This window comes from Dyadobacter beijingensis DSM 21582 (assembly GCF_000382205.1).
Lineage (GTDB): Bacteria > Bacteroidota > Bacteroidia > Cytophagales > Spirosomataceae > Dyadobacter > Dyadobacter beijingensis.
The window spans coordinates 1440603-1497416 of record NZ_KB907787.1 but is presented as its reverse complement, the minus strand read 5'-3'; the positions used below and the strand labels follow the sequence as shown (position 1 = coordinate 1497416).

At 50.6% G+C, this 56814-nt stretch carries 61 protein-coding genes (2 of these 61 running past the window's edge); 46 read left to right on the top strand and 15 right to left on the bottom strand.

The genetic code is table 11. The annotated features are described in order from the left end of the window. From H144_RS0113545 to gnd, 5 genes are all read right to left on the bottom strand, one after another. On the bottom strand, positions 1-521 hold the 5' portion of the coding sequence (locus tag H144_RS0113545) for an SPFH domain-containing protein (RefSeq protein WP_019942613.1). It extends 313 nt beyond the left edge of the window; 521 of the gene's 834 nt are visible here — the first part of the coding sequence; its start codon is at positions 519-521; the stop codon falls past the left edge of the window. 5 nt (positions 522-526) lie between these two features. After that, entirely contained in the window at positions 527-703 is a 177-nt protein-coding gene (locus H144_RS34590; RefSeq protein ID WP_019942612.1) for a hypothetical protein, read from the bottom strand. Between the two features lie 167 nt (positions 704-870). Further along, complete coding sequence (gene pgl, locus H144_RS0113530; protein WP_019942610.1) at positions 871-1590, bottom strand: 6-phosphogluconolactonase; 720 nt, start codon at positions 1588-1590, stop codon at positions 871-873. Between the two features lie 3 nt (positions 1591-1593). Next, the gene (gene zwf / locus H144_RS0113525; RefSeq protein ID WP_019942609.1) at positions 1594-3102 is read right to left on the bottom strand and encodes a glucose-6-phosphate dehydrogenase; all 1509 of its coding nucleotides are present in this window, start codon (positions 3100-3102) and stop codon (positions 1594-1596) included. Between the two features lie 12 nt (positions 3103-3114). Next, positions 3115-4527 (bottom strand): NADP-dependent phosphogluconate dehydrogenase, encoded by a 1413-nt coding sequence (gene gnd / locus H144_RS0113520; RefSeq protein WP_026350676.1) that lies wholly within the window; start codon positions 4525-4527, stop codon positions 3115-3117. 175 nt (positions 4528-4702) lie between these two features. Between gnd and H144_RS0113515 the strand changes: the two genes are divergently transcribed. Then, the gene (locus H144_RS0113515) at positions 4703-6829 is read left to right on the top strand and encodes an alpha-galactosidase (RefSeq protein WP_033402502.1); all 2127 of its coding nucleotides are present in this window, start codon (positions 4703-4705) and stop codon (positions 6827-6829) included. Positions 6830-6927: 98 nt separating this feature from the next. Here H144_RS0113515 and H144_RS0113510 read toward each other — a convergent pair whose 3' ends face one another. Beyond that, the gene (locus tag H144_RS0113510; RefSeq protein WP_019942606.1) at positions 6928-7653 is read right to left on the bottom strand and encodes a hypothetical protein; all 726 of its coding nucleotides are present in this window, start codon (positions 7651-7653) and stop codon (positions 6928-6930) included. A 227-nt stretch (positions 7654-7880) separates the two neighbouring features. Further along, on the bottom strand, positions 7881-8720 hold the full coding sequence (locus H144_RS0113505; RefSeq protein ID WP_026350675.1) for a transglutaminase family protein: 840 nt from the start codon (positions 8718-8720) through the stop codon (positions 7881-7883). Positions 8721-8988: 268 nt separating this feature from the next. Here H144_RS0113505 and H144_RS0113495 point away from each other — a divergent pair, with 268 nt between their 5' ends. Both H144_RS0113495 and H144_RS0113490 read left to right on the top strand, forming a co-directional pair. Then, positions 8989-11232 carry a glycosyltransferase family 4 protein gene (locus H144_RS0113495; protein ID WP_019942603.1) on the top strand — a complete coding sequence of 748 codons (2244 nt, stop codon included), beginning with the start codon at positions 8989-8991 and terminating at the stop codon, positions 11230-11232. Continuing rightward, positions 11229-12239, top strand: coding sequence for a glycosyltransferase family 4 protein (locus H144_RS0113490; protein ID WP_019942602.1), 1011 nt, complete (start codon positions 11229-11231; stop codon positions 12237-12239). Before H144_RS0113495 ends, H144_RS0113490 begins: the two co-directional genes overlap by 4 nt. Here H144_RS0113490 and H144_RS0113485 read toward each other — a convergent pair. From H144_RS0113485 to H144_RS0113475, 3 genes are all read right to left on the bottom strand, one after another. Beyond that, positions 12236-13708, bottom strand: a complete 1473-nt coding sequence (locus tag H144_RS0113485; protein ID WP_019942601.1) for a glycoside hydrolase family 130 protein — start codon at positions 13706-13708, stop codon at positions 12236-12238. The two genes, H144_RS0113490 and H144_RS0113485, sit on opposite strands and share 4 nt — an antisense overlap. An 8-nt stretch (positions 13709-13716) precedes the next feature. Continuing rightward, on the bottom strand, positions 13717-14646 hold the full coding sequence (locus H144_RS0113480) for a lysophospholipid acyltransferase family protein (protein ID WP_019942600.1): 930 nt from the start codon (positions 14644-14646) through the stop codon (positions 13717-13719). Positions 14647-14714: 68 nt separating this feature from the next. Then, positions 14715-14906 carry a cold-shock protein gene (locus tag H144_RS0113475; protein ID WP_019942599.1) on the bottom strand — a complete coding sequence of 64 codons (192 nt, stop codon included), beginning with the start codon at positions 14904-14906 and terminating at the stop codon, positions 14715-14717. Between the two features lie 140 nt (positions 14907-15046). Here H144_RS0113475 and H144_RS0113470 point away from each other — a divergent pair, with 140 nt between their 5' ends. After that, positions 15047-15493, top strand: coding sequence for a hypothetical protein (locus H144_RS0113470; protein WP_019942598.1), 447 nt, complete (start codon positions 15047-15049; stop codon positions 15491-15493). 161 nt (positions 15494-15654) lie between these two features. Here the strand turns inward: H144_RS0113470 and H144_RS0113465 are convergent, their stop codons facing one another. Further along, positions 15655-16104: a hypothetical protein gene (locus H144_RS0113465; RefSeq protein WP_019942597.1), complete on the bottom strand. Its 450-nt coding sequence runs from the start codon at positions 16102-16104 to the stop codon at positions 15655-15657. 350 nt (positions 16105-16454) lie between these two features. Here H144_RS0113465 and H144_RS0113460 point away from each other — a divergent pair, with 350 nt between their 5' ends. The 23 genes from H144_RS0113460 to H144_RS0113345 all read left to right on the top strand — a co-directional run bounded on the left by H144_RS0113460 (position 16455) and on the right by H144_RS0113345 (position 35648). After that, entirely contained in the window at positions 16455-16757 is a 303-nt protein-coding gene (locus H144_RS0113460; RefSeq protein ID WP_019942596.1) for a hypothetical protein, read from the top strand. Continuing rightward, positions 16754-16966, top strand: coding sequence for a hypothetical protein (locus H144_RS0113455; protein ID WP_019942595.1), 213 nt, complete (start codon positions 16754-16756; stop codon positions 16964-16966). Before H144_RS0113460 ends, H144_RS0113455 begins: the two co-directional genes overlap by 4 nt. A 367-nt stretch (positions 16967-17333) precedes the next feature. After that, positions 17334-17495 (top strand): hypothetical protein, encoded by a 162-nt coding sequence (locus tag H144_RS0113445; protein WP_157504665.1) that lies wholly within the window; start codon positions 17334-17336, stop codon positions 17493-17495. A gap of 11 nt (positions 17496-17506) precedes the next feature. Beyond that, a complete protein-coding gene (locus H144_RS0113440) occupies positions 17507-17857 on the top strand; it encodes a hypothetical protein (protein ID WP_019942592.1) in 351 nt (116 codons plus the stop codon). Positions 17858-18037: 180 nt separating this feature from the next. After that, positions 18038-21124: a DUF6371 domain-containing protein gene (locus tag H144_RS0113435; protein WP_019942591.1), complete on the top strand. Its 3087-nt coding sequence runs from the start codon at positions 18038-18040 to the stop codon at positions 21122-21124. Between the two features lie 334 nt (positions 21125-21458). Next, positions 21459-21773, top strand: coding sequence for a hypothetical protein (locus H144_RS0113430; RefSeq protein ID WP_019942590.1), 315 nt, complete (start codon positions 21459-21461; stop codon positions 21771-21773). 5 nt (positions 21774-21778) lie between these two features. Then, positions 21779-21964, top strand: a complete 186-nt coding sequence (locus tag H144_RS0113425) for a hypothetical protein (RefSeq protein ID WP_019942589.1) — start codon at positions 21779-21781, stop codon at positions 21962-21964. 92 nt (positions 21965-22056) lie between these two features. Next, positions 22057-22494 carry a hypothetical protein gene (locus H144_RS0113420; RefSeq protein ID WP_019942588.1) on the top strand — a complete coding sequence of 146 codons (438 nt, stop codon included), beginning with the start codon at positions 22057-22059 and terminating at the stop codon, positions 22492-22494. Between the two features lie 22 nt (positions 22495-22516). After that, positions 22517-23332, top strand: coding sequence for an MYG1 family protein (locus tag H144_RS33265; protein WP_157504663.1), 816 nt, complete (start codon positions 22517-22519; stop codon positions 23330-23332). Between the two features lie 251 nt (positions 23333-23583). Beyond that, positions 23584-23874: a type II toxin-antitoxin system TacA family antitoxin gene (locus H144_RS0113410; protein ID WP_019942586.1), complete on the top strand. Its 291-nt coding sequence runs from the start codon at positions 23584-23586 to the stop codon at positions 23872-23874. Further along, positions 23858-24406 carry a GNAT family N-acetyltransferase gene (locus tag H144_RS0113405; protein ID WP_019942585.1) on the top strand — a complete coding sequence of 183 codons (549 nt, stop codon included), beginning with the start codon at positions 23858-23860 and terminating at the stop codon, positions 24404-24406. The genes H144_RS0113410 and H144_RS0113405 overlap by 17 nt, the downstream gene beginning before the upstream one ends. 152 nt (positions 24407-24558) lie before the next feature. Then, entirely contained in the window at positions 24559-24855 is a 297-nt protein-coding gene (locus H144_RS0113400; RefSeq protein ID WP_019942584.1) for a hypothetical protein, read from the top strand. After that, on the top strand, positions 24836-26143 hold the full coding sequence (locus H144_RS0113395; RefSeq protein WP_157504661.1) for a hypothetical protein: 1308 nt from the start codon (positions 24836-24838) through the stop codon (positions 26141-26143). The genes H144_RS0113400 and H144_RS0113395 overlap by 20 nt, the downstream gene beginning before the upstream one ends. Positions 26144-26204: 61 nt before the next feature. After that, on the top strand, positions 26205-27092 hold the full coding sequence (locus tag H144_RS0113390; RefSeq protein ID WP_019942582.1) for a DUF6712 family protein: 888 nt from the start codon (positions 26205-26207) through the stop codon (positions 27090-27092). After that, a complete protein-coding gene (locus H144_RS0113385; RefSeq protein WP_026350673.1) occupies positions 27089-29416 on the top strand; it encodes a hypothetical protein in 2328 nt (775 codons plus the stop codon). Before H144_RS0113390 ends, H144_RS0113385 begins: the two co-directional genes overlap by 4 nt. Then, positions 29413-29718: a hypothetical protein gene (locus H144_RS0113380; protein ID WP_019942580.1), complete on the top strand. Its 306-nt coding sequence runs from the start codon at positions 29413-29415 to the stop codon at positions 29716-29718. Before H144_RS0113385 ends, H144_RS0113380 begins: the two co-directional genes overlap by 4 nt. Continuing rightward, positions 29708-29947, top strand: a complete 240-nt coding sequence (locus tag H144_RS0113375) for a hypothetical protein (protein ID WP_157504659.1) — start codon at positions 29708-29710, stop codon at positions 29945-29947. Before H144_RS0113380 ends, H144_RS0113375 begins: the two co-directional genes overlap by 11 nt. Before the next feature lie 9 nt (positions 29948-29956). Then, positions 29957-30427 (top strand): bacteriophage holin, encoded by a 471-nt coding sequence (locus tag H144_RS0113370; protein WP_019942578.1) that lies wholly within the window; start codon positions 29957-29959, stop codon positions 30425-30427. After that, a complete protein-coding gene (locus tag H144_RS0113365) occupies positions 30427-30882 on the top strand; it encodes a DUF5675 family protein (RefSeq protein WP_019942577.1) in 456 nt (151 codons plus the stop codon). Before H144_RS0113370 ends, H144_RS0113365 begins: the two co-directional genes overlap by 1 nt. After that, the gene (locus H144_RS0113360) at positions 30879-31748 is read left to right on the top strand and encodes a hypothetical protein (RefSeq protein WP_019942576.1); all 870 of its coding nucleotides are present in this window, start codon (positions 30879-30881) and stop codon (positions 31746-31748) included. Before H144_RS0113365 ends, H144_RS0113360 begins: the two co-directional genes overlap by 4 nt. Beyond that, positions 31735-32208, top strand: a complete 474-nt coding sequence (locus H144_RS0113355) for a hypothetical protein (protein WP_019942575.1) — start codon at positions 31735-31737, stop codon at positions 32206-32208. Before H144_RS0113360 ends, H144_RS0113355 begins: the two co-directional genes overlap by 14 nt. A 15-nt stretch (positions 32209-32223) precedes the next feature. Continuing rightward, complete coding sequence (locus H144_RS0113350) at positions 32224-34257, top strand: DUF5977 domain-containing protein (protein WP_019942574.1); 2034 nt, start codon at positions 32224-32226, stop codon at positions 34255-34257. Then, the gene (locus H144_RS0113345) at positions 34254-35648 is read left to right on the top strand and encodes a hypothetical protein (RefSeq protein WP_019942573.1); all 1395 of its coding nucleotides are present in this window, start codon (positions 34254-34256) and stop codon (positions 35646-35648) included. Before H144_RS0113350 ends, H144_RS0113345 begins: the two co-directional genes overlap by 4 nt. Before the next feature lie 4 nt (positions 35649-35652). Here the strand turns inward: H144_RS0113345 and H144_RS0113340 are convergent, their stop codons facing one another. Next, positions 35653-36474, bottom strand: coding sequence for a hypothetical protein (locus H144_RS0113340; RefSeq protein ID WP_019942572.1), 822 nt, complete (start codon positions 36472-36474; stop codon positions 35653-35655). Between the two features lie 327 nt (positions 36475-36801). Beyond that, positions 36802-37653: a hypothetical protein gene (locus H144_RS0113335; protein ID WP_019942571.1), complete on the bottom strand. Its 852-nt coding sequence runs from the start codon at positions 37651-37653 to the stop codon at positions 36802-36804. 127 nt (positions 37654-37780) lie between these two features. Between H144_RS0113335 and H144_RS0113330 the strand changes: the two genes are divergently transcribed. The 8 genes from H144_RS0113330 (at position 37781) to H144_RS0113290 (ending at position 46899) form a co-directional block, all read left to right on the top strand. Then, positions 37781-38317, top strand: a complete 537-nt coding sequence (locus H144_RS0113330; protein ID WP_019942570.1) for a hypothetical protein — start codon at positions 37781-37783, stop codon at positions 38315-38317. Between the two features lie 19 nt (positions 38318-38336). Next, on the top strand, positions 38337-42812 hold the full coding sequence (locus tag H144_RS0113325) for a phage tail tape measure protein (protein WP_019942569.1): 4476 nt from the start codon (positions 38337-38339) through the stop codon (positions 42810-42812). Between the two features lie 413 nt (positions 42813-43225). After that, on the top strand, positions 43226-43705 hold the full coding sequence (locus H144_RS0113315; protein WP_019942567.1) for a hypothetical protein: 480 nt from the start codon (positions 43226-43228) through the stop codon (positions 43703-43705). Between the two features lie 181 nt (positions 43706-43886). Then, entirely contained in the window at positions 43887-44429 is a 543-nt protein-coding gene (locus H144_RS0113310; protein WP_019942566.1) for a hypothetical protein, read from the top strand. 13 nt (positions 44430-44442) lie between these two features. Further along, complete coding sequence (locus H144_RS0113305; RefSeq protein WP_019942565.1) at positions 44443-45438, top strand: hypothetical protein; 996 nt, start codon at positions 44443-44445, stop codon at positions 45436-45438. Between the two features lie 11 nt (positions 45439-45449). Further along, positions 45450-45836 (top strand): hypothetical protein, encoded by a 387-nt coding sequence (locus tag H144_RS0113300; RefSeq protein WP_019942564.1) that lies wholly within the window; start codon positions 45450-45452, stop codon positions 45834-45836. Further along, positions 45837-46214 (top strand): DUF1353 domain-containing protein, encoded by a 378-nt coding sequence (locus H144_RS31780; protein WP_019942563.1) that lies wholly within the window; start codon positions 45837-45839, stop codon positions 46212-46214. A gap of 94 nt (positions 46215-46308) precedes the next feature. After that, positions 46309-46899: a hypothetical protein gene (locus H144_RS0113290; RefSeq protein WP_019942562.1), complete on the top strand. Its 591-nt coding sequence runs from the start codon at positions 46309-46311 to the stop codon at positions 46897-46899. On the opposite strand, the gene H144_RS0113285 is transcribed toward H144_RS0113290, so the two are convergent. Further along, complete coding sequence (locus H144_RS0113285; protein WP_019942561.1) at positions 46874-47719, bottom strand: DUF6602 domain-containing protein; 846 nt, start codon at positions 47717-47719, stop codon at positions 46874-46876. The two genes, H144_RS0113290 and H144_RS0113285, sit on opposite strands and share 26 nt — an antisense overlap. A 96-nt stretch (positions 47720-47815) precedes the next feature. On the opposite strand from H144_RS0113285, the gene H144_RS0113280 reads away from it, so the two are divergent. The 11 genes from H144_RS0113280 to H144_RS0113230 all read left to right on the top strand — a co-directional run bounded on the left by H144_RS0113280 (position 47816) and on the right by H144_RS0113230 (position 55939). Beyond that, entirely contained in the window at positions 47816-48667 is an 852-nt protein-coding gene (locus H144_RS0113280; RefSeq protein ID WP_157504657.1) for a S49 family peptidase, read from the top strand. Between the two features lie 22 nt (positions 48668-48689). Then, positions 48690-49103, top strand: a complete 414-nt coding sequence (locus tag H144_RS0113275; RefSeq protein ID WP_019942559.1) for a hypothetical protein — start codon at positions 48690-48692, stop codon at positions 49101-49103. A gap of 88 nt (positions 49104-49191) precedes the next feature. Beyond that, positions 49192-50154 (top strand): hypothetical protein, encoded by a 963-nt coding sequence (locus H144_RS0113270; protein ID WP_019942558.1) that lies wholly within the window; start codon positions 49192-49194, stop codon positions 50152-50154. A gap of 99 nt (positions 50155-50253) precedes the next feature. Beyond that, positions 50254-50958, top strand: coding sequence for a hypothetical protein (locus H144_RS0113265; protein WP_157504655.1), 705 nt, complete (start codon positions 50254-50256; stop codon positions 50956-50958). Positions 50959-51015: 57 nt separating this feature from the next. Continuing rightward, on the top strand, positions 51016-51192 hold the full coding sequence (locus tag H144_RS34290) for a hypothetical protein (RefSeq protein WP_019942556.1): 177 nt from the start codon (positions 51016-51018) through the stop codon (positions 51190-51192). A gap of 65 nt (positions 51193-51257) precedes the next feature. Further along, on the top strand, positions 51258-51620 hold the full coding sequence (locus H144_RS0113255) for a hypothetical protein (protein WP_019942555.1): 363 nt from the start codon (positions 51258-51260) through the stop codon (positions 51618-51620). A 44-nt stretch (positions 51621-51664) separates the two neighbouring features. After that, a complete protein-coding gene (locus H144_RS0113250) occupies positions 51665-52075 on the top strand; it encodes a hypothetical protein (RefSeq protein ID WP_019942554.1) in 411 nt (136 codons plus the stop codon). Then, positions 52062-52640, top strand: a complete 579-nt coding sequence (locus tag H144_RS31775; protein WP_019942553.1) for a hypothetical protein — start codon at positions 52062-52064, stop codon at positions 52638-52640. Before H144_RS0113250 ends, H144_RS31775 begins: the two co-directional genes overlap by 14 nt. After that, positions 52624-54114 carry a hypothetical protein gene (locus H144_RS0113240; protein ID WP_019942552.1) on the top strand — a complete coding sequence of 497 codons (1491 nt, stop codon included), beginning with the start codon at positions 52624-52626 and terminating at the stop codon, positions 54112-54114. The genes H144_RS31775 and H144_RS0113240 overlap by 17 nt, the downstream gene beginning before the upstream one ends. A 402-nt stretch (positions 54115-54516) precedes the next feature. Next, entirely contained in the window at positions 54517-55566 is a 1050-nt protein-coding gene (locus H144_RS0113235) for a hypothetical protein (RefSeq protein WP_019942551.1), read from the top strand. Further along, positions 55544-55939, top strand: a complete 396-nt coding sequence (locus tag H144_RS0113230) for an ASCH domain-containing protein (protein WP_019942550.1) — start codon at positions 55544-55546, stop codon at positions 55937-55939. The genes H144_RS0113235 and H144_RS0113230 overlap by 23 nt, the downstream gene beginning before the upstream one ends. A gap of 40 nt (positions 55940-55979) precedes the next feature. On the opposite strand, the gene H144_RS0113225 is transcribed toward H144_RS0113230, so the two are convergent. Beyond that, positions 55980-56814, bottom strand: partial view of a phage integrase SAM-like domain-containing protein gene (locus H144_RS0113225; RefSeq protein ID WP_019942549.1) — the 3' portion only. The gene runs 374 nt beyond the window's last position; 835 of the gene's 1209 nt are visible here — the last part of the coding sequence; its start codon lies off the right edge, out of view; the stop codon is at positions 55980-55982.

The window sequence follows — 56814 nt, the reverse complement described above, 5'->3', positions numbered from 1 at the left end:
AGTTGGTCGTATACGAAGCCGTCCTTGCCCAGTGTTTTGGTCAAAACATTCTGCACACGGTCTTCGAACACTTCCCGGTTGGACATGACGCTGTCGGACGTGAACGAGTTGGCCACGATACGGTACGCGTCGTAAATGGTATTTTTCATAAAACCCTGCTGGATTTCCGCTAACGGTCGTCTGTATTGGCGGTAAATCTGCGGCACTTTCTCCGGGTTGATGTGATAGTTCAGCTTCGGATCGACCTTGAACTCGGCGGCGTCTTTGGTGGTAATTACAAATGACTCGTAGTCAACACTCTGCGTATACGTAGGGAATTCTACAATCTTGGTCGTCCACGAATTGTACCAAACCCGGCCGGTGACAAGGGTGATGTTGTCGACGCCCTTTTCGCTGCCGTAGAGGTTAATGCGGATACCCACATTACCGGCATCGATGTTTTCGAACGAAAATGGCTGGATGGCCAGCCCCATGATGATGAGTATAAATGTGACGATACCAATGATAATTTTTCTTGTCATGTCGATTATAGTTTAGATTTAAATTGGTTGATCACCTGTCCGAGAACAGTACAGAGGAAATAGAATGCTGCCCCGATAATCGCCAGGCCGCTGAAAACGAGCAGATCGGACTGGGCGTTGACGAGCCTTAGCGCGTAGGTTACCACGATGACAACCGCCGCGATTTTCAGAATGTGTATCATGTGACCGAGGTTTGTTTTACGTAAAATTAATACGCGGGGTAGTGAGCGACCGTTAGATTTTATCTAATGGTTCTGCGCATTGTTGAACGCTTCAAAAACCCCATAAACAGCACAAAGCGCGCCGACGGATCGGCGCGCTTTGCAGCATTGGAATAACAATATAAAGCTTAGAGCGATGCAGCCGCAGCCTCGTCGACAAACCAGTGCAACTCACCTTTAACAGGCTGGATGATCTGCGATGGATAGAGGTCTACGTTCTTCTCTCCTTTCAAAACCTGCTTCAACACCTCCGCTTTACCCGCTCCGGCTGCCAGGAACGCCACGCAAGCCGCATTGTTCACGACCGGGGCCGTCAGCGTAATGCGGTACATGTCCTGCGCTTGGAGGAAGAACGAGGTCGCGAGTGCGTTTTCCTCGTGGATCACCTCCGTTCCGGGGAAAAGCGATAACGTATGACCATCATCACCCATTCCAAGCAACACGAAATCGAAAGTCGTTTCCGAGCCTTCGAAATAGGTTTTAAGAATCTTCTCATATTCGGCAGCCGATTCCGCGGGCGTAATGTCCGTGCGCATAATATGGATATTTTCAGCCTTGACGGGCACTTTATCCAGCAATTCATCATAGCACATTTTGGCATTATTCCGCGCGTCCTCAAACGGGACCGCACGCTCGTCGCCCCAGAAGAAATGCAGCTTCTCCCACGGAATCGATTCTTTGTAAGGCGATTCGGCCAGCAATGCGTACAATGCTTTCGGCGTACTTCCGCCCGACAGTACAAACGTGAAACGGTCCTGCTTCGCAAGCACCTGCTGAATGTAGTTGTTAATCCATTCAGCAAGGCTGGCGCTCAATGCTTTGGTATCCTTCTCGATATGCAACTCCATCGCTTACGGGGTTGGTGGCAGGTTAAGCCAGGTATGACCGTCGCGGGCGATGAGTGCATCGGCAGCGTCCGGCCCCCATGAGTCTGGCGCATAGTTCGGGAAGTCCTGCGGCGGGCGGTTTTCCCACGCTTCGAGTACCGGCATGATCACGCGCCACGCGGCATCCACCTGGTCGTTACGCATGAACAGTGTCGCGTCGCCTTCCATTACATCCAAAAGCAAAGTTTCGTAGGCTTCCGGTGCGTGTTCGCCTGCTACGGCATCGTAATCGAATGTCATGTCCACCGGATCGAGCATCATCGTTTGTCCAGGGCGCTTGGCCTGGAAGCGGATGCTGATGTCCATATTCGGCTGAATACTGATTGTCAATCGGTTAGATCTCCATGTTTCAGCCGACTCCGGCGGAAATGCATAGTGCGGCGCCTGTTTGAAATGCAATGTGATATGGGTCGCCTTCTGGTTCAGGTATTTACCGGTACGAACGTAGAAGGGTACGCCCTGCCAGCGCCAGTTGTCGATGTAGAACTTCACAGCAGCGAACGTATCGATATTCGACTGCGGGTTCACGCCTTCTTCCTGGCGGTAACCGACCACTTTCTCACCTTTTTTCCAACCACCCGAATATTGGCCGCGAACGGCGAAATCGTGTACCTGTTCTTTGGTGATCCGGCGGATCGCATTCAGCACATCCACTTTTTTATTACGGATCTCGTTCGCATCGAACGATACCGGCGGCTCCATCGCGATCATACACAGGATTTGCAGGATATGGTTCTGCACCATGTCGCGCAATGCACCCGCGTGCTCGAAATAGCCTCCGCGGCCTTCCAGACCCACTGCTTCGGCAGCGGTAATCTGAATGTGGTCGATGTAATTGCGGTTCCAGAGCGGCTCGAACAAGGCATTGGCAAAACGCAGCGCAAGGATATTCTGAACCGTTTCTTTCCCTAAATAGTGGTCGATACGGAAGATCTGCTCCTCGGCGAACATGCTCGAAAGCAGCAAGTTCAGCTCGTGGGCACTTTCCAGGTCATGACCAAATGGCTTTTCAACTACAATCCGCGTAGTGCTTTTCTCTCCGCAGAGCTTCAATGCACCCAGTTTCTGAGCGATGGAAGGCACAAGCTGAGGCGCTACGGCGAGGTAGAAAATCACATTGGGATGCACGCCCCATTCTTCTTCTTTTTCCTTAACGAGGTCGGTGATCTTGTGGTAAGCTTCCGCGTCGTCACCGTCCATTTGCAGGTACGAAACGTGCTGGGTAAAATCTGTCCAATGGCCATTCTGCTTGCCTTTGCGCCGCGAGAACTTCGTTACACCGTCGAGCAAATGCTCATGGTATTTTTCATTGGAATAAGCGCTCCGGCCGATACCCGCGATGGCGAACTGATCGGGCATCCAATTGTCCAGAAACAAGTTATAGAGAGCGGGTGTGAGCTTCCGGTAGTTGAGGTCCCCGCTTCCTCCGAAAATAAAGACGACCGAGGCAGGGGGACGTTTATTGCTTTGCATAGAATTTCTGATTTATTGTTGACCCCATTCAGTATGGAAAGTACCAGGGATATCGGTACGTTGGTACGTATGCGCCCCGAAGTAGTCACGCTGCGCCTGGATCAGGTTCGTTGGCATGTAGGCTGTTTTGTAGGCGTCGAAGTAAGCCAGGGACGACATCAGCGCAGCCGCCGGAATGCCCGACTGGGCGGCATGGGCGATCAGTGAACGCGTATTACCTTCCACTGACTTAACCAATGCGGCTACCTCTTGGTTCAACAGAATATTGGACAATTCCGGGGTTTGCTTATAAGCATCCGTAAACACCGAAAGCAACGACGAACGGATAATGCAACCGCCTCTCCACACGCTCACTACGTCCGTCAGCGGGATATCCATCTGCAAATCTTTCGACGCCTGGAACAGCATCGCGAGCCCCTGCGCGTAGGCGAGGATCGTGGCAAAGTACAATGCATCGTGCACCTGTTGGATGAGCTCCCCGGTTTCGGCCGAGATAGGCTCGCTGGCTCCGTACAACCCGGCGGCTACAATCCTTTCGTCCTTATAACCCGACAGCGTACGCATTGCCACGGCGGTATCGATCACCGGCACGGCCACGGGCAGCTCCATCGAGTCCTGCGACGTCCATTTACCGGTACCTTTTGACCCGGCTTTGTCGGAAATCACATCCACCAGATCGGCATCGGATTTATCGTCTTTTTGCAGGAAAATATCGGCGGTAATTTCCACCAGGAACGATTGCAGGTCGCCTTCGTTCCAGCTTTTGAATGTCTCGTGCAATTGCTGGTTGCTCAGGCCGGCTTTTTTCAGGATCGCGTACGATTCGCTGATGAGCTGCATAATCGCGTATTCAATACCATTATGGACCATTTTTACATAATGGCCGGCACCTTCCTTGCCCAGGTAAGCCACGCAAGGCTCGCCGTTCACCTTCGCCGCAATCGCTTCCAGCATGGGTTGTACGTGCGCGTAAGCCTCCTTATCGCCGCCCGGCATGATGCTCGGGCCGGTGCGGGCGCCTTTTTCCCCACCGGAAACACCGATTCCCATAAAATGGATGTCCTTTTCACGAAGGTATTTCACGCGGCGGAGCGTATCTGTATAATGGGAGTTTCCTCCGTCGATGATCACGTCGCCTTTTTCAAGAAGAGGTAAAAGGGATGCGATGACGTCGTCGACCGGCTGGCCGGCTGGTACCAGCATCATCACCTTGCGGGGACGCGCCAGGAGCTGGATCATCTGGGCGAGTTCCGAAACGCCCTTTACCGTAGTGCCCGGGGTGGCACTTGATTCCAATGCAGAATTTTTGGTTTCGTCCTTATCGAAACCGATAACGGAGAAACCATGATCAGCCATGTTCAGTAACAGGTTACGCCCCATTACGCCCAGACCGATCATTCCAAAATCGAATAAGTTCTGTGACATATATTAAACGTCTTGAATTAAGAAGCTGCAATATCAGGGTTTTTCAAAGACCAGCTCACATCTTTGTTGATTATCTGTTTAAAATTTAAATTGTTCCCGGTATTTTATTAAATTAGACATTACTATGGTCATTTCATAGTCAGTTTAGTAGTAAATTATAACTATACACATAACTATGTACTACACATTTATCCGGGTCGCTATTCAAGCGGCCTTGCACATGGCTTTGCTGGCCATTCTCGCCTCCTACCAGGCGTTTTCGCAAGATTCGCTCATTGTTAAAAACCGCTTTCTGGAAAGAAAATTCACGATTGGCGATAATTCTTTCCATACTTCGCGCTTCCAGCATCTTCTGACGAACAAAGATTACAGCCGCCCTGGCTCGGAGGAGTTTTATTTTACAATTAACGGTACACCTGCGAGTAGCAACGGTAAGAATGGATTATTTAAATATACCAAACACACCGTCTCCCGGACCGATGACGGCATCCAGCAGGTAAGGGTCCGGCTGACTGGAAAACCGGGCACGGCCGCCGAAAATCTCATAGTGGATTTAAGCTATGAAGTATACGATGAACTGCCGGTAGTCCGCAAGCAGATCAGCATTACCAATCTGGGGCCCAAGGCCATCGCCATCGCCGATCTGGAAGTGGAGCGGCTGAATCTTGTTCCTGTATCTTCACAACAAAGTGAACTCTACACGAACTACGGCTCCCGCTTCGCCTGGCGCCCCTACACGGGCGACCACCACGATGCGGCAATCTTTGTGTATAATAACTATGTTAAAGAGGGCTTCATCCTGGGCAACGAAGCGCCCAGCATTCTCAAAAAAACAGAAGTCTACACCGATCATCACCGCATATCGATCGGCATGACGGGCCTGACCGATCATTATCCTTTTAAAAAGTGGATTGAACCAAAGGAAAAGTTTGACAGTCCGCGGACATTCATCTGCCTTGTCAAATCCCAGAAATGGGAAGACGCATTCGAAGGCCCCTTCGCGGACTTCATACGTACACGCCTGGGCGTGAAATTGTTCGAGCGGAAGGACATCCCCTTTACATTCTACAATACGTGGCGGCCTTTTTATACCAATATCAATGATACGCTCGTCACCCAGCTCGCCGACGGCCTTGAAGGCACCGGCACCGACCTCTTTATCATGGATGCAGGCTGGGAAAACAATTATGGCGATTGGGAACCGCATCCGAAACGTTTTCCGAATGGATTGAAACCCATTACCGATCACATTAGAAAAAGAGGAATGAAACCTGGTCTCTGGATGGGCCTCGCATCGGTCGACAAAAGCAGCAAGTTGTTTCAGCAGCACCCCGAATGGACCATTTATGACAAGAATGGCGAGCCGGCATATCTGCACGAAGAAATGAAGGGCCGTGTGACCATGTCACTGGCTTCGGGTTATTACGATTATATATTGGAGAAGATCAAACGACACGTGCGCGAGAACGAGCTTGCGTATATTAAGCTCGACCTCGCCATCGCCAACTCCGCTTACGTGCTTGATTATTCCAAAAAAGGTGATTACAAATTCGAAGGTAAAAGCCACAAAGACCGCGAGAGTTCCTATTACGCCATTTACGAAAAAGCATTGCAGCTCTTCGACGACCTGCACAAAGAATTCCCGGATCTGCTCGTCGACTGCACGTATGAAGTGTGGGGTGAGTACTACATTAACGATTACGCATTGATCGAACACGCCGATTACGACTGGCTTACCAATTACGACGACGATGCGCCGGTAGGCCCGATCAACATCCGCCAAATGGCTTTCGACCGCGGCCGTGCCATTCCCGTCGCCACAAACCTGATCGGCAACCAGTTTATGGATTCGCCGTATTCGCAATTTACCTTCATGTCTCTCGCGTCGGTCAAACCGATCCTCGTCGGCGACACGCGCAAGCTGCCGAAAGAGCTGAAACCCTGGTACCTGAAATGGAATACATGGTTCAAAATGATGGACCTCAAATACCAGTTTACCCGCTTCACTTACGTTTCCGACGTTTTCCAGCGCCCGACGATGAGCAATTGGGACGGCGTTTACAAATTCAATAAGGAAAAACAGGGCGGCGTCCTATTCTTTTTCAGAAACGGATCGGTAGAAACGAAACGGACATTTGCATTCCCCCTCGCCGAGCCGGGTAATCGCTATCGCCTGTATTTTGCGGAAGACGGGAAAGATGCAGGAATTTTCAGTGGGAAGGAATTGATTGAAAAAGGCATTGAAGTCCAGATTGGAACACAATTTGAGGCGAAAGTTTTGGGGATTGAAAAAGTGGATTAACCGCCAGACTCAAATAGCTTCCTATTGATTGCATGGCTTGATAATGACAATAGCTACCTGAAAGATAGCTATTGTCATTATTCGGCACGGATAAATTCTCAACTCCCTTTTTTACAAAAGACACAAATACCGGGGATAATTTTAGTTCGGAACATCAATTTCGCTTCCGCCCGATCTCTGTAAAATGTGTAATTGTAGGGCGCTTGCTGCAACTTTTTCGAAGTTTCCACATTCTGAACGAGCAGATAATAATCCTGCGTCAACCCATAATCGATGTCATCACCGGAATAACGCGCATTCCCGACGTAGTTGTAGACCGTGTTATAAGTGTAAGTGCCGCCCACCGGGATATCGATATTGACCGGGGTAAGATTTTCATCCGCGGGAACAGGAAAATCTTTGGTAGTAGGAAATTCAACCTCGCCGGGATAAACCGCGAAATCCTGCCGCAGCAAATAGCTTTTGGATGCAGAAGGAGCCGGCGCGATCCGCTTGATCGTCACTGTCACATTAACCGGAATAAAATAGAACATGCTCAAATAGCTGCGAATCCACCGTCCGGTCTCCACTTCTTTAAGTTCGATCGTCGGGTTGCTGCCAGGCGTGACCGTGCCGTAACGCACCGTATCGCCGATTCCGTACCGTACCTCGAAAAACTCCGCTTTTACAAATTCAAATTCGCAATTGAACGCACGCGGCGTACCATTCACACGGTTGCAATTCGTCACAGGGTCGGGAACATGGTGATCCTGGCAGGAAAATGCCATGGCAGTGAAAAAGACGACCGAAAATGCGATCAGTCGTAAAAAGGAATAGTGTTTCATTTTTCAATGTTTTGATAGTGCGCAGACAAAATAATCAAATTTTCGAACAGGGGCACGTCTAATTAATTTACGGTTACATTAAATCAATTACCGTAATTAATGCCGGGGCGGATTAATCGCTATAAGCAGACCGGGAAAGTATCGGTTGCAGCCAGAAGGTAGGGGATTGCCAGATTTCCGTTACGACATCGACGGTCCTTCGCGCGGATAATAACCCGTGTTGTTGCCTAATGATTTGTCAATTCAAATTGATAGGTCATTGAAACTGAGCAGAGCTCGGTTAATCCTTCTACCGGTGCCACCTGCTCGGGACCGGGGCCAATCGCAAGCGCAATATGGCCTTCACTGGTAAACAGGCCTGATGTTGTGTCCAATCCAACCCAACCAGCCCCGGGTATAAAAACTTCCGCCCAGGCGTGCAATTCAACAGCGTCGCCGGAAACGGTATCCAATTGGATCAAATAGCCCGATACAAACCTGCTTGCCAATCCTAGTCTGCGCAGCACCTGGACCATCAGCCAGGCAGAATCGCGGCAAGAGCCGGTCCGGGCCTTCAGGGTCATCTCGCATGATTGGACGCCTTGCTCTAATCTATGCACGTATCTGATGTGATTGCAGACTTGCATGTTAAGCTTCACCAGGAAAGAGAGCGTTTCACCATGAAACTTTTCGGTGCATCCAACGAACGCGGTGAGGGCAGAACTCCTGTCTACAATTTGCAAATAAGGTAGCAGTGCATTTTTAACGATGGCAGGATACAGAAATGGAAAGCGCTGGGACTCATCGTCGACCAGTACATCGAAAGGATTGAAACTATTCTGTTTGATGTCCAGGGTAACCTGTACAGACATGAAATCTGTCCTGTCGGTGAAATCGGCCCGCACCATTTTATTGCCGTAAACGTCGTGTTGCCAGTATAGCCGATTGGCAGGCTGCAGCACAAAACTGTATCCTTCGATGAGCGCATGGGAATCGGGCTGCGGCGTCAGGCGGAATCTGTGCGGGGACAGAAGTACTTGATGATCGTAGCGGTAGTCTATCCGATGCCTGACTGAAATGCACTTCATCTAGTCGACCTTCGACTTGGTATCCCGCTTCTCCTTCTTATCCGCGCGCTTTTCTTTCAGATTTTTGGCAGGTTTTTTCTTGTCGCTTTTTTGCTGGCTTTTTTCTGTTGACATGATTTTTAGTTTTTTGTAAGGTAGGTCCTTTTGCTTGATATTCAACATGTTTTGTGAATCACAGAGATTCCCGAAGTATTTGGCCGCAGCTGAAATATTCGCGGGTAATGCCGTTTAATTAGGTTACCTTAGAAGAAATCAACAGACGGCAGAAATGAAAATTGCATTTATAGGAACCTACCCACCCCGTGAGTGCGGAATTGGTACTTTTACCCAGAACCTATTTCATTCAACCGTCGGAGAGGAAGCCCTGGTAGGTGGCTCGCAAGGCTTCGTGATCGCGATAGACGACAACGGCCTTCATTACGATTATCCCAAAGAGGTGAAGCTGGCCATCAGGCAGGAAGAGCAGACCGATTACCTGGAAGCGGCCAACGTCATTAACCTAAGCGGGGCCGACGTTTGCGTCCTGGAACACGAATTCGGCATATTCGGCGGGCAGAACGGTATTTACATCCTGCCGCTGTTGTACCGGCTCAAAATTCCGCTGATCGTGACATTGCATACCGTCCTGAAAACACCCTCCTACAATCAGAAGGCCGTTATGGTCGAGATATGCAAAATAGCGCAGTCGGTTGTTGTTATGAGCCAGACCGCAGTCGATATGCTCTCGGATGTCTATCAGGTGCCCGCGGATAAGATCGCCCGGATCGCGCATGGCGTGCCGGATATACACTTTGACCAGCTTATGGCCAAGAAGGAGTTCAAACTCTCCGCTAAACAGGTCCTGTTGACCTTCGGCTTTATCGGGCGGAATAAGGGGATCGAGACAGTGTTGAGGGCCTTGCCGGAGGTAGCGAAAAAGTATCCGCAACTTGTTTACATTGTGCTTGGTAAAACACATCCCAACGTAGTCAGGCATGCCGGGGAAGAGTACCGCGTTTTCCTTGCAGGCCTGGTCAAACAGCTGGGCATCGAAAAACACGTTGTGTTTTTGAACGAATTCATCGGTCAGGCCGAACTATTCAAGTACCTCTCAGCCTCCGATATCTACATCACCCCTTACACCAGCGAGGCCCAGATCACCAGCGGGACACTTTCCTACGCGATCGGCGCTGGTAATGCCGTGATCTCCACGCCCTACTGGCATGCGGCAGAATTGCTCGCCGATGGCAGGGGGCGCCTTTTCAATTTCCACGACTCGCCGGCACTGACCGAAATACTGCTTGAACTACTGGACCATCCCGAGCAAATGCAGCAGCTCCGGAAAAATGCATTTGACTATGGCCGCGAGATAACCTGGCCGAAAATTGGGGAAAAATATCTGGAATTGGCGGAGGCAATAGCGAAAGTCGGACTGGAAATAGAATCGGGCAACCCGATGATTCTGGACCCGCTTACGCTTCCGCCGTTCCTGCTCGATCATGTGCAGCGTCTCACCGATGATACCGGCATTATTCAGCACGCCAAATACGGGATCCCCAATCTGAAAGAAGGGTATTGCCTGGATGATAATGCGAGGGCCTTGCTGATGGTGCTGATGACCTACAAAAGAAACAAGCATCCGCTCGCCCTGAAACTGTCGCCCACCTATCTGAGCTACATCAATTACATGCAGACCCAGGACGGCATGTTCCGAAACTTCCTGAGTTTCAACCGGAATTTCCTGGACGAAGTCGGGTCGGAAGACTCTTTTGGTCGTACGATCTGGTCATTGGGCTATCTGCTCGGGAATGCGCCTAATGACGCCTATTACCAGACCGGCCGTGAAATTTTCTTTGACGCCGTGCCAAATTTCACAAGTCTCAGATCTATCCGAAGTATTGCCAACACCATCGTCGGAATATGCCATTATCTGAAAAGCAATCCGACTGACGAAGGAATGATCAAAATATTGGAGGCGCTGACGGGCAGGCTTCTGATGGAATATGATGTTCACCGCAGCAATGATTGGCAATGGTTTGAATCGCTGCTGGCCTACGACAATGCATTTTTGCCTTTGGCGCTGCTGCATGCGGCTGAGTTTTTGCACGATCCACGCGTACTGGAAGTAGCGATAGAAAGCATGGATTTCCTTTCGGATGTGACGCTCCGTAATGGGTATTTGTCGGTTGTAGGCAACGAGAACTGGTACAGCAGAGACCGCGAGCAATCTATGTTTGCCCAGCAACCGCTGGATGCACTTGCGATGGTATTGATGTTCCACCAGGCATTCCGGCTTACCAATGATCAGGCTTACATTCAGAAGCTATATACCTGTTTCATGTGGTTTTTGGGAGAAAACGACCTCCGGGTAAGCCTTTACGATTTTGAAACAAAAGGCTGCTGCGACGGGCTGGAAAGCACGGGCGTGAACCGAAACCAGGGAGCTGAAAGTACCTTGGCCTACCTGATCTCCCATTTGAGCGTGCTCGAAGCATTTGAAGAAGTCACGAAGATGGAAGCAGAACTGGTATGAGAGTGGCTTTACTGTCATCGATCGCATGGCGAACGCCACCCCGGCAATATGGCCCGTGGGAACAAGTAGCATCCTATCTGACGGAAGGGCTCGTCGAGAAGGGGGTGGATGTAACGCTTTTCGCCACAACGGATTCGGTCACTACCGCAAAATTGGAGGGCTCCTCCCCTGCTCCGTACGCGGAAGACAGGAGCATCGATCCCAAGGTGGCCGAATGTCTGCATATCAGCCATTTGATGGAAAACGCCTCACGGTTCGATCTCATCCACAATCATTTCGATTTTCTCCCATTAACCTACTCGAAGCTGATCCGCACACCGATGCTGACAACGATTCATGGGTTTTCTTCTCCGAAAATCCTGGATGTCTACCGGAAGTATAATGGATCATGTTTTTACGCATCCATCAGCAATGCCGATCGCAGCGATGAACTGGACTACATTGCCACAGTGTATAACGGCGTCGAAGGGAAGGATTTCCCTTTCGAGCGAAGCCCACAAGATTACCTGCTTTTCTTCGGGCGTATCCATCCAGAGAAAGGAACGCTGGAAGCTATTCAAATAGCCCGGGAGTCCGGGAAGGTGCTGCTGATCGCGGGACTGATTCAGGACGATGCCTACTTCGAGCAAAAGATCAAGCCCTGCATCGACGAAAGATCGGTCTTTTACATTGGAAATGTCGGGCCATCCGAGCGCAAGACTTTACTGGGCAAGGCGCTCGCGCTGCTTCATCCGATTCAGTTCGACGAACCCTTCGGCCTCAGCGTGGCTGAATCGATGTTTTGTGGCACGCCGGTAATTGCCTTCAATCGGGGCTCGATGTGCGAGCTGATTGTCCATGGAAAAACCGGGTTCCTCGTTCATACTATCGATGAAGCCGTTCAGGCTGTCAAAAAGGTTACACAGCTCGACAGGCAGGAATGCCGCCAGTGGGCGAAAGCGATGTTTTCGAAAGAAAAGATGGTTGACAATTACATGAAAGTCTATGAAGAAATACTCCGCCGTTAGTTTTTATCGCAGAGGAGGTCTTTTAACAATTCTTCCAACTCCACCACGGCGTAAGTAGAAGCATAGTCGGAAGTGGCATAAGGAATAATCAGGCTCTGATTATGCACAAATGCGCCGCAGGAATAAACTACATTCGGCACATAACCATCGCGCTCGCTTGCGTTGGGGATCAGAAGGGGTTGCGTAAGGCGTCCTATCTCATTTTCAGGGTTTTCCAATTCAAACAGCGATGCCCCAAGCACGTATTCTCGCATCGGCCCTACCCCGTGGGTCAGCACCAGCCACCCCGCTCGCGTTTCTACCGGCGAGCCACAGTTTCCAATTTGAACGAATTCCCATGGAAATTTCGGTGTCTGGATCAAAATGGCCTTTCGCCAAATGCTGATATTGTCCGAATAGGCAATGTAGTTGTTAACGCCGTCGATACGGCAAAGCATGGCATATTTACCATTGATCTTACGGGGGAACAGTGCCATTCCCTTGTTCTGCGCGATCTCTCCGTGAAGAGGCAGTACTTTGAAATGGTAAAAGTCGCGGGTAGTCAACAGCTTGGGCAGGATATTAACTCCGTCATATGCGGTGTAGGTGGCGTAGTAGGTCTGCTCATGCTTGTCGTCGGTAAAGCAAACGAACCTGGCATCTTCGATACCTCGTTTTTCCGTATCTGCGATGGGAAAGATCACACGTTCTGAGATGTCGGTATCCAGGGAAAAATCCATCTCGTAATGCGACGAGGCCAGCCACATTACTTCCCGTAGAAACAGCGAGCCGGCAACATCCATTCCCGGTAACCTGCTGATCTCTTCCGCATACCGTTTGAGCTCTTCATAGGTGAAGGTCTCCGTCAGCTTTGCTTCAATCGCCGGGTATGCGGGATTATCCAAATCCTGCATTTCACTCAATTTTGCCAGAAACGACTTTTTCTTATAGATGTGGTTCCGCACATGCTCGGGAGAGTCGAGCAACCGGCCAGGGGTATCGACGGTAATATCATTGTTTTGGTTAATGAGCGCGGAGCGGAATACAATAGACGAAATATGCCCTTCCCCCGTGGCCCGAAAGCTGAGGATAACCCGCGTTTCGCCGGGTTCGACGCCTGACTGGTCGGGATCGGCCACAATGGACGGGTTGAAAAAGGCCGCGGCTTCGATGGAATATTCCATCGTGAAATAAGCGCCAATGAGCAGGCGCTGCTTGGTTTCCAGGTCGTGCGGGTCTATTTTCATGGTTTTAAGCAGGACTTCCAGCTTTCGAAAATGCCGCTCGAATACCTTGAGAATATTCCGGTGCCGTTTAGCATACTTTCTCAGGACATTGTTCAGCTGCCGTACCTGGCTCCCCTCGTCAAGAGCGAGAATGATCGATATCAGCTCCCTGCTTCGATCCTCGCCGTTATATAGAAATCGCGCGATGACGCGGCTGGAATCAGGTTGAAAAATAGTGTCTTTCCGAATGAGGTGTGCGGCCATGATAAGTATTAAGATGAATGGATGGCGGCGGCGGCCGGAATTTTCCAACGGTTATGTGACCATAGCCAGTAAGACGGCGCACGGCTGATGCTCTTTTCCAGAAAACGATAGTAGGATTTTGTAATACTCAGCGGCGTTGATCGGTCAGGGTGCTCCATCAGCCGGAATGTGAATTCGTAGCTGAAACGCGACCTTTTACTGGATTCGACGTACACGACCGCCGCCTGTGATGAAGCGGCCATCCGTTCCCCTCCCGTTTGGACAGCAGTATCCTGGTCGAGAAACGAAATATGAAATTTGTCGCTGCCAGGCGCTGGCCGCTGATCTGCAATGACCACCAGCAGGTTAGGAATAGCCGTTTGCCGCAATAGCGACAATGCCTGCCGGTAGAATCCCTTTTTAGGAATGAGTTTGACACCGAGAAATGAGCGTAATCTGATCATCATCCTGTTGAGCATACCATTTTTGATTGGCGAGTAAGCCGTATAAACCGGGTATTCCGTCACCTGTGGAAGATTAATCAGGTATTCCCAGTTCCCGTAATGCGACGCGAAGACGATCACCGGTCGTTGGTCCGCATGGAGCAATTCCAGGACTTCCGGATTGACGTACTTAGCCAGACGCTTTCTGAGCCTTTCCGGTGCCAGGTAGAACAAAAAAGGTTCAAGCAAAAGATCGCTCATATGGCGGTAATATGCGCTCATCAGCTTTCGGATCTCCCCGGCGGATTTGGTGGGGAAAGAACTTCTCAGATTTTTACGGATCACCGTTTTCCGGTATTGCAGCACAAACCGAAGCAGCAAGGAAAGTAAAATTGAAAGGAGTGCTGTCAGGCAAAGCAGGGCTTTACTCAGGAACCTGGATGGCAGATCGGTTAATTGCGTCGCCAGGAGCCGCCATAACGATCTCGGGTGTTGCTGCTGGATGGTGGATTTCATAGATATGGTCTAAAACAAAAAAAATCCTCCACACCGGGAGGATTCCATTACCTTGTATGTATTGCCGATCAGATAATGGTTACATTAACTGCGTTCAGGCCTTTTCTACCTTCTTCTACTTCGTAAGACACACTGTCGTTTTCACGGATATCATCATTGAGACCAGTAGTGTGCACAAAAATATCATCTCCGCCATTTTCCGGAGCAATGAAACCAAACCCTTTGGTATCATTAAAAAACTTAACTGTTCCTCTATTCATAACTTTATTTTAAAATATTTATCAAATGTAAAATAAAATTTTGAAAATAAAAATCTGTTTAGACATTTTTAGAATAATATTTTATTCTACCCAAAATTGTCTACCTTCAAGAAACGCTTTGTTAACCCCTGATCTTTGTGATGCAAGGCCTGCTCGATATCCATTTAAATCCTGACTTTTGGGGTGTGCGCGAGCACTGCCTGGAAAAGTTGCGGCCTACCCAGATGGAGCGGCTCGACAGCTTAATCCGGAAGTATCCAACTTTGGTATCCGGCGCTTTTTTTCTCCGGTCTACCTCACGGAATGGCAACACTTTTAGTTATCCGGACGACGAAGCCGGCGATAAAGAAGTGATCGCATGGTCGCGGATATCCGGCGATCATGAAATACTGTGTGCCGTGAATCTGGCAGAGGAGAAATATGCTTGTGTGTATGTTACTGTGGATGAGGCCATGCATCCCATAGACAGCTCGATGAAGTGCCTGTTTGCCTCCGACCTGAGCCCGGCAGAATTAAATATTGAAGTAAGAAACGGAAAGGCGATCCGGCTAACTATCCCTCCGCAAGCGCTGGTGATCTATTGCTGACCTTAAGAAAAAAGCCACCTACATTATACATGTAAGTGGCTGGTTATGTTGTGGAGAATATCGGACTATTTACCGGGAACCTCTTGCCACCATAATTAACTGATAATTAACTCTTTCTGATCTGAAACGCGCGGGGCGTCTCCTTCTGCCACCGAAAGTGCCTACGCTACTTGAAGGAAGGTAAACTCTTTCGATCGGTCGGCGGCAGGATTATACTTTCCCAAGAGTACGTCGACCGTCCGCTGCATCCCTTCGAGCTGTCTATCCTTCATCGCCAACTGCGCATTAAATTGCTCCTGCTGAACCCGCAGCTGCTCATTTAGCTGCTTAAAATGTTCTTCGAGACGTGCCAGATAAGTTGCCAAATATGCAGAATCTCCGGGCACAGATCCTTTGTCGGAATCCCCCTTCCACCTTTTAACAATTTCCTCCGAAGAGACACCGAGCGCCTTCGCCCAGTTGGCGATTTCCTCGTTATCCATTTCTGTACGTTTAAAGTTATTATACACCGCTGGTTTTGACTTACCAAGCGTCGCCATAAGGTGAGATGGCGTGATAGCCTTTTCATCGAATATTTGGCGAAGCACTACTCCTATTGGTAATTTACTCATGATAGTGATGTTTATGATAATAATTGAATAAGCCTTTATGCGTTAAGTGCAAAGGTTGGCTAAAAATGCATAAAAGTCAAGCCAGTTACCCCTATTTGCCAGCCATTTACCACATTATCGACCGTCTCGACCCCTGTTTCGCTGCACTAAATTCAATAGTTAACTTTCACAGTTAACTTTTTTTGTGTCAAAATGTGCCATTTTGTGGCAATTAGCCACATTATGAAAAAAACTCACCCCACTTTTTACCGCAGCTATTGATTTAGTTAATTTCAATACTTTACCTTTGTGGTATCAAAGTTTACGCAAATCGCACAAAAGTATTTTTTGAAATAATCCACCAGGTACGAATGAGCAGCTTAATGGTTAACCCTACTGACAATCAGTCAAAGTTCACCCCACTAGGGGAAATTTTCTTCGAAGCCGACGCATGGAAGCGGGCAAAAATTAATAGTGAAGTTCTCGCCGAGCTAGGCTTAAAGCGATCCTCGGTTCGCGCCTATATGGTCAGCACACCGGCTTACCGCATGAGGGAGGACATGAAAGAAATTATACTCCGCACCCTTCCAGAAGCTGCCAAATGCTTCACAGATCCCCGCATTAAAAAAGCTGCCGTAAAACAGTCTTCACTTTTAAATCACGTATCAGCATGAACTCCAAAGCCTTCGGCCTCGCCGCCTTCGCTCTCATTTCCACTGGTGGCGCTCTCGCTACCCTCACTATCGTAACCGTTGCCGGAGCGATCGCCGAGTTTGTGGCCTCAAACTCTACCTTTTTTACAGGCGCTCTATGTGGCGGCATTTTCTCACTCGTCGCCTTTTCGGTGCGCAAAAGCAATAAACAGAAGCATGGAAAGAATTGAAGCATTGCACCACCTGATTAAGCTCGTCGTAGCAGTCTTTTTGCTATTCGCTACAGGCGGCATTATAAAGGATCTCCGAAACCCGATAAACATGGATGAATATGAAAAGAAGCACCGGCTCCCGCGTCGTCCCTGACCACGAGCAAATTCCCTACGAGCACGACCAGATCGTCTGCCCAAAATGCCTATTAAATCAAATCGCAAAAATTAAGTATTCCGGATTGAACCCGGTGAAGTTCCACCGGTGCATTAACTGCACCCACATGATCACCGCAAAAGACTGGAATTCGATACTATGACTATTCAAGAAATCGTCGGAATGTGGGCTAAAAATGCTCTGCCGGCAGACCTCGAAACCCTTCGATACATGGAAGCCGAAATTTTGGCCGCAGGCATGAAAGTCCTGAAAGCGATCGCCGCGTCGACGGATCTGCCGATCGCCGAAAAGCTGATCGAAGAACACAACCTACTGGCCGACATCCACGCTTGTCTGGAAATAGCAATTAACAACCTCCTACCACTCGCATAACCTTATATAAGATGGAATTGAGCCGCACTACCATGATCCCCCTCACGATCCGGGAAATTCAACTAGCACACTATATGATAAAATCACACGAAATGCACACCACAGGCAAAAAGCCGCCCGGTCATGCTTCACTGGCCAGCAAAATTGTAGGTGCTCACTTAGGGCACCGATTGGGCGGCGTATCCCGCGTTATTGTTCATTACACCGACGCAGAAAAGCAGCTGCTCCGGCAGTACAACCAAGAATACTGCGAGCTGCTGGCAAAAGCACTGCCTATGGCAGACGAGAGCGATCAGGCCGAAATAGTCACACGCTACGCCATTGCTACCAACATTCAAATGCTATTCTCACCACGACGATAGCACCCGCCCGGTAGGCGCTCATTTCCAAGAGTGAAAGGAGGGTTTAAATCAGCTGCTCGTGCCGGAGCTTTCCGGCATTGAGCGCCTACCGGCATTTTTTCAATCAGCCACATTTACGGCTGTCCGTTCCCCCGATCTATTAACCCGCGCGGCCATTATCGGCCACAATTTGACATTACCATGCAATCAAACGAGTATCCTTTCCGGCTCGAAAAACACCCAAAGAAAAAAGAAGCCTGCCCTTCCTGCGGACATCCGAAGGTATTCCGGTATTACGAAGACCTGAACGGAAACAGACTGGATGATTTCGGGATCTGCGACCGGCAAAATAATTGCGGTTTCCACGCCCCACCGAGGGGGATTAAAAGCGAAGGAGGCAAAGAAGCCCCGCCACAGCCAGAGATCGAGCAGGTTTTCCCCGAAGGCAAGCAGCTCGACCGGATCGTTTCTGCCATTAAAAGAATGCACTCCAATCTGCACACCTTCGCGCAGGACATTCTCGGAATACCGAACAGCCATTTTAAAAAATGGGGCGTCGGCACTGAATTCAAGCTAACGGTTTACGCATTTCGGAACCGCGAATCCCGTATTGTCAATGCAAAATATATGCAGTACCGGACGGACGGAAAGCGGGAGAAAGCGCACGAAAGTTTCAGCCTCAAACAGGACGAAAACCAGCCGTTCAAGCGGTTTATGATTTGCCTTTTCGGCGAGCACCTGCTAGATCCGGACAAGCGCCGGACGGTGATCGTTGTCGAGTCCGAGAAATCGGCCGTTATCGCCTCGTATTTCTATCCGCAGTTTGACTGGCTAGCCTGCGGTGCAAACACCGGGCTTTCCGACGCAAAGATCCCCGCAGTTTTCGGTCGCCACATAATCTGGCTTTGTGACGCGGACAAAGCAGGCAGACCCGGCAAAAGTAACAGTAGCATACGCAAGCTGGCTGCATACAATGTGAGCCACCAAATTATCGACCTTTTCCCCGATCGCGAAGACGGCTACGATATTGCCGACCACATTATTGACCAGCGCGGGCAAAAGCTGATCGACCTGGACGATGCCACGCTAGTCGGCCCGAAATTGCCTTCGACCACTACGAAGCAGCCCGGCGCTGTCGCTGATCAGAGCGCGGCCACCGTCGACGGAAGCGGCACGGGCACAGAGCAGCAGCCGATCGAGCTGGCCACGACGCCCACAGATTCGGGTGAAGCTGCTCCCGAAGCCGGACAGGACGCCGGTATTAATGTAACCTACAGTCACATCAAAATAAATGCTGAAGAAGTCGACGAAGAAGACGAGAGTTTTTTCGAAGACGACGAGTCGCCACAGGTAGGACTTCCGAAGCAGGTCTGGCACACGCCGGAGATTCGCAAGATGTTCCGCAAATACGGTTTTGTCGAATGGGCTGGCCGCTACTGGTTTTCGACCTACGACGGCAAAACGTTCAAATTTTCCGCAGGTAGCAATTTCACGATACGACCGCTATTCCTAATCATTTCTAAATCCAACCCGAAACGGATCTACGAGGTAAGCAACTGCTACAAAAAGTCGAAAGTGGTCGATCTGGAACCGGGCGAATTCGTTCAGCTCGACGGCTTCCGGAAAAACGTCGAGTCGCAGGGCAATTTCATTTTTATGGGTAATCAACTACAATTTATGAAGGTAAAATCTAAACTATTCGACGAGTCGAAAGAGGCCGAAGAAGTTAAAACCCTGGGCTACCATCCAGACGGCTTTTATGCGTATGCCAACGGCATTCAGACCCTCCCGGCCAGCTCTGCTGCCGAAGCCGCCCGGCCAAAGTTTACACCGCTCGACAAAGACGGCTATGGCATCGTAGAACATGGCGAAAAACGGTATTTCCTGCCACCGCTTTCGAAGATTTATAAGAACGACGAAGACGAATACCAGAACGCCAAAAAGTTTATTTTCAACCAGGGCACCGTCACTTTCGGGGAGTACGCCCGCGACTTCTGCGGTGTGCACGGTGATAATGGCCGTGTTGGTCTATTATACTATGTATCCTGCATTTTCAGGGACATTATATTCGACCGGTTCCGCTGTTTCCCGCACCTGTTCCTTTTCGGACCGCCACAGACCGGTAAATCTACGATGGCATGGTCGATAAGTTATTTGTTTGGGCGCGCCCGGCCACCGTTCGCTTTGAACACAGGAACGTCGGTCGGCTTTTATAAGCACTTCGCCGAATTCCGGAACGCGGTCGTATGGTTCGACGAGTATCTGAATAGCATCGATTGGGGGCGCGTTCAATCCCTTAAAACAGCCTACGACGGCAACGGGCACACAAAATCAGATATGACCCGGGACAACCGTAACAAATCGATCCCGGTGTCGTCTGGCTGCATCGTCTCCGGGCAGGAGCTGCCGACCGCAGACATAGCGCTATTTACCCGGTGCATCCTTTTACAATACGATCGGACGGACTTTAACCATGAAGAGCGCCAAATGCTCGACCGTTTCCACCTGCGCGGAAAAAACCTCGAATTCGGCCACATCACCGCCGAAGTCTCGGTGCATCGCGAGCTGATCGAAAACAAGTTTTTCGAGGTATATAACGAACAGTTCGAGCACCTGAAAAGCAGCTTTTCGAAACATGGTATCGACGACCGTCTGGTAAAAAATATGTCGGTGCTGCTCTCAACTTTCGAGGTACTAAAAGACGTGCTGCAATTCCCATTTACACAGGCCGAAATCCGGGCGACTGCGGGGCTAATGCTCAAAAGACAGAATTCACTTATTGCCGGTAGCAAGGAAACAAGCACCTTCTGGAATCTGGTAGAATATATGTACCGCCAGCGCATGATCAAGGAAAACGAAGACTTTGTGATCAAGTCGGTCCCGACCCTTACGGTCTACGAAAACGGTGAAAGCACTGAAAAGACGCTCGACGACGGCAAGCCCCGGAAAGTCCTATTTCTTCGCCTCGGAAAAATTCAGCCGCTTTACCTCGAACTACACCGTAAGCAGTACGGCAAAAACGGCCTCGATACCGGCTCTTTAAAGCACTACCTGATCCATTCAAAAGGGTTTCATGGCAGCATTCGAAACGTCAAGTTCGGCGGCTCTCCTACGTCGGCCTTCGCTTTCGACTACGAATTCATGACCGATTCGATGGACAGTTTCAGCCTCGAAGGATTGAACGAGGAAATGGATTCAGACACCAGCGCCGTAGGCGGCGTAGGCAAATCCGCTGATAATCAATCAAAAACCAAAGGCGGCGCGAATCGGAAGGCAGACCCGTTTTAGCAACCATGATTTTGCTTGCCTACCATGCCTACGGTGCCTACGCTCTCTCTCTATTTCTATTAAATAATTGATTATTAAATAAATATATAATGGCAAAGGGAAAGAAAAGCGTAGGAAAGGGTAGGCAAAGCGTAGGCAACCGTAGGCAAATGGCTCTGAAATGCCTACAAAAGTGCAAATGCCTACGAAAAACGGGCATTTGCCTACGCTAAAACGCATTTGCCTACGGTCTTAAGATTGATAACTCACTAAAAAACAGGCACTAACCGAAAGCGTAGGCACCGTAGGCATGGTAGGCACGTAAAATAGGTACCCCTGGGCAAACTTGGTAAATATGATTCTCGACTGGATTAAAAGAACCGCGCTTCAACCGTCACCAGATCTTAACTATCCGATTTACCTGCGGACGGGAAGCGAGCACTACTTCGTGAAGATAAAATCGCCCACAGAATACACTTGGCTGGTTCGCATCGACTCGGAAAACTTCAATGCATGGGCGTCGGGATCTGCCGAAAGCCACCCCGACGAGTACTTCGACATCGAGCACCTGATCAAACTCTGCATAGTAATCAAAGAAAAGGATTACATGACTCGACTGGCCGCAATGATCGACTACTACGCAGGAATGAAAAATCGCTTAAAACTTTAATGAAAATGGAACAAATCAAAGCAGGGCACGTCTGGGAAGCCCGAAACAAAACAGTCCACAAAATCGACGAAGTAATGCAGAGAAACGGCTCGACGCCGGTGCGATCGGAAGGTCAATACTGGCAGCTCAATGGGCGATATTGGAGCGACGCATACGAGCACCAGAAAGACCTGATTCGACGAATCTCTTAACCTAAAATTCTTTTGACTTTTATCTGGCAAATTGATATTATTGTTATCTTAAATACACTTCATTTTAGATACTATTAGTATCAATATTCTATATGAAACTCAATTATACAGTGCTGGCGCATACGCTGCACAGCCGCCTACAACTGATCCGGAATAAGTTAGATTTTGAGCCGGGCATGGAGCCGTCGCAAATGGTCATCCGTAATTTGAAATTTTTCGAAAAAGCAGGCGAATCGGTTCAGAAGTACCATAATTTCCGCAGTAACCGCTCTGACTTTATCGACGCAGCCGAGCTGTTTCTGTCGACGGTCGACCCCGCTAATCCCGGCAGCGAAACTGGGCAGTATATGGTCGAAGCCTTTCACACCGGGGACAATAACTGGTATCCAATTTCCGAGGAAACGCTTTCTAACGGGATGTCGGGGGAAATTAAACCACTCACGCTGGAAGCCGCGAAAAAGCTGCACGCATGGCTGGTAAAAAATGGCGGTCAGGCTTACGCACGGATCAGTAACTATAAAAAGCTTTAACAGGCCAAAAACCATGTTCAAAATGAATTTTCATACCGTAGTTACCCACGATACAACCTTTCACGCTGACGACGTTTTTGCCGTCGCCATGCTCACACAATTTCACGCCGGGTTTAACCTGATCCGGACGCGGGACGAGAATATTTTAAATTATGCACTTCTCGACCCGCAGATCGTTGTGCTCGACGTGGGCGGTCAATATGAACCGGAAAAGCTGAATTTCGACCATCACCAAGATACTGCGCTGCCGTCAGCTGCGAGCCTCATTTATCAACACTTTAATGACCGGATCTGTCCGAAGCCAGCGCAGCCCTATTTCGAGGAATTTGTTTCGGTGATCGATCTGCTCGACACCAACCGGGGAAATATTTACGGCCAGCTCGACGCCCTTCCCGCAGGATTCCGGACAGTGGATAACTTAATAAAGGGCTTTAACCGGGACGTAACAGACCCCACGCAGCAGGACAAACAGTTTCGCCTTGCCGTCGATTTCGCCGTCGATATTGTCAAGAATGAAAAGCATTTTGCACTGCTCCGGAACCGGCTCGAAACCGATTACCGGAGACGTGAGATCCTGCCGAATAATGTGGCGCTACTCACCGAGTACCACCCGGACTGGAAAACGAAGAAAGACCACGTTTTCGCCGTCATGCCGCACGCTAACGGCTGGCAGATACAAAGCCGCGATACAACGATCGACAAGGTGCCAGAAACGATTTCCAAGTGCAACGGCTTTATATTCCGGCATGGCTCCGGATTTATGGCAGTAGTAAAAGATCGGCAGGTCGCAGTCGAATTTGCAAGCTCACTAACCCGACACCAACCTTTTCTCGAATAATCTCCGAAAACTTTTTTTTGTACGGAAAAATTACGTACATTTGTTGAGCTAATTCGACCATCGGAGGTCTCCACAAAATCGAGAAACCGACTAGACGATAAGACGACAGATACGTATAACAGATTCACAGAACGAAAATTACAAAGAACAAAATCAGAAAAGATCGAAAATTAGATATAGAAAACGAAAGTAAAAGACAATCAAATTATAGAAGTAAGATTTACTTACTAACCCAATCCAATCAATAAAAAATGGCTACATTAATCAACGACCGCATCGATGTTCGAATTAGCAAAGAACAAAAGGAGCTGATTAAGTATGCTTCCTCGCTCCGAGGATTCAAGAGCCTGTCCGAGTTTATTGTTTATTGCGCGAATGTAGAAGCTAGTAAAATTATCATGGATAATGAGCAGATTCTGAAAACGATCGAAGACAAGAAGATTTTCCTGAACGCGTTATTGAACCCTCCGGTACCAGGGGAAGGCCTTAAGAAAGCCCACATCGCGTACCTAAAACACAATTTTGATGAAACTGAAAATTAGTTTATTAACCAGTTCATGTAAGAGAGAGAACTTTGATTGCGGGAAAGACCCATTAAACAATTACATCAAGAAGCAGGCTAGCCAAGATGTAAGGCGCTTATTATCGGCCTGCTACGTATTAACGAACGCAGAAGACGAAGTCAAAGGCTACTATACTTTGTCTTCCGCATCTATTCCGAGGGATGGGATGCCAGAAAATCTTCTGTCAAAACTTCCGAAGGCATATACCGAATTTCCGGCAACCCTACTAGGCAGGCTCGGCATTGACAATACGTTACAAGGTAACGGGCGAGGATCGGCACTTTTGTTTCACGCATTGAAAAAAGCGCTGGCTAATGCCGATTCTGTAGGCTCTCTCGCGGTCGTTGTCGATCCGCTCGATGAAGAAGCCCGAGAGTTTTACCGTCGAAAGGAATTCATTGACATCCCAGGTAGTGGAAGGATGTTTATGCTAATGTCGACCATTCAAAAGCAAGTCGACGACGAAGAGAATCTTATTGCACTACTTCAAGAGGGCGTCAAGCACGACTAACAACTCTACACCTTATCTACAAATTACAGAAGGCCGCCATAAGGCGGCCTTTTTGTTTAAATCCCGTCCTTCCCTGGCGCCCCGCTTCGCTGCAACTTCGCAGAAAAGAAAAGCACGTGGCAGTTAAACAAGTAATCAAACGCAAAGTAGCAATGGCATGGCTCCGCGCCGACGACTCGCGCGGCCAGCCCTCCATTCATTCGGTAAAATACCGCAAGCTCGACCATACGATCGGCTACAAAGCCCGTGTGTCAAAAAGTTTCCGGCACCTGCCGGGCGCGTCCAAATTCAAAGGCGACCTCAAAGAGGCGCATGAATTCCTTTTCGTCAACCACGACGAGCCCAGCGATTCAAAAAAGCATTTCAGAATAAAGATCGATCTACTCATCGAGGTAGACGGTCACATCATAGACCACACTAACGGAGAATATGCTACAACTCGGATCTAATCTGTACCTGATGAATCAGGGCACTTCCAGCGCGTCCCTGCTGCAAATGACGGGTGGCCCGTCATACGGCGGGGGCGCGGGTATCGACACGAGCTTCGGCGGCTCGTATTGGCCGCAGCTCGATTTACTCGACCACGTCCGCTGGGGCTTCGGCGACAACCAGCCGAACCTCATGCGCAAACTGATCACCCGCAATACAATGGTGCGCCCGCTGCTCGAATCGCTTCGCGATATGATCTACGGCAGCGGTGTCGGCTTTTTCAAACGCTCGGTCGACGCAAAAGGCCAGCCGCAACTAGTCCCCTACACCGACGCCCTGCTCGACGAGTGGAGCGAGGCGACCGAATTGCAGGACTATTTCATTTCCGCGATAAACCAGCGCGTCGACACCGCGAACGTCTTCACCCGGTGGGAATTCGACCCGCGCGACAACTGGTTCAAACTATCGGTTTCGGATAGCTTTTCGACCCGGATCGGGGCGATGGCCGGGAGATCCGGAGAGTACCACGTAAACCCCTATTTCGGCCACTTTCCGAGCTTCATTTCGAGCGATACCGACCGGATCAAGGCATTTAATCGGCTCGATTGGGAATACAACAAAGCGCGGACGGTGACGATCAGCCACGCGAAGGAGAATATCGCCGGGCAACCGCACTATGCCTTCGCTTCGTGGTGGTGCGCACAGGACGCGATCGAGCTGGCAAACCTGATTATGGCATTCCACAAAAACGGGATTCTGAACGGCTACAATATCAAATATCTGATCAGGATGCCGCAGGACTATTTCGATAGCCAGGGCGGTCGGAGCGTCGAAGCCAAAGACACAAAGAAACGGTGGGGCGATTTCTCCGACAACCTTTCCAAATGGCTCGCCGGTACTGACAATGTCAATAAGTCAATGCTCATTAAGTACCTGCGTGGAACGGACGGGAAAATGCTCGATAACGTCGACGTGGTGCCACTCAAAAACGAAATGTCCGACGATGCTTACGACAAAGTCTGGCAGACCGCGCACCAGAGCATTGCGAACTCGGTCGGTATCCTGCCGACGCTCGCGGGGGTGAATCCGGGCAAGGGTAATGACTCCGGTTCCCAGATCCGCGTAATGGCCGATTTCCAGAGCGAATACCGAACGCCGATCCACCGCTACCTGACGCTAAAACCGATCAACCAGCACCTAAAATTCATGGGCTATAAGGATGTAGTAGCAGCCGTAAAAGGTGTGCAGCTGACCACGCTCGACGTCGACCCGAACGGCAAACAAGCAAGTTTAAACACTGGCCAATAAAATGGAAATCACACTAAACACACTAAAAAAACACATTGGCGGCGTCCAAACCAGCCTAAAAATGGACACCGTCCTGCCCTTCGTGAAAGTCGCCACGCGCGACTTTCGCAAGGCGATCGGCGCGGAATTGTTCGCAGCCCTGCCGGGGCTATCTGCCGACCTTTTGGAGAGCGCCGAAGGGTGTATCGTTTGGGCGGCTTACGACAAGGCCGTCCCGCATTTAAAGATCCGCGTCGGCGATTTAGGCATGGCGAAAAACTCGCCTGCCAATACTGTCGCTATTACAAAATGGGAGTACGTCGACACCCGCGAGGCGAACGTCGCCATGATCGATTTGTTTCAGGAATTTTTCTGGGAAACCCTTGAAGAAGAAATGCCGCAGGCATGGACAAGCTCGCAAGCGTACCGCGAACGGAACCGGCTGTTTCTCCGGAGCGCGACCGAGCTGGGACACTATGCCCCGCTGGTGGGCAGAAACAGCCGGTTCTTTGCGGATCTGATCAAGTTTGTGAACCGGGCAGAAAATGAATACATCGCCCCGCTGATCACCCGCCCGGTATTCCGTGCCCTGAAAACCCGCTGGCAGGATGCCGAAGTCGAGCTAACCGAGATCGAGCGCGAACTGATTGAAAAGATCCGTTTCGCGGCCGCATTCCTGACCCTTCACGAGGCATACCCCTACCTGCCGCTTTTGGTCGATAACGAAGGCGTCCGGCAGATCCGGAAGAAGGACGGAATCCGTGAAGAAGACATCGGCGAAAAATCCTACCGACAGGCGCAACGTCGGCAGCTCTGGCAAGACGCGCAGCTCTACCTGTCGCAGCTCACCGAATTCATGGAAGAAGTCGCCAGCCCGACCATTTTCCCCGAATACTACGAAAGTAAAATCGCCTTGTCTTCGTGCGATGAAACCGAAGACTACACACACAAACCGCATGTTCTTTTATGAAAAGGTTGTTTTTGTTGACCCTGCTCGCATTGTGGCAGGTGGGCGCGAGTGCCCAAAATTTGACCATTACCCTACCCGATACATTGGTCGGCAAAGAATGGGTTAAAAACTATGTCCGTAGCGTGCTGAAAGATCAGGGTGGCGTGAAAGATCCTGACCCGGTCGAGCCGACCACACCCGCAAAGGAGCCATGCAAAACCGGGCCAACTCTGAACGGCGTTTACAGCGTTACCGATCGTAGCCTGATCGGCCAATTTCACGGCGAGAAGGTTTTCGAGATCAACTGGTCGATTAAGGATCTGGCCGGTAACAGTCTGCGCTCCGGTTCCGTTTCGCCGAACAACGCCCAGCCGCTGATCCGTTTCGACCAGCCACTGCCCGCAGGCAATTACACCCTGATCTACGAGGGCAAAAATTGCAGCTCCCAACCCAGCCCGCTGGGCTTTACCGTGCCGAAGCAATCCGGGGACGTGGTTATCCCTCCAACCAAACCCGACCCGAAACCACCCGTCGACGGTGGTGGTAGTGCTCCGGACGTCTCCGCGCCGGGGCAGCTGCTGACGATCGCGAAGGGCATGGACGAACACATGAAACTAACCGCCCGCGATTCTGCGGGGGTTAGACTCGTAAGTGACTTATCAGCCGACGACCGGGGCGATCGGTACAATTACCGCTACCTGATCGGATCGGACATCGTCACACAGGACAAGCCGCTCAAAAATTACGTTCTGGCCGGAAACAATCCGATCGGTTTCCTAAAAATGAAGCTGCGCAAGGATCTGAACACGATAAACCAGTGGGGCACCGGGCACGAGGGCAATAACGGCTACTACCAGCTGGATGCCGGGGAGAGTTTCAGTCATAACACCAGCTACCCGTTCCACACCTTCTTTGCACGAACCGCACAAGATCCTGCGGGCTTTTTAAACCACGTGCCGCAGGGCTACGACCCGAGCGGCCAACAGGTTCAATGGGCGGACATCGCCGAAGACATGCAGCTCCCCACCGGGCACTTTTGGATTAATGGCTGGAAACCGTGGGGCGTCGACAAAGTATTCTCGAAGGGTGTAACGCACCTGCCGCACCTGTCGCTGCCGTGGAATGAAGCAGACGGTAATAAACAGGTCGTTGAACTGAAAAATGCCGGAAAAACGTACAATGACGTCCCGCGATTAGAGGCGTTTTTAGGACTACACCCAACCGGAGCCGAAGGGCTCTGGCCGGATGGCACCTCGAAGTCATGGTGGCCGAATGGCGCATTAGACCGGGAAACCTCAATACAAAAAGCGGATCAGGCCGACGTTTCCGACGCAATCTGGATCGGGGAAACATCAGAAAATGTCTCATGGCAACGCGACGACGCGGATATGTGGCGCCACTTTTACGCCCGCTTGCGCCAGCGGTACGACGAGCGTTTTAAAAGCCGGGGTATCCCTTACGAAATTTGCCATAATTACTTCTGGCTGGGTGGCGAATCGCTAGTCCATAATAAGGGCGCTGACTATTACAAAGGCATTTTCAGGCGAACGCCAGAGCAGCTGCCGCAGACCGTTTACTCGCCGGGCGGCACGCTTTCGAGCACGACGATGATCGTCGAAGCGGTCTACCTGAACGCTCCGGATCTGACCCTTCGCCAGCCTTTGGAGCTGATCTTCCGGCTCGCCTATTTCAAGCATTTGGGCTACAATGCCGGAGTATTCCTTTTCGGGCAGTATGAGACGCGCCCAAACAATAAACACGAAATCCGCTACGATGACGGCACCTATTTCAGAAACGATAAAGCGCCGATCGATCCGGGCACCCACATTGCAAACGGGTTTCTTTCGCAGGTTTACGGGAACCTGTTTTGTGAATGGGGCGGCTCGACCAAAGTCGACGGGAAAAATCTGGATTACCGTTTCCTGAACGGCGACTGGTACCCGTCCGGCTCGACCACTCCGCAGGGCGGCTTTTCTCACCTCTGGAAGCATGACGGCGAGATCTATTTCGGCTACACCGGAAGCACCGATTTAAGCTACTTCGGCCAGCGCCTATATGCACTAACGTTCGGTAAGACCGCAGGCGGGCAACGCCAATACCTGCGCTTCCGCGTCGATGGCGGCAGCTGGATCACGCCCGACCAAACCGCGATAAACGAGGTAATCGACGCCTACTACGAAAAACGGGGCTTTGTACTCTCCGAAACGAAAAACGGGGCTACCGCGTGGTTTTACATGAACCGGTACGCGGACAATAAACCGCACACTTTGGAGGTCGAGCTGCCAAACGGTCAAATCGTCAAAAACACCGTGGCGGGCGGTGGTATCCACGCGAAGGTTCAATGAAGTTGACCCGGTCACCATTTTTCAAAGTCGCGCTGGCCGTTTTGGTCGGCGCGGCCATCGCCTGGGCATTTTGGCCGGGCACCAAATCCACCACGACCGTCGAAGCCGTCGACAGCCTCGCTTTTTACCGCCAAAAAGAGCAGGAGCACCGGCAGGCGGGCGCAATAATCCGCGCCGAAAATGAAGAACTCTGGAAGGCTTACCGCGATACTGCTGCTATGCGTGCTCCGGGCTGGGATAGCCTGCGCACAAGATACCGCGACAGCGTTCAGTCGCAAATACGAAGAAAGTTTGCTCGATAGCCTGATCCGCTACGAGATGCTAAAACCCATCGCCTACAACTTGCAAAAAGAAAATGTGCAGATCCAACAAGAGAAATACGCCGTGCAGATGCAGCTGCAAATTATGTCCTTTCGATGTGAGCAGCAAAGTGAAAGTTTTGCCCAACAAATCAAGGCCGAAAGGCGACGAACCCGGAAACGGATTATCGTCGCTGCCGGTATCGCCCTGTTAACTGGATTAGCACTTTAACCAGATCACATGAAACACACACTAACCGCGTTTATCGCAACATTCTCTGACAAGACGTTTTTGTCGGTTTCCGCAGCCCTCGCCGTTCTGAAATCAGTCGCCGACACCTACTTTTTCGACGATTGGGCTTTTGTAATGTTCCTGCTTGTCATTATCGGCGTGGACACGGTGACGGGCACCTACCGGGCATGGAAACAAAAGAACCTCGAATCGCGTGCCTATGCCCGGCTTTTCGAAAAACTGCTGACCTACGGCTCGCTTTTGGTCATGGCACACGTGCTAATGAATTTTCCCATTTCCGGGAAAGTGACCGGGCTTTTTGATTGGGTTGATAACGTGCTCTACTGCGCGATGATCGTCCGGGAATCGATCAGCATTTTAGAAAATTACGCCGAGATCGACCCGAAGGGGGTTTCTACCAAGATTCTCGCCCGCCTGAAAAAGTTCGACGAATCCGGAGAATTTAAAGATCTGATTTGATGGAGATCCTACTGAAACGTCAACAACAGGGGAAGGATAGTACCCTGGGGATTTTATCGGTCGACGGGATTTTTAATTGCTTCGTGCTCGAAGACACTGATCGCGGTTTAGGCTCAAAAATGCCGCTCTCAACGATCAGAGGGCTAAAAGTTATGGGCAAAACCGCCATTCCGACAGGCCGCTACCGGGTCGAGATCACCTACTCGCCACGGTTCAAAAAGAAACTACCGATCCTGATCGGCGTGCCGGGCTTTTCTGGAATCCGGATTCATGCCGGGAATTGGGCAAAGGATACAGACGGCTGTCTGCTGCCGGGCAGAAGTTGGAAAAAGCAGGTCGGCGACTACATGGTCACAGAAAGCCGAAATGCATCACTCGACCTTCAAACCGACATCGCAGCCGCCATTCTGCTCGGTGAAGAAGTCTGGATAACCGTACAAGCTGATTACAAATGACCGAAATTTTTTTAAACGACAAGTGCTATAAGCTGCCCGAGAATTGGACGGAAGTAAACCCGGCACAGCTGCCGGAGCTGCTGACCCTGCTTTACGTGTACCCCGAAAGCGGCGGCACCTATCTGGAAATACTCCGGACAATTCTCGGTTATCCGCCCGGCCTGTGGAAAAAGCTAATGTGCCACTACTTCGCCGGGCACCGCACCGAAGAGCAGCACGAAGAAAACGCGCAGGCATTGCAGGGCGTGCTCGGTCAGATAAGCTGGATGTGGCAAGGCGAGCTGACCGTCTGCCCGCTTCCCGAAGGCTTCGACGTCGATGGCACCCGTTGGGTACTTTTCGAGGAAGGCTTCCGTAGCATGAGTTTCGGCGAGCTAACCAATGCGCACATAAACGCGCAGGCTTTCATTAAGCAGCTCGTCGAAGGCGACGAGCGCCTGAATATGCTCGTGGCTACCGTTTGCAGGCCGCGCCGGTCGGGGAACTACATGGATGATCCGGACTGGAACGGCGACCACCGCGAGCAGTATAACGAGCACATTGCGCGGCACCGGGCGGATCTGATCAAAGACGGCTACATCAAAGAAAAAATCCTCGTGCTAATGTACTTTTTGGGCACGCTGAAAGAGTTTTTCAGCTTTTACGATCTGTTCGATTCGGATGCAACAGGGCCAGCCCCGACCGAAGACTATCCCGGTCAATCAATGGTTAAAAACCAGCACCTACTTTCTGAAAAGCACATTTTCGGCGGTATGAACGCAACCAAATCCGCAAATATTCACGACGTATTCCAATTTCTGGAAGAGCACAAAAAGGACATCAAAGAGCAAAACCAGCGTAACCAAGCAGCCAATGACGCCAACTGACGATATTTTCTGGAAATACCTTTCCCCGATTCTCGACGAGCAAAAAGCCGACTCCGGGATCGTCTACTCAAAGATGTCCGACGCGAACGGAATGGATCGTATAATCGGCGACAGCCGGAGCGAAGACGTATATCCGGGCATTTTCGTCATGCGCCCCAAATACCGGGGGAACATTATCGACAACGCGCTTTTAAACGCGCTTTTCGAGCTGACCCTTTTCGTGTTTTTCAAAGGCGATACCGACGAGCACAATTCCGAAGACCAAGCCTATCGCAACGCCGAAACCGTCGCCTGCAAGATCGTTAACCGCTTGCAGCACGACCGCTTCGCAGGAAAAAACTATCTGGATTTCGATTCGGTCACTTTGGAGCCTGTCCAATATCAAACCGGGGTCGACGCTACCTGTGGCTACGAGCTAAAAGCCCGGCTTGGAATCCCGGCAAATCATATTTTTTGTTAAAACCCGCTTTAAACCATGATCGACGCAGCTGCTTCCGACCTCTCGTTCCTGCCGCTGAAATTCAGCCGGAACAAACTTTCCCACACCATAGAAGCAGCCGACCCGGCACTCACCAGCCGGGTCGGTCTAAAATACTTCCTGACCCTGTTTGTCCCTGAATATCCGTTCAGCAACCTTTTTGAAGCACTACACACGTCCGAAGGGCGCGAGGTACCCGTCAGTACCGAAGGCGGGGTGCAAGTCTTTTCAGGGGCAGAATTTCGCTATAATTCGGGGCGAAACGGAAAGCTCGACGGCCTGCTTTCCTACATCAAACCGCGCTGGAAGCAAAACTCGCTTAGTTTGTCACTCTCGCAGACGACCGCCTACTACCTGCGCGAAGCTATTCAGGGCGGCACCCCACCCGTGGCAGTGGCCGCAGATCTTGCCAAAGCCTACGCGATCAAAGCCGGGCTATCAAACGAGGATTTCCATGCCTACGGCGACACGTTTTTTAAAACTTGGCAGGCAAGCAAAAGGCAGTTTCTGACGTGGCAACCGGATCAGAAAACCGTTTCCCCGACGCAAGAGGAATATTTAAGTTTTCTGCTGAATTTCTCACCGGCTCCGACCGAGCTGCGCCTGCGCGTGCATTTCCGGTACGCGGACGGATCGGCGTCGGCGGCATATACGGCGATGACACTGTCAAACCCGATGCTTTATTCGATCGTTACCTGCCCGGTCGGCGCGGCAGTGCTCAACGTTCCAAGTAACGCCACCGGCTACGAGGTCTGGCTAAGTGACCACAATGGCCGCAGGTTTACCGAAACCCGCACCTATCACATTGACCGCAGCCTGCAAGTCGCCGACCGCTCGGTTTTATTCGTCAACAGTTTGGGCGGCTGGGACACTTTCCGGCTCACCGGTGAAGGATCTCGCAGTTTGCGCGTGATCCAGACGACCGCCGAGATCGAGCGGAAAGCAGGTTCCGATCCGGATTTCTCGGAGCTGAAAATTATCAGCATTGAGGGCGAGCATGAGCTGCAAGCCAGCACCGGCTATTTCCGCAAGGATCAGGCCGCATACTTGAAGTACCTGGACGAGCTGCTGTTATCGGACGAAATGTATTTGATCACAGACAAAGGCCACCGCCCCGTTCAGCTGACCACTACGACAAACGTCGACCAGCAGGATAACACCGATCTGGTCGCCAGATCCTTCACGTTCCGGATCCTGGACACCGTGGAAAATCATTCGGATCTACCCGCGTCACAACCGACGCCGGCACGCGTCACAAAATGGCGTGGCCTTAATCTGGGGCAGGTTCTGGACGGCTACGGGAAGCGCACCGGCAAGCTCGCATTTTCCCGTCTCGAGAAGGTTTTCGCCGATGATAACACCCTTGTAAAACCTTACAGCGTTAAGGCGAACGTGCAAGGCGATCCGGACTATATCGCACCGATCACCGACCCGTCGATCGTCGTCGGCTCGACACCGTTCCCGAGCGCGGCAATCAACCGCGCGGGCACTTTCACCCGGTCGAATTGCGGGGCAAACTTTCTGGGTAGCACCGCCATGATCACCATCCCCGCAGGTTACTACGGCGGCGAACGCGCTGGTGATGCCGACGAGTTGGCCGAAGGTCGCTACAACAGCCTAAATACGCAGGATTTCGCCAATGTAAACGGAACATGCGTCGTAAATAACGTGCCGGTTCACTTCGCTATTCACCACAAAATCCCGATGGATACGAACCTGAAAGTAGTGGGTAGTGCCGATTGGGGGCCGGTCGTCGATATACGTGTCGACGGTAAGGAAATCATTTCTAACACGGTCGGCGCGACCCCGCCGTCGATCGGAACATCCGGAAACCTGACCGTGACGCCCGGCACATACGACATTATCGTCCAGGTCGAATATGTCAATCAGGCACCGATACGGAAATGCAAGGTCGTTCTGGCGTCCAAAAACCGGGAAGTAAAAGTCGAGCAGTCCGGATACTTCGCATTCGATGGCGTGGTAATCAACAGCTCCGACGAACCGCTCACCTTCGAAGTTGTAAACCTATGATCCGCATTAACGGGCAAGAAGTCCTGACCGATTCCAAGGTGGGGGTAAAATACGCGCTGGTAAATCCCCACCTGCTTTATGATACGATCCCCAGCTCGACGGCAGAGATCCCGACATTTCCCGCCGTTCGCCAAAACCGGGGCGTTTTCGACTATTACGAAGAGCCGCAGGCCGGTAACTACTTGCCGGAGCTGCTTTATCAGCATTTCCATAATGGCGAGCTGATCCGCGAGGGCTATTTCCTTTTAACCGAAGCCTCGCTCGATACCGGCTACAAAGGGGCATATTCCGACCGGCTAGGCTTGTTTTTTGGCGACTACCAGAGCAAGAACCTACGCGAGATCGATTTCGGCACCGTAACGCCCGTTTTGCCACTTTCACCGGTGAATTCGGTCGCCGGAGAAACTGCTTACTGCTACCCGACGATTCTCAACGATTTCTACTACGGGGCAAACGCGGCGGCAGCGTCCTACACCGGGCGCGTGAATGATTACGCGAGCGGCAGCTATAAGGTAAGCCCGAAAACCCCGATGTTTTTCGCCAGTTGGGTACTCAAACGCATTGCTGCCATTACGGGCGTGACCATCACCGGCAGCTTTTTCACACACCCGGTGTGGAGCAAGCTAATTTTGTTCAATACTAGCGAGGCGGAAACGGCCACTTTTAGCGTCGCAAACCACCTTCCCGCCCTTTCGGTGGTGGAATTCATTTTGGAGCTGCGCAAGGTTGCAAACCTGAAATTTGACTTTAATTCCGTGGCAAAAACGTTGACCATCGATTTCTGGGATGAATGCCTACGCACGCCTACAAATGCCGACTGGACAGGCTGCGCAACGATCGGCGAAACCAAGACGCCGGAGCCTAACACGCGTCTGCAAATTGCGATGCAAATGGACGGAAACGACGGTCTGACCAAAGATAAGCCCGCGCTACTGGCCGACTACATTTCCCCCGAAGTAGCAGGCAACCGGAACGGGATCGCGACCGTGGCGATCAAGTTTTCGACGCTGCTCACCGATCAGGCGACCGGCTTGCCGATGTGTCGACAGGAAGGGCTTACAAGCAAATACGGGCAGGATGCAAAGCCATTTACGCCCCGCCTGCTTTTTTGGGCGGGGATGTCGGCGGGAATGCCGGTGGCGTCGCACACTCTGAACGGAATCACCCTCACACCTGCCGGGCTGGCCGCAACGGTATGGAAGGAAACGATCGCGCTCCGGACGCGCATGTTCTACCTCGCTAAGAAATTCATTCTTAATGAGGCAGATCTGGCAAAACTAGATTTTTCGAAGAAATTCCACTGCGAAGGAGTGGATTACATTGTCGCACAGGTTAACGCGTCTGTGCCGGTGAAGGGAGTGGCCGAGTGCTTGCTGATTGGTGGCGTTTAACCTGTTACATTGAAGCATTGTTTTCATCGACAGGCGTCGGGGTATTTTTTTTTGGATCATAAAAGCCATTTCCTGATTCTTCCATATATCGATTCATGTTTTCAAAAAAAACGTCAAACATATGCTGATTCATAGCGAGATAGCGCTCCTCACTAAGGGGTATGATTTTTACCGGAGTTGGCGAATAATTCAAAAAAGGATGTGGTGGAAAATGTGTGTCTATCCAGATGTGATACTCGCCCGCCAAGATTTTGAAAAATCTCTCCGTAGGTTCAACAAATTCCGTAACGATACTTTGGTCTTTGGGTAAAACTTTCATTATCGGGCAAAAAAGGAAATAGTACGTCGGGGGAATTGGATCTCCCTGATAATCACGGCAAGACGTAAAAACATCCGCAATCGAAATAGACCGAAATTTCATTAGGTTGCTACGCAATTGTGTGATAAGTTGGTCTGGAAACTTATACTGTTCATACGGATCTTTGCTCGAAACATGAATTCGGAGTACAATCGACTCTATCAATAACTGCATCATTAACGGCTGGGCTTTATGGCAAACATATGCTCTCCCATTAATCTCAAGATGATTTCCATTTGATACCATTGTTTCAAGTAAATAAAAATCTTCCGACGCCACTGCTCGCTCAACATAGGGTTGTACATATAGGCTAAAATGCCGCTCAAGTGCTCCGAAGTAATACTCGCAGGTCGAGCAAAAGAGATAGTCTTCTTTAAATGTATCCTGCTTCGGGCTATTCTTTTTGTGCATTTTATGGGAATGTGCCTGAATTACCTTCTTTCTCACACCACGAATCCGACGAGACATAGTTTTTGGTAGAATGTGTGAATTTGTCTTGTCTGCGCGATTTTGCTCACATAGTAAACATATTTCGTTTTTAGATCTCATTTTTGCGGCTTGTCTGTGTTTGTCTAGTCAAATCTACTTTTTAAAAGGTGAGTCTACAATAACCTTTCTTCTCTGCATGCCATCGGCCATTTCACTATGTAAGGAGACGGCCGCTCTGCGGACACGCACACTCTTACCTCCTTAAGAAGATCATTATTAACCAAGTAGATCTAAGAAACTTGATCTCTCACAGCTCAAAAGTTCAGAGATGATGAAAGTGGTCAAGTGCCTGCTAATTGGAGGATTCTATGGGAGCGGATTAAGTCGGGCTTTGCCTTCTTCGAAACGTTGCTTCATAGCTTCAGAATGCTCTATCGAATTTTCGATGTAAGAATCAAATTCATAATATTTAGCTGATTCAGAACGGTTAATTCTTTCACCATTAACAAAAATCTTAGGAGGCTCAAAAACAGGGAGATAGTCTTCAATGGAACAATTTGGAATAATCAAAACATAATGCCCTTTGCGCCATCGAACACCAATCTGATACCCACCGCCCCTTACCGGCTCCAATCTTAAGTTGCTTTTGTAGATCACTTCCCCAAAATTAGGTGGCAAAGTCAGCGGGCCAATTTTCGTTTGGAAACCTTTTTTGTACTGGTCAATAAGCGCGGTATACTCCACCTCATTTAGAGGCTGCCCCTGTGGTATTGGAGGCGGGAGAAGTTCGGGATCTTCAATGGTTACCTGTAAGTCATGGATCGGGAATTGATCATAATTTTTACAGTAGATCCAAATAGGATAGCGATCATGATCAAACGATTGAATTACCTGAATATTTATTACAGGAATACCATCACCTCCGTTGATTACATTAATCGTGTGTGTAGCTCTCGCAACCAAATCTTGATATTCCTTGACTCGCTGTTGCTCAGTTATTAATGCATCTTTGGCACCCAAAATATCCTTAATGAGGCCGATTACTGATCCAAGTATAGCAACTGCCGCAGCCAACAGCCCGTACATAAATGCATCTATTTTTTCGTCGGTATCAGGCTCAAATAGCAAATATGCTATACCAGCTGCGATTAAAGTACCCGCAATTTGAAGTCCATAAATAGCCCAAATAGGGAAGTTTTTAAATGAAGGCAATTTCATATGTCGATTATTCAAAATGATCTCATTCAAAGCTATCATTTACACCTGATTCCCGCTCAAACTCGTCCTTTCTCTTAGTTAACGGTCGCAAGAAATTAGCAACAGTCCAAAACACGCTAATTTTTAAATGGCCGAATCACTTATCGAAAACCCCGTTTTTGTGGAGATCCTGCGCCGGTACGTCCAACGTGCCGAGCAGGTTATTTCCCGCGAGGTGAGCGCCCAAGGGCTGGTACTCACCGGTGAAATGCTGAATTCCATCAAAGCCGCTGCCGTCGAAAAAGGCACCGGCTGGATTCAGGCAAATGTCTACTACGAAGCCCTGCTCCGGATCAAGGATCTAAAAACGCTCAACTACTCCCGAATGCCGCCACTTTCGGCGATGATCAAGTTTGTAGAGCAGGTCGGCGTCCAAAATTTCAAGTATACACCCGGCTACCCGCGCGGAGTTCAAAAGCTCGACCACCAGAGCCGCGTCGAGCGTATTGCGTGGGGTGTTCGCAATGTCTTCCGGCAGGAGCCAAACATTAAACGAGGCTACCGGGGGGTGTACAACGATCCATTAAAGAACCAGATCCTACCCCACTTTTTCACGGATCTGCGGCAGCACGCCGGGCTTACCGCCATGACCGAATTACGACTGCTTTTTACAGACACACGCTAACCGCCACAAGGCACACACTATGGAATTTACCGACACCGGCACCCTCCGTTTACGGATGGAAACCAACGATTTCGACAAGCAACAGGCCGAGCTGAATAATCAGGCCAAAGTCTACAAAAACGAATTAAAGGAAATCGAGAAGCAGCTGGGCAAAAACAGCGCCGAGTACAAAAAAACGAAAGCCGATTTGGACGCCGTCCGAAAGTCGCAGGAGGAACTTACCAAATCGCTGAAACAAATGGACACGTCGAAAATGACGTTCCAGCAGCTGCAAAACTATGTCAAACAGCTAAGTAAGGAGCTGAAAAGCATGGTTCCCGATAGCGCCCAGGCCAATGCCCAATTAAAGAAAATCGGGGAAGCCGAAGCCCAATTGAAGAAAGTCACCGATCAAGCGCGGAAGCTGCGCGAGGAAGCCGCAGGACTTGCAAAGCCGGGGCTTTGGTCGAGTATCAAAGACTACATGGCGAACGCCTTTTCGATCGCCGGGGTACAGATGCTGCTAGACTGGTTCCTGCGCTTCACCAAAAGCGCAGTCATGGGGGCGGCAGAAATCGACGACGCGTTCGGCGACGTGCGCAAAACTACCGGTATGACGACGCAGGAGGTGGTCGAACTGAATAAAGCGGTGCAGAAAATCGACACCAGAACCGCTCAAAAAGACCTGATGGATATTGCCAAAACGGGCGGGCAAATCGGGATCGCAAAAGAAGAAATGCTCGGTTTCGTCGAGTCGGTCGATAAAGCCGTCGTCGCGCTCGGTGACGAGTTTACGGGCGGCGCGGAAGAAGTCGCGGCCACAATGGGTACAATGTCGAAACTGTTCAAGGAAACGAAGGATCTGGAAGCGGGGAAAGCCATTAACGACATAGGCAGCGCCATTAATGAGCTGGGAGCCGCAGGATCTGCAACGGGGCCGGTAGTAGCTGATTTTACCACCCGGATCGGGCAGCTGGGAAAACTCGCGCCCGCTATTGATCAGACAATGGGATTAGGCGCGGCGCTGCAAGAGCTGGGCTTAACTGCCGAAATCGCAGCCGGTGGTCTGACGAATATCCTTTTGGGATCTACAAAAGCAACGGCTGAATATGCCAAGCAGATCGGGATCACAGAAAAGGAGTTCAAAAAGCTGGTCAACTCCGACCCGAACGAGGTTATTCTGCGCCTTGCACAGAGTTTCAAAGGCTTACCGACCGACGTGGTAGTAAAGCAAATGGACGCGCTGGGGATCAAATCGCAGGAGGCGACCAAAGTAATGATGCTGCTGTCGGATAAGACCGATATGGTGAAGGAAAAGCAGGCGCTCGCAAACAAAGCCATGAAGGAGGGCACCAGCTTAACCAACGAGTTCAACGTCAAAAACGAGACACGCATGGCGCAGCTCGAAAAGACCGGCAAGATGATTACCTGGCTCGCCGAGCAGCTGGGTAATTTTCTGATTCCCGCAGTCCTTCTGGTTACTACCGGCTTTATCGGTCTGGTCAAAGCGCTCGCCGCGATTCCCGAATTTGTCGTCGAAAACAAGGAAACATTTGTCGCGCTGGGCGTTGCAATCGTCTCGCTCAATGCCGCCAATATTGCCGCAGCTGCTTCGGCACTCGCACATGCTGCGATCGAGAAAGGCCGTGCGATCGCTACCCAATCCGTCACCGCAGCACAATGGCTTTTGAACGCTGCCATGACCGCCAACCCGATCGGGCTAGTCGTCGCCGCCATTTCTGCGCTCGTGGGCGGCTTCATGGTCTGGTACAACCATTCCGAGAAGGTTCGCGCCGGGGTATCGGGCTTAATGGCTGGCTTAAAAGAAGCTGCCGGGGTCGTCGCGCAATTCGTAAAAGCATTTTTGACGCTGGATATTGCGGGCATGGCCGACGTAATGATGAACGGCGGCAAGAGGGTCGGCGACGCGTTCACGAGGGGCTACAACGACAAATTAAAGGAGGAATCCGGCAAGGTTGTCGCCCAACACAAAACCACCGTCGATAAAAAGGTTGATCTCACCCGAAAAGGAGCAAAAGCCGCAGCTGACGCCGAAATCGCTGCCGCCACCGGTGCAGCCGGCACGATCACAGCGAAGGAGCAGTCCGCGCTCGACAAACGCAAAAAAGCGAAGGAGAAGCAGCTGCAAGAATTCCGGGACGCCGAAGACAAGTACGACGAGCTGGTGCGCAAAGACCGGGAAAAAGCCCTCGAATTAATTTCCCAAATGGAGGCCGAAAATGAGCGCAGCAACGCGACCACCTCGCTGGAAATCGAAGAGAGCAAGATCCGAGAGAAAGCCCGCAAGCGCATAAAAGACATCGAGGAGTCAAAAGCCGATGAAGCCCTGAAATTGAAGGTCGTCGAGTCCATTAACCGCAATTCGGAGGAAGCGCTGGACAAGGTACGCCGGGATTACCGCGACAAACGGATCAAGGAAGAGCAGGAAGCCGCGCAAAAGCGTCTGGAAGCGGAAAACTTCGTGCGCGAGCAGGAAAAAGGGGCAGAAATGACGCTGCTCGAATGGCGCGAAATGCAGGCCAAAGGAAACGCTCAAAAGCTCGCAGCCGTCCACAAAGACCGCGTCGACGTCGAGCTGCGCCTTACGCAGCAAAAGCTCGAAGCTGAAATGATGGCCGAAAGCCAGAAAGCCGTTCGGACGATCACCGACACCGAGCAACTGGCCACCGCTTTAAATGCGATCGAAGAGCGGTACAACATTGCCAGCGTCATGGCGAACAAGAAAGCTGCGGACGAAAAGCTCGCGATCGATCGGGATCTGCACGAGCAGAAAGCAGCCACGTTGAAAAACTATTCGGATATGTTCAGCTCGCTTTTGCAGGGTGACATTTCCGGGTTTATGAACGCGGCGAGCACGATGGTTAAAGGCCACCAGACCGCATGGCAGCAAAAGCTCGCAGCAGATCAAGCGAGCTACGAGCAGGCCGGTCAAATGGCACAAACCGCCGTCAACTTTTTGAATGATCTCGCCCAGCGTAAAGCCGAGAAAGCGATCGCGGAAGCGAACCGCGAGCGGGACGAAAAGGTCGCCATTCTCAATGCCGAGCTGGCCACCACCGAGGCAATGATCAAACAGTCGTCGGAAAACATCAAAGCCACCAAAGAGGCCGAACAAAACCGCCTTGCCGAGCTACAGAGGATCTTAACCTCGGAGACAACCAACGAGGAACAAAAACGCGACGCCCTACACAAATTCTACTCGCAGCAGCTGCAAGACATGAAAGCCGCCGAAGAGCAGAAAATTATGGACATGCAGAAAATGGCGAACGAGGCAAAAACCGCCGACGAGCGTGCCGCGATGGAAGAAAAAATCCGCATGGCCACAAAGGAGAGCGAGGAAAAGATCCGGCTCGCAGAAGAAGAAGCCGAAGCCAAAGCCACCATGATCGACGAGCTGGCCGAATTTACCGCCGACGTGAATGCCGAAGTCTTGAAGGATGCGGAAAAGTCGAGCGACAAACAGGTCAAAATGGCCGAAGACGAAGCAGAAAAGAAAGCCGAGATCAAGGAGCAGCTGGAAGACCTGATCGCGACGGAAAATCAAAAAGCCCGAACGAAGGAAGCCGCCGAAAAGAAGAAAGCGTGGCAGGCGCAAAAGAAAGCCGACATCGCGGCGGCACTGATCACCGGGGCGCTGGCCGTACTGAAAGCCCTCGCCAACTTTTTCCCTTTGAACATCGTACTGGCGGCGGTTGCAGCAGTAGCTACGGGGGTACAGATCGCCAAGATCAAGAGCCAGCCGGAGCCGTCTTTCGCGCATGGTGGAACGCTCGGTTTTGTAGCGCAGGGAGGTAAACATGGCAGCATTTACGGAACGGGCGGGATCGCGCTCGTCGATCGCAGGACACAGCGCGAAGTGGGCGAAATGGAAGGCGACGAAGCGATTATTTCAGCCAAGCAAACGGCGGCGAATTGGCCGGTAATTCAGCAAATGTTCAAGAATGCCCGCACGGCGGGGAAAACCGACTCGCCGGTGCTACCGATGGCCTCCGGAGCGACGCCGATGGCGTTCCGGGACGGCGGCAAATTCGAGTCGCCATATTGGGAAAAGGGAATGTACCTTTTCGGCTCCAAAAAGAAGAAAGAAGCCGAAGCAGCAGCCAAGCAAGCCGAGCAGGAAGCAGCCGCCGCGCAGGCCGAAGCCGATGCCGCTATGGCCGACGCTATGGGCGGGGTCGACGCCGACACCAGCGCATACAACGGGATCGACGCCACAGATCCCGCGACGATGGGCGACACAGCAGGCGCTTCGGCAGCGCACGCGGAAGCGAAAAAGCAGGGCGAAATGCAGCTGAAAGCTATTCAGGACATTCTCGCGGCCACACTCGATAACGGCGAAACGCTCACGCGGGCGGTTTCCGCACTCGGTGAAGTCAAACAGGCCGTGAACGGGGTCGAAGGAGCCGTGCGCAACGTGGAAGGCGCGGTACATTCAACCAACACCCAGGGCAAATTTGATCAGCTGATCGGGGCAATTTCCAATTTAGCGGCGTAAAGAATTGAAGTTGTCGTCCAATGCGACGACTTCAATTTAAAAGGTATCAAATATCTCGAAGGAATAATACAGTGCACACAATCGCAGCTAGCAGCCAAATAATTGAACCTATGAGATTATTCGCTATGCTCACGTTCTTCTTGCCGAAAAGCAATGCCATAAGGGCGTCGTTGTCCGGCATTGTTCCGGTTTTCTGAGATCCACGTTTGATAAAAGACATTAGGCAATTAACAGATGTATAATAGCATACAGCCGCAACGAAAAAGTACAAAGCCGTTTCTAGTTTAATCACGTGTTCAATCTGGATAGAGTTTCAAAAATTGTACGCAAGTTCCTTTCACAAGATTTGATAATTAATGAATTTTTACTAATTTTAGTTTCATCAAATAAATATTTTAGGCTAGACTAAATACATGAAAAAGACCATCCTGATCGACCTCCCTATCCACGTTAAAAAGTTCTTCATGGTTGAATACGGCGGCTATAAAGCCAAAAATGGAATCGATCAGATCGATGTCAAAAAGTTTAGCGAGCTGGGGAACATGGTAACGGCTGTCAGTCGACCGATCCCGTGGACGCAAAAAATCGAGCGGCCACAAGGAGACGGCGTGGTCGCTATAACCTACTATTCACACACGTTGAGCCATGAGGTTTCAAACGACCGGCTCGCAATGATCGCAAAAGGCATGGATCACATTTTCCGTAGGAGCCTGATCGCTTACGTTTCCGCACTTCACGATCTTTTAGGAGGCGATTACAGTCCGCACGTGAATTCGTTCTTGGAGATCTACGGCATTCAGCGGGACGTCGACGTCGAGTTCGAAACTTTACGTAAGATTTACCGCGACCGGATCGACCGAGTAAACCGTCAAAGAAAAAAAAGTTACGCGTAAAAAGTCCGGCTACACGGCGTTTTGTCCGGGAGCCGTGCTTTTCGTCCGACTGCCGCGTAAAAAGTCCGGGCGCAAATAATAGAAAAAGCCTCAATGCTGCGAGTATTGAGGCTTTTTTGTTTTCAAATCCTTCAATTTTACGTCCTTTCTCGAAGGGGTTTAAACCGCTAATTTTCGCCCCATGTTTGGAAATTTGGAAAGTATCGGCGTCAAATGTGGGCCAGTCGCGACCGGCTGGCTCACTCACTTATATCTGATCGGCTGCGACAGCGTGGCATTCGACGTTTACCCGGATCAGCAACTCACCACCGCAAATCCTCTGTGGCTCTCCGGGGCAAAGGTTGTCAGCGAAATAAAACTGCGGGCAAAGACTGCTACGTTTTCGGAAGGGTTGCAGACAAGCCCAGCTGGCGCTTCATATAACCCACAGATTTCGGTACCAATCCCGAGCCTTGCTTCCGAAATCGTCGAATGGGTTTACCGGAACCAGAACCGCAGGTTTATCGCCATTTTCCGCGACACGGCGGGCTTTTGCTACATGGCTGGTACGAAAAGCAACGGACTAAGGCTTTCGTGGGCGAGATCCGTATCGCAGACCAATGCACAGCAGCTTTCCGTTTCCGGCTCCAATTGGCATCCTGCCCTATGGATCGGAAGCATCGATCCGGAAGTACTTTTCCCATCAAAAGAGTTCGATTACAGTTTCGACAATAGTTTCTCTTAAACAATCTCACACTATGCCTTGGAATCCCCCCACCGCCGAAATCGAGGGTATTATCGACGGAAATCTCAAAAGCTCGCCTCCCGCCCCACCTCAAACCAACACCGCCGCCGTCGTTCGCTCTATGCTTAAAAGCATGTGGGGAGCGATGGCGACTGGCGTATCTGCTGCCGTCGCGAGCGTCGACGCGGGCACAGCCGGGATGATCGCCCGGAGCCTAAGCGTCAGTATGGATATTAATGTGCGCGGCGACGTCGGAGACGATAGCCGTTCCGGAATCGACAACGGCACCACCGCAACCGGTGCAGTAAAGACGCTCGCACGTGTTGCTGCATTGGCTTCCGGTAAATGTCATTCACTTAGTATCCTGATCAATTCGGGTAATGTTATTGTGGATGCCGATGTCTCATTCAACGTGCCCGAAATTTTCATCCACGTAAAAACAGGAGCGACCCTAACGGTTAAAAAGCGAACAATTACCGATAGTAACAGCGTAGTAGTCGGCGAAGGCAATTACCGGATCGTCATGCAATGCAATAATGCAAATATCCGGGTGAATGGTTCGGTGATTGTCGAAGGCGGCACCGGAACGAGCGGGCTGGGCGATCAATTCTTTTACCGGTGGTATCAGGGAGCCTTCACCGTTACGACGCCCGCATTTATGAAGGCAGGCAACCGGTACCAATCGCTGAACGTCTTTGTGGAAAGCGCTACCGTAACGGTCGGCGACAATGCCTATTTTGCCAATTACGGGGGCGCGGGACTAAACCCCAATGAGGGAGCCCCGTCGAGACTCGCCATTTACAGCCGGACTACAACGAACGGCACATTTACGCTCGGTACGGGTGCTACCGAGTCGACGCTCGTCGGCGATCGGACACTGATCAGAACCTTCACCCCTACCAGCAGCACCGACGCAAGGGTTTCCGAAGGGGAGCTGGTCGCCGACTCTACATTCCTTTACCAAAAGCGTAGCGGGGTAATCAAAAAAATCGCCTGGACAACATTTTAATTTTTCATACCATGCCAAACCTCCAACGTATCGCGATCAGCTCTTCACCGGGCTATCCCGACGTAGTTCGTCAAATCGTAGTCGTAGGGCGAAACGAAGACTACCAGAACGAATCCGTGACGCTGATCTGCATGATCGAACACTTCGACGGGACGGGCTACCGCCTTAATTCATTCCGCGCGATCGAGCGCGAGCCGTTCCTGCTCATGGCAGACAACAGCAGCAAAGTGAACCCCGAAAACGGTGCGCTTGTATTCCCTGATCAATCCGGCAACTACCCGGAAGGATCTGTCGGCCAGTACGACTGGCTGAAAGCCGCAGTCGAGAACGGGGCAAATCCGTTTACCATCGCGACCGGTGCCGTCATGGAAGCCGACGCGTTAAAGCGCTTTAACTAAATGACGCAGTACCCCGATATTCGCCTGCGCAAAAGTCCAGACCGGTTTAACTGGTGGGAAGTCGTCGAAGACTGTGCGGTCGAATCCAAATTACCCGGCATGGTGATCCCTGCCGGGTACCGCACCGACTTTGCCACTATCCCGCGCCTGCTCTGGCCACTAATGCCGCCACATGGCAGGATGGCAAACGCTGCGATCGCCCACGACTACGCATACGACAGCCGGCTCGGAGAAGCCGAATTCGGCGAAAAAGCCGCGCGGCTCCGTGCCGATGTCGAGTTCGCCCTGCGATGCCTCGAAGACGGCGTACCCGACTGGCAAATGTCGATCGCGTACATTTTTGTACGGCTTTTCGGGCGAAAATGGTGGCGTAATTAAATAATTGGTTGAACACAACTTACAGCCCGGAGTGGCGACTCCCGGTCGCAGAGCTACCGGGCTGTTTATTAAACTACTTTAACAACCTCACACGATGTGCAATACGCTTATTGGACTACAACACAAATGCCAGGGCGCAAACGTGGGCGGCGCTCGCAGGCTCTACATGATCTACGCCCGCGATCTGGAACGCGAATTCCTGACTTATGAGCTGGCCATGCAGTACGGCAGCTTTTCGGGCGGTATCCCATTAAAGCCCGGTAAGGGAATTGTCGAAATCGAAGCATGGTTCGATTCTACCAAGTTTGATAGCGAAATGAAGATCGGCGCGGGCTTTACCCACGCACTCGAATTCAAGCATTTGGGATACGAAGACGACGTGGTTCGCCTCATGGCGATCTTGAAAGACTACCCGGTTAATGTGATCGTCGAAGGCAACGACGGGCTAAAATACTGGCTCGGACAAAAGCACGTGCCGCTGCTTTTCGACGTAAAGGCAGTGCTCCCCGAAAAAGGTACCGGTCGCAAGGAAGTCACTTTTACGGCCAAACAGGACGGGCTAAGTATCCCCCCGATCCCGCTCGGAGAGGTCTTTTTCGAATGGCTTCCGGACTGGACGTTTCAGGAATATCTCGACGTCGTAAATCGCGAGTTCGACATTAGCTTTGAAATGGGCTTTGCTTAGGCAACGGCCACGTCTTTACATTAAAGTCTTGAAGATTTAGTAAGTATTTAATCAGTATTGACTCAGCCAGTTGCATAAAAGCAGCTGGAAGACTCAAAAAGTGAATGATAAACATTGCTAAATTCTCAGCACGAGTTTTACCCTCAAAATGGAATAGTGTACGACTAGCAAATTCTTGATTAATTCGTAACAGATGTCGTGAAAATGGAGTATGTGCCATATCTGGTGAAATCACAAAAAGTCCATTATCAAGAGTAAATATTAGATCGGGATAGTCATAAATGGTGAACTCTCCGGTAGCAATCTTTTCACACAAATAGTTAGCAGTATCAGCAGGAGCCATTGACTTAGCGGAAAAAATTACGCTCGGAATTCGCTTCTGAAACTCCTTATAAGGCTGAATATCTGCTTCCGGGATCTCAAGGCGCTGAACTGGTCTCTGTAATGCTTTGACGCTTTTACATTGATTTAATCCGCGTAAAAACTCTGCCTTGTTGTGAATATCTGGTTTGATCTCAACAGCTGCATATACACCTTCGGCGAGAATTATCTTCCGTTTGGGTGTTAACAGATCCGGATGATTAGGAGCCAACACCACACAATCAATGCTTTGTGAGGCATCGGTCTGACTAAATATATGCCCCTTCGCAATTCGGTAGTCATAAGTCAAATATGATTTAATAAAATCCTGAACCGAGACTTCCTTTTTGTCGCCTGTACTGTAACGATCTACTTTAAATGCTTCCTCTGTCGGACTGAAAATCAATTCAAGCTGTTGCAAATTCTCTATTAAGCTGGCATAGACTGCATTGTTCCCCATAAATTACCGTTGCTAAATATTTTTTAACTAAAAATCCAGTCCTTTCTCGACACTTTCCAAGATAGGAGTTTTGCAACACAAATTAAACTTTCAATTGTGAACGCAGAAACCTTATCAGGGCTTTGGTACATCGACGAGCTGTACGCGGGCAGGATGCGAAACATAATCCTGCCACGCATACACGCCGGTTTCGATCCCATCCCTTCGACAATGAGAATCGCGGCGGGCATTCCGATCTACGATCAAGAGGAAAACTTCGACCCGGTCGCGTGGACGCTAAACAAGGCGCTTAAAGCAGGTTCTGACGGCGTGGCGGTTCTTTCGTTAAATGGTGCCATGAGCCGATTCGGCGTCTGCGGCACAGGCGGTAACGAGTTTATGGCGCAAGTGATCGAGCGGGCAAATATCGAGCCGGAAATTAAGGCGCTCGTCATTTCCGCACACACGCCGGGCGGTACCGTCGACAGTACAGAGCTGGTCGCGAATGCGATCCGCGATTCCCGCAAAAAGGTCGTCGGCTATGTAAACGGGCTATGTGCCAGCGCCGGAGTTTTTGCATTGAGCCAAGCCGATGAAATGGTCATGGAAAATTCTGTTTCCGCAGAAATCGGCAGTATCGGCGTGCTAATGGTTTATGTGAACCAGAAGAAAGCGATGGAAAACGAGGGCTACGAGGTCGAGATTTTCCGCGCTGACGGCTCAGAAGACAAAGCGCGACTGAATGCCTACGAGCCGCTGACCGAAGAGCTACGCGCCGAAATTCAGCAGGATCTCAACGACGCCCGCAAAGCATTTGTCGGATACGTTCGAAGGGGCAGGGCTGGAAGGCTGAAATCCGACGAAGTATTCAGCGCCAAAATGTACAAGAGCAAACAGGCGCTGTCGCTCGGACTCGTCGACCGGCTCGGAACGCTCGCCGACGCGATCAAGGCGGCAAAAAAATCGTAATTAATTCTTAATCACTGTACACATGAGCAAAACTATCGCCGGGGCTATCGCCTCATTTTTCGGGCGCTCCGGAATTGCGATTTCGGAAAAACTCTCGACGGAAGAGTTTAATCAATTTGCCGAAGACGCGGCAGAACTCGACGCCAAACTCAACGACCCCGCTGCAACACAGCTGGCCGCAGATCTCAAAGCCGCAAACGACAAAGTCGCCGAGCTGACCGGGCAGCTTACCGAAGCCGCGACGGCACAAACCCAATTGAAAGAGCAGGTCGCCACCCTCACTGGCGAGCGCGACAAGTACAAAGCGCAGCATGAAAGAGCTGCCGAAGCCGGAACCGGCACGCCCAAAGAAGACGCAAACAGTCGGGGCAAATCGGAAATGGCTTCGTACAACGCTCACGCGCTGGAAGTCTACACAAAGGCTAACGGCAAGTAGCAAACGTTAGGCCGTGCCGGGAGAATCGACCCGGCAGGCTTAACCCTTTTTTCGTATTTCTTTTTTCCACTATACCTACACTTTGGCTATGCCTGCAATTGATTTTAACAATTTCCATGAAGAGCTAATGCGCACCACCCAGGGCGGCGGCGCAGTCATTCAAGAATCGATTATGTACGGCGCGGAAACGCTCGGTCGTGACTTCACCGTCGTACAGAGCCGCGACAAAACCGCGCTACTCTCGCTTTCTGTGAAAGACGGCTGGAAACCTGCTTCGGACAACTTTACAGGCCAGAACGTGTTGAGCGCAAAAAGCCGTATCGTTTCGTTCCGCGAAGGCGACATCGACATCGAGTTTACCCTTAGCGACATTAAGAAAGCGTACCAGAGCTATCTGGGCTGGTTGAAAACGCCGGGGCTTTCGCTCAATGAAGTGAACCAGACGCCGTTCGAGCTGTTTTTCCTTCGTTACATTGTCGGCAAGCACTTCGAATTCCTTCGCCTGAAAACCGCATGGCGTGGTGTTTACAATGCAGCAGGATCTGGCGCGGCGTCCCTGACTGACGGTTTCCTTACCAAGTTTATTGCCGAATCGCAGGTCGGCGGCGACATTGCATCCAGCCACATTTTCGACGGTAGCGCCCTTACCGATGCGAACGCTTATGCGCAGTTTAACGGAGTGGCCGAGCTGCTGGCATCCACAGACGAAAACCTGCTCCACCAAGAGCTGGGCGTCTACTGCTCTCGCGTTGCGTATGATAAGTACCGTCGCAACCGTCAGACCAAGTTCCCGAACCACGTCGGCCCGGCTGACCGCCCCGACACGCTCGACGACTATTCAAACATGAAGTTCGTCGTCGATCCGGGTCTAAATGGTTCCGACGCAATCACGATCACCCCGCCACAGAACCTTTTGTTTGTGTGCAACGAAGACCCGACCGTCTTCACGATCAACGTAGTTAAGGCGATCAAGAGCTACCAGATCACGATCCGCGCCTCGCTCGACTTCGATTTCGCTACCGGAGACTGGATTTTCCGAAACGACCTGTAAACCCATCCCCTCCAATTGGCTACCGGGCACAAGCTCGAACTGCGCGTCCCGGTAGCCTGCTTCAATTCCGTATCAATTCAAAAACACACTTTTTTCTTTATGAAAAGCCTCTTAAAATTTGGTTTTATTGCTTCCGTGGTCGCTCTGGCCGCGCTGATCACACACTCGACCGGCAACGCGATCGCCGGTTTCGCCGCTGCCGCCGTTCTTACCGGACTGGTAGAACGCTTCACAAACTTTACAATCCTTCCAGAAGGTTCCGGGGCATTCTGCACCCCGTTGGTTGGTTTAAAGCGCAAATGCCAAACCCCCACAATGGGCGGTGCAAAGCGTTTGTACCTGATCCTGACCGAAGACCTGCAATCGGAGTTTTTGACGTACGACATCGCCAAAACTGCTGGTGAATTCGCCGGGCCGATTCCCTACGTAACGGGCAAAAAGTTTATCGAAATCGAAGCATGGTACGACACTACCAAATTCGATACTGAAATGAAGCTGGGCGCAGGTTTTACGCAATCCGTCGAGTTTAAAGTTATCGGCTACGATAAGGACATCGTCAAAATGCAGACCCTGCTCTACGAAGCGCCGGTGAACGTGGTCGTTCAAGGTAACGACGACAAACTCTACTGGATCGGCCAGAAGTACATCCCGATGATGTTCGAGACAAAGGCAGTGCTCCCCGAAAAAGGTACAGCTCGCAAGGAGGTCACTTTTACCGCGAAACAGGACGGTATGCAGGTACCTATTTTCCCGCTCGCTTCAACGATCACGCTCGACGTGACCGCTCTACCGACCGGTGCCTAATTAATCGATTTCTCCACTACTCCCCTGACCGGTTCAGGGGAGTGCATTTTCTTAATTATGCTTTCTTTCAAATCCGAAGACAAAACGCTTTTAATCTGGATCAACGGCAACACCAAATTGCCCGAATCCCTCACACAGGAAGAGCTGGCGCAGCTTAAAGAAAACGGCGACCAGCGCGTCATTGATCAGCCGGAAACGCCCGTAAAAGGCAAGCAGGCCGCAGCCCAGGCTTAAAAGCACCCCCCCGACGCCACCTTCCAAAATCCCGATTTTTTTTATCAGAAAATTTAAATTCCGTCATGGACATTAAACAACTTAAAGCCGCCGTGCAGCTCGCAAAGCTCCGGGTAGGATCTGACCCTTCCGACGCCAACAAAGCAAAGCTCGAACATGCACAAAACGAGTACGACAACGCGCTCAACCCCGAAAAAAAAACGGAGGACGAAGTAAATCCGGACAAGCAGCCCCAGTCGTCGAAACCCGCATCAACGAAACCGGCAGCACCCAAAGCAGCACCGGCCAAGCCGAAAACCGAACCGCTCGAAAACCATCCGCTGAAAACGACCAGAACGGTCGTGCCAATATCGCCGGAAGACCCAACGGAGCCACAAACACCGGAGCCACAGCCGGACGCGCAGCCGGAGCCGACAGAAGCCAAATAGGCGCGGTTTCGGTTCCCGAAAATAGTTACGTAGAGCTACTTCTGGTGCAGGCCGAAACCTTGCACCGGGAAGTAGCTCTACTTTCTAATACCCTGCACCAATACGCGGACGCGGATCTGGAAGGGGTCAAACCGGTAATTGAAAAGATCGTCGAGAAGCGCGAGCAGTGGCGGCAGGTAATGAAACGGATCGAGTACTACAAAAAGACCGGTAGGAAGCTCGAAGACGAAACCGCAAAGACCGAGCGCCCCGCGATCGACCCCAATGGCACAGCCTCGGATCTACGCGTCGAGCTGGCGCTGCTTAACTCCAATATCAGCAAGACCAAAAAGAAGCTGGAAATCAACCCGGAGCACAAAAAGGCGCAGCATTGGAGCGAAGAACTTGCCAAAATGGAAGCATTGAAAATGGAATTACGCAATCAAATTACCCAGCTGACCTATGCGACAAAATAATAAGTACCTCGAAAAGGTATACGATGAAATGGACATCTACCAGCAGCACATGCTTGGAAATCGGGAACTGACTGTCCAACAAAAGGACACTTTCGATAAGATCGACATTATTCGGGGCTGGCTGCGCGAAGGCTTATCCGACATTCAGGCTATCACCCTGGCCAAATCCGACCCGCGCGTAAATGTGCAGGATCGCCGGGCGCGGGAACTGATCGCGATGGCTTACCAAGTATTCGCCGACCTCCGGCAGCTCCGGAGCCGTGACGGCATCAAATTCATGTACGCCGAGCTACTGCGCCACACTGCCGACAAGGTGATCAAGGATTACGAAGCTCTGCGCGATCGGGGAACCGACGACAAGGCGGCTGCCGCACTGCTCCGCGAGTGGAAAGCCATGATAAAGGAGGCGGCGACCATCGACGGGGCTTACGACACCAGCAAGCTGCCGGACGACGCCAAAAAGAAACCGACCAAAATCGTCATTAAGCGGAAAACGGTTATTGCCGATTCTGGAAAAAATTCTGACGAATTAACCGAAGAAGCACACTATGAAACAGTCGAGTAGCGAACTGATCCAAACTGTCGAAGTAAACGAAAAGCAGGGCGATTTCATCGAAGGCGTAATGTTTGATCTGGACGCGGACGGCACCAAAACGGCCGCGATGATCGGCGGGATCGGCTCCGGAAAAAGTTTCGCGATGGCGATAATGATGCTGATCAGCAAGGAAGAACTGCCCAAAGCAAAAGGGCAGTTCGCCTGTCTGACCGTTACCCAATTTCAGCGAAGCATTTTTCCGGGCGTGAAGTCAGTCTGGCGTGAGCATTTCGATCTGGTCGAGTACAATCCCAAGACCCAAAGCGGCGACTACGTGCTCTGGCGGAAACCGCCCGACGATTGGGAAAAGCCGTGGCAGGAGCCGGACAATTGGGACAACTGTATCGCCTTCCCGAACGGCTGGGTGATGGAGGTCTGCGGCTACAAAATGAATGCCGATATTCACAGAGGCCGAAATGACGATTTTGCTTTCATGGACGAAGCCCTGCTCTTTAAAAGGGAATGGCTGAAAATTCTCGAAGGCCGTATCCGCGCCAATAAAGGGAAATTCGACTCGAATTTGCACTGGCTGATTTCCGTATTTTCTTCCCCGCCCTACGGCTCCGGTGGCGAATGGATGTTCGACATCGAGAAGCTAATGCAGGACGAGCCAAACCGGTATTTTTTTGCGCAGGTTACTACAAAGGATAATCAGGTTTTCTTGCCCGGCAATTACGTCGACAACCTTAAAAAGAAGCTCACCAAGCTGGAATTCAATGTCGAAGTAAACGGAATGCGTCTGACCAAGATCCCGAAAGGCTTTTACGCGGCACTCTCCGATCGGCACGAGGACATCGATTTTGAAACCTTTTATTCTCCCTATCAGGAGCTAGTAACGGTGGTCGATTTTAACGCCCACTTTACGAGCTGCACTGTCTGGCAGGATCGCGGCCAGCCGCAGCATTGTGTGCGTAACGTGTTCGTAAAGGAACCCGAGCCGGATATGTCGATGGCGCAGTCCCTCGCCGTCGAGCTGGTCGAGCGCCTATCCAGCCACCATAAGAAGACCATGTACCTAACCGGGGATAGGAACGGGTTAAATGCCAGCGCCGGTGCGAAAAAAAAATCAGACGGCACCTGGATTACTCTGTTTGACGAGTTCGCAGAAGTATTAATTAGGGCAGGCTGGGACGTGGTATTATGCCCGCTTACCTACAACCCTTTAAAGGATGAGATCCACAAGCTCATGGAGGGGATACTAAGCGAGACAAGGGAAGACGGTATGCACATGCGCTTCCATCCCATCGAGGCGAAGAGCACGATCATATCGATGCAGCGGGCACCATTGACTGCGGACTACAAGAAGGACAAGAAGAGCGAGCAGAAGGACGACGACCAAGAGAGAGCGACGCACCTATCGGACACTGTCGACTACTACGCCGCGTGGCGGTGTCTGGCCGGGATCAGACCGGTCGACGGCGACTTCGACATCGAGTTCAAGTAGCCCGGACGGCGACCCGCCACCGCGAGCGGGGGCGCACAGGGGGGGGCGGGGGGATCTGCTGGGGGTGCCGGGGGGGGCGTTAGGATACCCCCCGTACCCCTCACAGCTATTCGATTTTTTCAAAAATGGAAATTTCCAAAAAGTTAAAGGGCGGGCTCTGGAGAGCGATTTTTAGGTATTTTTTTAATTAGTTAAGAAATAACGCACAGATTTTCAGGAATCTACGATTTTTTTTGGACGTAAAATGGTGCAACTTTTCACCTAGATTAATATAATCCCACTTCTTCATTGATTTTTCCTATCCAACCATTCACTAATTTTATTAGAAATTATTTCTAAAAACAGGTATTATTGAGTTTTAACAACTAATTATTGTACAACTCTATTACCCTTCCTACACGCATGGAAAATTTGGTTTACACAGAATTTAAAAACATTGATCTAAGCGATCCATTTTTTGACTCGCTGAAAGAAGACTACAAAGAATTTGGAAAGTGGTTTGAAAAAAAAGCATTAACTAGTGACAAAGCATATATCCTTTCAGATGAAGGTATTCAAGCATTTCTATATCTGAAACTCGAAAAAGAGGCGATCACCGACGTCAATCCAAATCTTGAACCCGCACTACGTTTAAAAGTGGGAACGTTCAAGGTCAATCCCCATGGTACTCGTCTTGGCGAACGATTTATCAAAAGAATTTTCGACCACGCTATAAAATCCGGAGTTAGCGCGATATATGTTACCGCCTTTGAAAAGCACAAACAGCTTATCAACCTGCTTATGGCGTACGGATTTGAAAGGCATGGCACGAAAGCGAGTGAAAATGGTCAGGAGACCGTGTTATTGAAGAACCTTGAGCGGTCTAGCACTGGCATCCTTATGAATTATCCAAGGTTCTCAACTAAGAATCACAAAAAATTTCTCCTCGCGATATATCCAGAATATCACACACGCCTCTTTCCCGACTCAATTCTAAACAATGAATCATTTGACATTATTCAAGACGTCTCACATACCAACAGCATCCACAAAATCTACGTTACATCTATGGATGTCAGCGGGTTAAATCCTGGCGATCTTCTGGTTATATATAGAACCGGAGATGGCCAGGCCCCCGCACATTACCGGGCAGTGGTCACGTCTGTTTGCGTTGTGGAAGAAGTAAAATCCAAAAATGACTTTAGCAGTCTAGCAGATTTTTTGAGATATTGCGAAACATACAGTGTTTTTTCCGCCGACGAACTGGCCGAATGGTATCGGGATAAAAAGCGGCTATATGTGATTAAAATGCTTTATAATGCTGCTTTTGGCCGTCGGCTAACACGTGGCAACCTTATCGAAAACATTGGTTTAAATCCAAATTTGCGTTGGAATTATTTCCAACTACCTGACAGCCAGTTTGACGCTATAATACAACAAGGAGGAATACATGAAAATCTTATTATCGATTAAGCCCGAGTTTGTTGAAAAGATCTTCAACGGAAAGAAAAAATTCGAATATCGAAAAGTCCTTTTTTCTAATCGAGAGGTAAAGACGGTTGTTGTTTACTCAACGATGCCGGTCGGGCGAATTGTTGGCGAGTTTGAAATAAAATCAATACATCAGGACTCCCCTAATGAATTATGGTCAAAAACAAAAGAGTTTGCGGGAGTAGACGGAGTTTTCTTTAACGACTATTTCAATGGTCGCAATTCCGGATTTGCTATTGAGATTGGCCAAGTCAAGCGCTACAAAAATCCAATTGATCCGAAACTGGTTTTTGAAAAATTCACCGCACCGCAGTCCTTTTTCTATGTAAAGGAGGACGAAGGTGTCACTGTCTGATCTTCTCGATAAAAAAGAGGGACAGCATTGTCCCTCTTTTTTATGAAGCTAGTGCTGCGCTGATTTTAAAAGCGGCGATCACCGCCCGCTCGTCGCTCCGAACGTACCGATCAAGTTCTGCCGCCGAGATCCTGCCCATCATTGTCAGGATCGACTCACGAGAAAGCCCCAGTTCGTTTAGACAGTAGTCGCAAAATGAGGTGCGTCCATGCTTAACCGACAGTTCCGGGTAAATCCTTTGCGCGGGAACGAGCTTCAAATTCACTTCGGCAGCGCATAATTTAAGCCAGTCATTCATTTTCGCATTCGAGAACGTTGGCACCTTTTCCCAGCCGCCATACTTGGAGACGATCGATTTCACTTCCGGAAACTGATCGATCGGGACTTTCGCCTCGATCTTGGTTTTTTGGCGGGGTTTGACGATCCATTGCTTTCCGTCAATGCCGGTAATTAAATAGTCAGAGGGGTTTCTAATGATATGGATCAGATCCTGATAATGGAACCCAGTACGCGCGTAAAGCACAAACAAGTCGGCTACTTTCTGCGCAGTAGGGTGCGCAAATTGGTGGCTTCTCCACCTTTTCAACTGGATCGAATCCAAGTACTCCGGGCGCTCAATTCGCTCGTGGCCGATCTTGTAATCGTCGAGCGGATTTTCCGAGATCCATTTTTTCTTTTTGGCAAATTTGGTAACGGCACCGAATGAACGAGCCGACCGCGTAAAGTAGCTGTCTTTGTAGCCGGAGCCTTTACACCATGCTCGGTAGTCTTCCATCACATCGGGCGTGAATTCGTCAACCAAGATCTCGCGCAGGTTGTTTTCGCCCAAGAACCGGAGCACCAGCTGCCGGTGGTTCCGTAGCGTTTTTTTTGAG

Excerpts from the sequence above, each read along its gene's own strand:
- H144_RS34590 (WP_019942612.1), bottom strand. The coding sequence starts at position 703 with ATGATACACATTCTGAAAATCGCGGCGGTTGTCATCGTGGTAACCTAC.
- pgl (WP_019942610.1), bottom strand. The coding sequence starts at position 1,590 with ATGGAGTTGCATATCGAGAAGGATACCAAAGCATTGAGCGCCAGCCTT.
- zwf (WP_019942609.1), bottom strand. The coding sequence starts at position 3,102 with ATGCAAAGCAATAAACGTCCCCCTGCCTCGGTCGTCTTTATTTTCGGA.
- gnd (WP_026350676.1), bottom strand. The coding sequence starts at position 4,527 with ATGTCACAGAACTTATTCGATTTTGGAATGATCGGTCTGGGCGTAATG.
- H144_RS0113515 (WP_033402502.1), top strand. The coding sequence starts at position 4,703 with ATGTACTACACATTTATCCGGGTCGCTATTCAAGCGGCCTTGCACATG.
- H144_RS0113510 (WP_019942606.1), bottom strand. The coding sequence starts at position 7,653 with ATGAAACACTATTCCTTTTTACGACTGATCGCATTTTCGGTCGTCTTT.
- H144_RS0113505 (WP_026350675.1), bottom strand. The coding sequence starts at position 8,720 with ATGAAGTGCATTTCAGTCAGGCATCGGATAGACTACCGCTACGATCAT.
- H144_RS0113495 (WP_019942603.1), top strand. The coding sequence starts at position 8,989 with ATGAAAATTGCATTTATAGGAACCTACCCACCCCGTGAGTGCGGAATT.
- H144_RS0113490 (WP_019942602.1), top strand. The coding sequence starts at position 11,229 with ATGAGAGTGGCTTTACTGTCATCGATCGCATGGCGAACGCCACCCCGG.
- H144_RS0113485 (WP_019942601.1), bottom strand. The coding sequence starts at position 13,708 with ATGGCCGCACACCTCATTCGGAAAGACACTATTTTTCAACCTGATTCC.
- H144_RS0113480 (WP_019942600.1), bottom strand. The coding sequence starts at position 14,646 with ATGAAATCCACCATCCAGCAGCAACACCCGAGATCGTTATGGCGGCTC.
- H144_RS0113475 (WP_019942599.1), bottom strand. The coding sequence starts at position 14,906 with ATGAATAGAGGAACAGTTAAGTTTTTTAATGATACCAAAGGGTTTGGT.
- H144_RS0113470 (WP_019942598.1), top strand. The coding sequence starts at position 15,047 with ATGCAAGGCCTGCTCGATATCCATTTAAATCCTGACTTTTGGGGTGTG.
- H144_RS0113465 (WP_019942597.1), bottom strand. The coding sequence starts at position 16,104 with ATGAGTAAATTACCAATAGGAGTAGTGCTTCGCCAAATATTCGATGAA.
- H144_RS0113460 (WP_019942596.1), top strand. The coding sequence starts at position 16,455 with ATGAGCAGCTTAATGGTTAACCCTACTGACAATCAGTCAAAGTTCACC.
- H144_RS0113455 (WP_019942595.1), top strand. The coding sequence starts at position 16,754 with ATGAACTCCAAAGCCTTCGGCCTCGCCGCCTTCGCTCTCATTTCCACT.
- H144_RS0113445 (WP_157504665.1), top strand. The coding sequence starts at position 17,334 with ATGGAAGCCGAAATTTTGGCCGCAGGCATGAAAGTCCTGAAAGCGATC.
- H144_RS0113440 (WP_019942592.1), top strand. The coding sequence starts at position 17,507 with ATGGAATTGAGCCGCACTACCATGATCCCCCTCACGATCCGGGAAATT.
- H144_RS0113435 (WP_019942591.1), top strand. The coding sequence starts at position 18,038 with ATGCAATCAAACGAGTATCCTTTCCGGCTCGAAAAACACCCAAAGAAA.
- H144_RS0113430 (WP_019942590.1), top strand. The coding sequence starts at position 21,459 with ATGATTCTCGACTGGATTAAAAGAACCGCGCTTCAACCGTCACCAGAT.
- H144_RS0113425 (WP_019942589.1), top strand. The coding sequence starts at position 21,779 with ATGGAACAAATCAAAGCAGGGCACGTCTGGGAAGCCCGAAACAAAACA.
- H144_RS0113420 (WP_019942588.1), top strand. The coding sequence starts at position 22,057 with ATGAAACTCAATTATACAGTGCTGGCGCATACGCTGCACAGCCGCCTA.
- H144_RS33265 (WP_157504663.1), top strand. The coding sequence starts at position 22,517 with ATGAATTTTCATACCGTAGTTACCCACGATACAACCTTTCACGCTGAC.
- H144_RS0113410 (WP_019942586.1), top strand. The coding sequence starts at position 23,584 with ATGGCTACATTAATCAACGACCGCATCGATGTTCGAATTAGCAAAGAA.
- H144_RS0113405 (WP_019942585.1), top strand. The coding sequence starts at position 23,858 with ATGAAACTGAAAATTAGTTTATTAACCAGTTCATGTAAGAGAGAGAAC.
- H144_RS0113400 (WP_019942584.1), top strand. The coding sequence starts at position 24,559 with ATGGCATGGCTCCGCGCCGACGACTCGCGCGGCCAGCCCTCCATTCAT.
- H144_RS0113395 (WP_157504661.1), top strand. The coding sequence starts at position 24,836 with ATGCTACAACTCGGATCTAATCTGTACCTGATGAATCAGGGCACTTCC.
- H144_RS0113390 (WP_019942582.1), top strand. The coding sequence starts at position 26,205 with ATGGACACCGTCCTGCCCTTCGTGAAAGTCGCCACGCGCGACTTTCGC.
- H144_RS0113385 (WP_026350673.1), top strand. The coding sequence starts at position 27,089 with ATGAAAAGGTTGTTTTTGTTGACCCTGCTCGCATTGTGGCAGGTGGGC.
- H144_RS0113380 (WP_019942580.1), top strand. The coding sequence starts at position 29,413 with ATGAAGTTGACCCGGTCACCATTTTTCAAAGTCGCGCTGGCCGTTTTG.
- H144_RS0113370 (WP_019942578.1), top strand. The coding sequence starts at position 29,957 with ATGAAACACACACTAACCGCGTTTATCGCAACATTCTCTGACAAGACG.
- H144_RS0113365 (WP_019942577.1), top strand. The coding sequence starts at position 30,427 with ATGGAGATCCTACTGAAACGTCAACAACAGGGGAAGGATAGTACCCTG.
- H144_RS0113360 (WP_019942576.1), top strand. The coding sequence starts at position 30,879 with ATGACCGAAATTTTTTTAAACGACAAGTGCTATAAGCTGCCCGAGAAT.
- H144_RS0113355 (WP_019942575.1), top strand. The coding sequence starts at position 31,735 with ATGACGCCAACTGACGATATTTTCTGGAAATACCTTTCCCCGATTCTC.
- H144_RS0113350 (WP_019942574.1), top strand. The coding sequence starts at position 32,224 with ATGATCGACGCAGCTGCTTCCGACCTCTCGTTCCTGCCGCTGAAATTC.
- H144_RS0113345 (WP_019942573.1), top strand. The coding sequence starts at position 34,254 with ATGATCCGCATTAACGGGCAAGAAGTCCTGACCGATTCCAAGGTGGGG.
- H144_RS0113340 (WP_019942572.1), bottom strand. The coding sequence starts at position 36,474 with ATGTCTCGTCGGATTCGTGGTGTGAGAAAGAAGGTAATTCAGGCACAT.
- H144_RS0113335 (WP_019942571.1), bottom strand. The coding sequence starts at position 37,653 with ATGAAATTGCCTTCATTTAAAAACTTCCCTATTTGGGCTATTTATGGA.
- H144_RS0113330 (WP_019942570.1), top strand. The coding sequence starts at position 37,781 with ATGGCCGAATCACTTATCGAAAACCCCGTTTTTGTGGAGATCCTGCGC.
- H144_RS0113325 (WP_019942569.1), top strand. The coding sequence starts at position 38,337 with ATGGAATTTACCGACACCGGCACCCTCCGTTTACGGATGGAAACCAAC.
- H144_RS0113315 (WP_019942567.1), top strand. The coding sequence starts at position 43,226 with ATGAAAAAGACCATCCTGATCGACCTCCCTATCCACGTTAAAAAGTTC.
- H144_RS0113310 (WP_019942566.1), top strand. The coding sequence starts at position 43,887 with ATGTTTGGAAATTTGGAAAGTATCGGCGTCAAATGTGGGCCAGTCGCG.
- H144_RS0113305 (WP_019942565.1), top strand. The coding sequence starts at position 44,443 with ATGCCTTGGAATCCCCCCACCGCCGAAATCGAGGGTATTATCGACGGA.
- H144_RS0113300 (WP_019942564.1), top strand. The coding sequence starts at position 45,450 with ATGCCAAACCTCCAACGTATCGCGATCAGCTCTTCACCGGGCTATCCC.
- H144_RS31780 (WP_019942563.1), top strand. The coding sequence starts at position 45,837 with ATGACGCAGTACCCCGATATTCGCCTGCGCAAAAGTCCAGACCGGTTT.
- H144_RS0113290 (WP_019942562.1), top strand. The coding sequence starts at position 46,309 with ATGTGCAATACGCTTATTGGACTACAACACAAATGCCAGGGCGCAAAC.
- H144_RS0113285 (WP_019942561.1), bottom strand. The coding sequence starts at position 47,719 with ATGGGGAACAATGCAGTCTATGCCAGCTTAATAGAGAATTTGCAACAG.
- H144_RS0113275 (WP_019942559.1), top strand. The coding sequence starts at position 48,690 with ATGAGCAAAACTATCGCCGGGGCTATCGCCTCATTTTTCGGGCGCTCC.
- H144_RS0113270 (WP_019942558.1), top strand. The coding sequence starts at position 49,192 with ATGCCTGCAATTGATTTTAACAATTTCCATGAAGAGCTAATGCGCACC.
- H144_RS0113265 (WP_157504655.1), top strand. The coding sequence starts at position 50,254 with ATGAAAAGCCTCTTAAAATTTGGTTTTATTGCTTCCGTGGTCGCTCTG.
- H144_RS34290 (WP_019942556.1), top strand. The coding sequence starts at position 51,016 with ATGCTTTCTTTCAAATCCGAAGACAAAACGCTTTTAATCTGGATCAAC.
- H144_RS0113255 (WP_019942555.1), top strand. The coding sequence starts at position 51,258 with ATGGACATTAAACAACTTAAAGCCGCCGTGCAGCTCGCAAAGCTCCGG.
- H144_RS31775 (WP_019942553.1), top strand. The coding sequence starts at position 52,062 with ATGCGACAAAATAATAAGTACCTCGAAAAGGTATACGATGAAATGGAC.
- H144_RS0113240 (WP_019942552.1), top strand. The coding sequence starts at position 52,624 with ATGAAACAGTCGAGTAGCGAACTGATCCAAACTGTCGAAGTAAACGAA.
- H144_RS0113235 (WP_019942551.1), top strand. The coding sequence starts at position 54,517 with ATGGAAAATTTGGTTTACACAGAATTTAAAAACATTGATCTAAGCGAT.
- H144_RS0113230 (WP_019942550.1), top strand. The coding sequence starts at position 55,544 with ATGAAAATCTTATTATCGATTAAGCCCGAGTTTGTTGAAAAGATCTTC.